Raw genomic sequence first — 55,699 nt, 5'->3', positions numbered from 1 at the left:
ACCGGCCAGCCGTCCTCCCAGGTCACCGGCGCCAGGAAGGTCTCCCGGCCGAGCACGTGCCAGCCGGGGGTGCCGCCGCGCGGCCGCACCCCGAGCAGGACCATCCACCAGGAGCCGTCGGGGCCCTGGACCAGATCGGCGTGCCCGGTGTTCTGCACGGGGTGGTCGGTGCCGCGGTGGGTGAGGACCGGGTTGTCCGGGCAGGGCTCGAACGGGCCGTTGGGCGTCCGGCCGCGGGCGACCGACACACCGTGGCAGCGTTCGGTGCCGCCCTCGGCGATGAGGAGGTACCAGTACCCGCCGATCCGGTACAGGTGCGGAGCCTCCGGTGCCTTGGCGCCTGGTGTGCCGGACCAGATCTTCCGCGGCTCCCCGTAGGTCTGTCCGGTGGACGGGTCGAGCCGGATCTGCGACACCCCGGCGACGGTGCACCAGCAGGTGCCGTCCTCGTCCCACGCCAGGTCGGGATCGATACCGGGCACGCCCGGTGCCCATACGGGGTCCGACCAGGGCCCGGCCGGGTCGGTGGCCGTCACGACCAGATTGCCGCCGCCCTCCCGGACGGTGGTGACGATCAGCCAGAAGCGGCCGTCGTGGTGGCGCAGGGTGGGAGCGTAGATGCCGCGCGAGGACGGCATCGAGGCAGGCAGCCGCAGCTGCTCCGGCCGGTCCAGTACGTTGCCGATCTGGGTCCAGTGCACCAGGTCACGGCTGTGGAACAGGGGTACACCGGGGAAGTACTCGAAGCTGGAGCAGGCGAGGTAGTAATCCTCGCCCACCCGGCAGATGCTGGGGTCGGGATGGAAGCCGGGGATGACGGGGGCGGCCGCGTGGGCGGCCCGGTGCTGGTCTGGCACCCTGGGGGTCCTTTCGTCAGGTGGTCGGCCGGAAGGGCGGTGACGGGTCATTGCCCGCGCAGCACCGCGCAGCCGCCGGGCGGCAGTTCACCGGCCGTCGTGCCGGTGAGCAGGTCGTGGGCGGGGGCGTGCAGCGGGACGGCGGCGGGGGTGTGGTTGATCAGGACGTGCCAGTGGCGGCCGTCGGCGGCGTGCCGGGTGACGGCCTCGACACCGGCCGGCAGCTCCGGGTAGTCCGGCTGGACGTCGGCCTCCTTCAGCAGTCGGCCGACCAGGGCGCCGTAGTCGCCGTCGTCCAGGCGGGTGGAGAGATACCAGCCCTGCCCGGTGCCGAGGCGGTGCCGGGTGAGCGCCGGGCGGCCGGTGAGCATGCCGTGGGTGTAGGCGGCGAGGGTCTCGGCGCCCTCGGTGTGCAGGGACTCGCTCCAGACCGTGCCGTGCGAGCCGTCGGAGAGGGTGATCCGCTCGCCGGCCCGCAGCGGCCGGTACTCCTCGACCCGGATGCCCAGCGCCTCCCGCAGCGGTGCGGCGGGGTATCCGCCGAGGCGGGCGTGCACGCGGGCGTCGACGTATCCGCTCGCGTGCTGGACGAGCAGCGTCCCACCGCCTTCGACATACCGGCGCAGGTTCTCGGCGCCCTGGTCGGACATCAGGAACAGGGCCGGCGCGACGACGAGCCGGTAGCGGCTCAACTCGTGCTCGGGATGGGCGAAGTCGACCGTGATGCCCGCGTCCCACAGCGCCCGGTGCGCGGCGGCGAGCGACGCGTGGTAGTCGAGGCCGGGGGAGGGCAGGCCGTCCGTGCTCAGCGCCCACCAGGCGTCCGCGTCGTGCAGGACGGCCACCGGGGCGGTGACCGTCGACCCCGCCAGCTCCCCGAGCCGGGCGACCGCCTCGCCGGTCTGTGTGACCTCGCGGAAGATCCGGCTGTCAGGCCCCGCGTGCGGGACCATCGCGGAGTGCCACGTCTCGGCACCGGCCCGGGACTGCCGCCACTGGAAGAACAGGGCGCCCTCCGAACCGCGGGCGATATGGCCGAGGGTGTGGCGCAGGATCTCCCCGGGCTCCTTGGCGAGGGTCCGGTCGCGGTCGTAGACGGTACTGGTGCCCTGCTCCATCAGCAGCCAGGGGCCGCCGCCCGCCAGGGAGCGGGTGCGGTCGGCGTGGCAGGCGGCGTCGGCGGCGGCGTCCAGACCGGGAGCGCCCGGATACTGGTCGGACGTGACCACGTCGAGTTCACCGGCGAAGGCCCACAGGTCCACGTTCTGGTAGCCGGGCAGCATCAGGTTGGTCGTCACCGGCCGGTCGCTCTGCGCGCGGATCGTGTCCCGCTGCTCGCGGAAGGCGGCGATGATCTCGTCCGACCAGAAGCGGCGGAAGTCCACGCTCTGCCCGGGGTTCTTGTGCCACTGGGTCGCACGCGGCGGCAGCACCTGCTCCCAGGAGGAGTAGCGCTGGCTCCAGAAGGCCGTGCCCCAGGCCTCGTTGAGGGCGTCCAGCGAGCCGTGGCGGGCGCGCAGCCACACCCGGAAGGCGGCGGCGGTGTGATCGCAGTGGCAGAGCGTGCCGTACTCGTTGTGCACGTGCCACAACGCCAGGGCGGGGTGGTCGCCGTAGCGTTCGGCCAGGGCGGAGGCGATCCGCCGGGCCGCACTGCGGTAGGCGGGCGCGGCGAGGCAGTAGGTGTCGCGGCTGCCGTGGGTGAGGCGGGTGCCGTCGGGGGTGACCGGCAGTGCGTCGGGGTGGGCCAGGGTGAACCAGGGCGGCGGGGAGGCGGTCGGGGTGGCGAGGTCGACGGCGACGCCGTTCGCGTGCAGGCGCTCGATATGGGCGTCGAGCCGGTCGAAGTCGTAGCGGCCCTCCTCGGGTTCGAGCAGGGCCCAGGAGAAGACGCCCACCGTGGCCAGGTTGACCCGGGCCCGGCGCATCAGCTCGTCGTCCTCCCGCCACACCGCCTCGTCCCACTGCTCGGGGTTGTAGTCCCCGCCGAAGGCGAGTCCGCCCAGGCGGTCGGTGATGCCGTGTGTCCTCATGGCAGTTCCTCGGGTGAGTAGTGGCCAGCCCTTGACGGCGCCGGTGAGCACTCCGGTCCTGAAGTGCTTCTGGACGAAGGGGTAGACGATCAGCAGCGGTACGAGGGTCAGCACCACCACCGCCATCTGGAGGGACAGCGGAGCGGTCTGAGAAGGAGTTCCAGTAGCCGACGCCGTAGAAGAGGGCGATCACGGCGGTCACGGCGCGGGAGGTCGGCAGGACGATCGACCACAGGATGCGCCACTCGCCGACGCCGTCCGTGCGCGCCGTGTCGATCAGCTCGGCGGAGGTCCCGGCGTAGGAGGAGCGCAGCACGAGGATGTTGAAGACCGAGACCGCTCCGGGCAGGATCAGCGCCCACCACCGGCCGTAGCCGCCGAGGCCGGAGACGACGAGGAAGGTCGGGATCAGGCCGCCGTTGACGAACATCGTGATGATGAGCAGGACGAGCAGCCAGCGGTGGCCGAAGGAGCGGGGGCGGGACAGACCGTAGGCGCACAGCACGGAGACCACCGGCGAGACGGCCGTGCCGACGGCGGTGATGCCGAGACTGACCAGCAGGGCGGTGCGCAGGGTCGGGTCGCCGAGCGTCTCCCGGTAGGCCTGGGTGCTCAGCCCGTCCGGCCAGATCACCAGGCCGCGGGCCCGGTTGATGGCGCCCGAGCTGGACAGACTGGTCAGGACGATGATCCACAGCGGGACGAGGACGAGGGCCACGACCACGCCGAGGGTGACTCCCCTGGCGGCCTGCCCCACCGGGGTCGGCGGTTCCTCCCAGGGGGGAGCGCCCCGCGCGTGCCGTGCTCCGGGCGGCGGCCTGTGCCGTGCCGGCCCTTCCGCGGGTGCGGCCGAGCGTGGATGCGTTGGTCATTTCCGGTACAACCCGTCCTCGCCGAGCCGTTCCCCGCTGCCGGCCTTCCAGCTCGCGATGGCGCTCTGGACGTCCTTCACCTTCTTCTTGACGTGGTAGCAGTCCTTGATGACGTCCTGGACGGACTGCGCGGCGCTGGCCTGGGCGATCTGCTGCGGCATGCTGATGTTCATGTTCCGGAACACCGGCTTGTACAGGCGCTTGACGTTGGCCGCCTGCCACGCGGCGTAGTCCTTGGTGACGATGTCGGCACCCCGTTCCTCACCGTGTAGTGGACGCCCTCGACCCCGAAGTCGACCATCGTGTACTCGCGGGAGCCGTACGGCGCGGCCGGGTAGTCGGTGACGGCCGGCAGCTCCTCGATCTGCTGCGGCTTCAGCCGCGCGTTGAGCGCGCCCCGCCGGTAGTTCCTGTCCGCGGCCCGGCCGGACTCGAAGTCGGCCACCGACCACGCGCCCGTTCCGCCGCCCGAGAAGAGCACCTTGCCCGAGTAGAAACGGGTGGCACCGCCGGCGGTGTTGCCGGCGACGGCGTCGGGGTGCACACAGCCGGCGACGGCCACCCGGTAGTGCCGGTCCAGGGCTTCCAGGAACTGGGGCAGTTCGAGGGCGTGGACGAGCTTGCCGTCCTCGATCTTCCACTGCGGGGGCACGGCCCAGGAGGGGAAGAGGTAGGTCCACAGGTCGTCGAAGGCCCACACACCGCGCCTGGCGTCGGTCAGCTCCTTGCCCAGACGCATCAGATCGTCCGCGGAGGTGACCTGGTCGGCCGTGATGCCCTTCGGCGCCAGGATGTCCTGCCGGTAGAACACCGTGCCGGGGACCACGAACCTGCTGGACGAGCAGGGTATGCCGAACAGCTTGTCGCCCCAGGCCCCGGCCTGCCAGGCGCTGGTCGGCAGCGCGGCGAGATGGGGGTACTTCCTGATCCTGTCGCCGGACAGGTAGGGCGTGAGGTCCGCGAGCTGCGTCCCGGCCGGCTCACCGACGTTGAAGTTGTTGTTCCACCAGGACGGCAGCTGGATCCGGTCGGGCAACCGCTGTGCCGCCGTCATCGTCGGGACGATCGTGTCGTAGTGGTTGCCGTCCGCGGGCCGCACGGTCAGCTGCACGCCGAGCGCCTTGTTCATCGCCCGGTAGAAGGAGTTGCCTGGCGTCGGCACGGTGCCCCACAGCGGGGTGACGGCGCTGTAGCTGCCGCCCTTGCCCGGGGTGCCGGAGACCGTGGCGACCTGCGCGGACGGGTAGTGCTGGAACGCGGGGTCGGTCACCGCGCCGTCGCTGCCCGCCACCGAGGCGATGTCCGGCTTCACGGGCGTGCGCGGCACATACGCGGGCAGCGCCGCTTTCAGGCCCGCCTTGGTGTGGGTGCCGGTGCGCTGCGCGCCGCCACCCCCGCAGGCGGAGAGCAGGGGGCTCAGCGTGGCGGCTCCCGCGACCGAGGCTGCTGCGCGGATCAGGCTTCTGCGGTTCCACTCGTGCGGCATGGAGGGGCCCCTTCCCACAGAAGTGTCGAAGCGCTTCACCTGGCAGGCGAAGATAGTGGGGAAGTTTCGCGCGAAACAAGACTCGTGCAGCGGTGAAAGTTTCCATCTGCCTGAGATGCGGCCCCTCATTGAAGGTCTGAGAGACATTCGATCAGCGTCGATGCGCTTCGACACCCAGGGACATCATCGGCGCCGCCCGGGCCGGGCCGCTGTCACGGAGCGAGGGAGAAGTAGTTCTCTTCCTCCTGCGTGAAGTGCAGCCGCAGCACGGTGTTCAGGCCGTAGAGGCAGGAGCGCAGATCGTCGAGCTGCCCCGGGGACAGGCCGCCGGCGGAGCGGGCCAGTTGGAGATGGGTGGCGATGCGCCGGGAGAGGCGTTCGATCTCGGTGTGGGCGCGGCTCATCGTGGCGGTCGCCTCGGGGCCGCCCAGCGCCGGCGCCAGGGCCGGGTACAGCTCGTTCTCCTCGGCGTGCTCATGGGGCAGCAGCCGCTCGGTGAGCAGCCGGTACGTCTCCTCGACCGCCGCCAGGGCCTGGTCGCCGGGCGCGTCGGACAGGCGGTCGGCCGCATCCCGTACGGCCTCCAGGACGTCCTGGAGGTCGTCGTGCTCGGCGGCGAAGCGGTGGACGAGTGCCTCGGCCTCGGGGGACAGGGCGGGACGCGCGGCCGGGCCGAGCCGCAGGGCGCGCAGGGCGTTGAGGATCACCGCGACGTCGATGCCCTCCTGGAGCAGGGCACCGGCCGCGGGCGGAAGCAGCCCCACGGCGGCCACGCCCATCGCGGCCAGCGACATCAGCATGCCACCGAGCGCACTCTGCACGGCGATGCGCCGGGCGCGCTGGGCGATCGCGACGGCGTCGGCGAGCCGGTCGACGCGGTCCGTGGTGAGCACGATGTCGGCGGCCTCGGAGGAGGCGGTGGAGCCTCTGGCGCCCATGGCGACGCCGACGTCGGCGGCGGCGAGCGCAGGGGCGTCGTTGACGCCGTCGCCGACCATCACGGTGACCGCCCGCTCGCGCTCGGCCCGTACGGCGGCGACCTTGTCGGCCGGGCCCAGCTCGGCGTGCACGCCGTCCAGACCGAGGACCGCGGCGACCTCACGGGCGGGTGCGGAGCGGTCGCCGGTGAGCATCAGCAGCCGGTCGAAACCGGCCGCGCGCAGATGGCGCAGGGTGCGCGGGGCGTCGGACCGCGGCGGGTCGCGCAGCAGCAGCGCCCCGGCCGGCCGGTCGTCGACGGTGAGCCAGGCGACGGCCGCGCCGTCCAGCAGGGCCCGGTTCTCGGCCGCCCTGGCCCAGGGCGGCCGGTCGGCGCCGGGGTCGACGCGGCCGACGAAGATCCGCTGGCCGGCCACGGTGCCGGTGGCGCCCCGGCCCGGCTCCTCCGTGACGTCGGACGGGATCGTCAGCGTGAGTCCGCGGCTGCGGGCTGTGTCGACGATGGCCTGGGCGAGGACATGGGGCGAGTACTGGTCGAGCGAGGCCGCCAGGCGCAGCACCTCGGCGGCGGTGAAGCCGGGCGCGGCGGTCACGTCGAGCACCCGCGGACGTCCGCGGGTGAGGGTGCCGGTCTTGTCGAGGAGAAGGGTGCGGGCGCGGCCGAGCCGCTCCAGGGCCCCGCCGTCCCGGATGACGACGCCGAGGCGGGAGGCGCGGGACAGGCCGGAGACGATCGCGACCGGGGCGGCCAGCAGCAGCGGGCAGGGGGTCGCGACCACCAGGACGGCGACCGCGCGCACGGCGGAGCCGCTGACCAGCCAGGCGAGCGCGGCGACGGCGAGGGACAGGGGCAGGAACCAGGCCGCGTACCGGTCGGCCAGCCGGACCACCGGCGCCGACTCGGCTCCGGCCTGCCGGGCCAGCCGTACGATGCCGGCGTAGGTGCTGTCCTCCTCGGTGGTGGTGGCCCGCAGTTCGAAGGCGGCACCGGCGTTGACCACACCACTGCGCACCCGCTCGTCCAGGGGCCGCTCGACCTGGACGGACTCGCCGGTCAGCACCGACTCGTCGAGGACGGCGGCGGCACTCGCCACCCGGCCGTCGACCGGGACCACCTCCCCGGGACCGACGACGAGCAGATCACCGGCGGCGATCTCCGCCAGGGGCACCGTTGCGACGCCTGCCGCCGTGCGGCGGCGCGCCGTGCGGGGCGCGTGCTCCAGCAAGGCGCGCAGATCGTGCGAGGCCCGCCGCTGCGCGGCCGACTCCAGGGTGCGGCCGGTGGCGAGCATCAGCGCGATCAGCGCACCGGCCAGGTACTCATGGACGGCCAGGGTGCCGACGAGCGCGAGTACGGCGATGAGGTCCACGCCGGCATGCCCCTGCCGCAGGGCGGCCAGGACCCATCCCGCCGCGGGGACCACGGCGGACAGCGTGCCCAGCCCCCAGAGCAGGTCGGCGAGGCCGCCCGCACCGGTGAGCCAGGCGAGGCCGCCGGCGGCCAGCGCCGCCGTGGTCACGGCCAGCAGGACGGGTTCGAGCCGGGGCACCCCGACCGCTGCGCTCAGGCGGCGAAGTCGTGCGGTGCGGGTGGGATGGTCGTCCATGCCGTACCTCGCTCGGGCGGCCGGCCCTCGCTCAGGCCGGTCCTTTCCATCACAGCGCGCCCTGCGCGCCCAGGGCAGGGGACGTCCGGCCCTGCTCGCGGGCCGGCCGGACGGGACGCGCGGGCCGGACGAGGGCGACGCCGAGCGCGGGCCGCGGTGTCGGGCCGGCGCCGCCACCAGGGCGGCCGGCTCCCAGGGGTCCGGCGGTCGCCTTGCGTGGGCGGAGGGGGGTGAGAGGCTGGAGGGGTCGGTGATTCTCGTGGGACCGAGGCGGCAGTATGTTCCCCCGACACAGCAGGCGCAACAGGGCGGACCGGTCCTCGCTTCCGTATGTGCACCGGGCTCGATGGGTCGCGGCCGCGGTGGTTCTGGGGCTTCTGGCCCTGGCCGCCCTGTACCGGATCGGGGGAGGGAAGCCGGTCTGGGAGCCCAAGACCGTGCTGTCCCATGTCCTCGGGGGCACGGGCATCGTGATCGCGGGCGGCAACGACGCGGCCACCTGGGGAATCCGGTGCGGCTGGCTGACACTGCTGCTCGTGGGGCTGTGGGCGCTGCGGCGGGCGATGCTCGCCCACTCCGCCTACAAGCCCGGACCGGTCGATGTCCAGGCGTTCTCCGCGGACCTCCCGCAGGGCAGCCCCGTGCCGCCGGTGACGGCTCTGACGGTCCGGTTCCGGAAGGAGTTGTCGGAGACGGAGCTGTACGCGCCGACCAACCTGCCCGCCGAGACCCCCGCCGAGAACTTCCTCGACCTGCTCGGTGATGTCAACCTCGACCCGGCCAACCTGCCGACGAGCCTGTTCCGGCTGTTCAGCCACATCCGTCCGCGGATCGCGTACCGGGTGAGCGGAGTGCTCACCACGCGCGACAAGAGCCCGGGGTGCGGCGTCACCGTCACCCTGACCTCCTACGCCTGGAGGGGGAGCAAGGCCGAGACGCTCTGGGGCGAGAGCTGGGACGAGGTCACCCGGACCGCCGCGTACTGGGTGGTCGCCGCCCTGCTGCCCGTCACCCGGGGCTGCCGCAGGGCCCCCTGGCGTGACTGGCGGGGACGGGATCTGCCGTACCAGCTGTTCGCGGCCTACCAGGAGGCGCGGCGCCTCAGCCGCCGGCGGGACTTCGACGGAGCGCTCGACCAGTACTACAAGGCGGTCCAGTACGACCCGTCCAATGTGCATCTGCGCAACCAGATCGGAGCCACCCAGGAGAAACTGGGCCTGTATCTGGACGCCTTGGAGACGTACTACGGAGCCATCGCCATCGGAGGGCAGGGCAGCGAGCGCGATGCCCGCCGGCTCTGGACCTGGCCATGGCACCCGCGGCGGTTCGCCCACCTGTACTTCCTGTGGGGACAGCCCGGCGCCCTGCAAGCGCGCTACCGGTTCGCCGTCGTCCTCGGCACCGCCGAGCAGACCGCCCGGCAGTGGTGCAAGACCGACCCGCTGCCGCACGCCCGGGCCCTGATCAGGCAACGGATACGCCAGTCGCTGGCGCCCGCCTTCGCGCGCCGGTACGCGGTGCTGGCCGAGGACCTGCTGCCGCCGGGTGTCGCCGGGGCCAGGCCATGGCTCCAGGGGCTGCTGGAGCAGACCCGATCGGTCGGCCCGCACGGGGAACAGCTGGTGGCCTTCGTCCTCCAGCGTGCCTCGGCCGTGGAGCTGTGCCGGCTGGCCGAGGACTATCCGCTCGTGCACGTGCTGCGCCGGTTCCGGCAGGACGACACCTCCCTCACCAGGTCGGCCATGAAGGTGAACCGGGATGTGTGGGGGCCGCTGCGACTGGCTCGGGTGTGGGCGGTGGTCCACGGCGCGCAGCCCCTCGTCGACATGCTGCCGGAACGGTCGGCGCTGCGTTGGCGCCGTGGTGTGCTGCGGGCGGCCGTACGGATGAAGCACTGGACCGTGGTCGCGTCGCCGGACTTCGGGCAGCTGAGAAGGGCCGTCCGCCGGGCCAAGGGCCACGGGTTCCGGGAGTGGGAGGGCTGCTACAACGCCGCTTGCGCCTACGCGGTCGCTCTGCGCGACGCCGAGGACGAGGCGCTCAGATCGGCCCTGGTGGACGCCGCGTGCCATGAGCTGAAGGAAGCGGCCCGCAGGGCGGAGAGCGGGTATGCGAGGATCCGGCGCTCGTGGCTGCTCTTCGACGACCCGGATCTGGATGCGCTGCGCAGAACGCCGGACTTCGTGCGCTTCGGGCGGGAGGTGTTCCCGCACCAGTGGCTCGACATCCCCGCCGACGACGGCGTGCCGGCGCCCCCGGGGACGGTTCCCGCCGCACCGACCGACGTCGAGATGACGGCGTACGACCGCGACCTGCTGAAGGAACTGGCTGCGGTGATGGAACGCGTCTGGCACCACCGGGCCGCGCGTGCGCTGACGGACGTGCACACGGTGGAGGAGTGGTTCGTGGGCGAGTGCCGGGTGTGGCGGAGCGTGGACGTGGTCTCGGCGAGCCAGGCACGCAGCTGGCCGTCCCGGACCAGACTCGTACGAGACGTGCTGCGGGCGGCCGACGAGGAGCTGAGAGGGCGTACCGAACTCGTCACCACCGTCCCCGAGTTCGACGAGGTCATCGCCGGTGCGACCGAACGGGCCGGGGTGGAGGGGACGGATCCCGAGCGGGTCCGGAAGCATGTGTGGGGCCTGCCCGAGCACCTCGACACGGAACTCGGGCTGCTCCACAGCCTGGTCACCGCGGACAACCACCGGTCACCGATCAACCGCAGCACCGCGTTCCTCCAGGAGCTGGAGGCCGATGACGCCTCCGGACGCCAGGCGCTGCCCATGGGCACCCTGGCCCCGGTCTGCGACCGGTACGCGGCGCTGTGGCACGCGTTCGGTTCCCTCTTCTCGGCGCTGGGCGACCTCGCCGACGAACCCAACGGCTTCGACGGCTTCGACGAGGCACTGTGCCGCCTGGTGCCCCGGGAGCCGTTCGTCCGGTGAGACCGGCCGCCGGACCGGCCGGCACCGGCGCTCACCCGCCCCGCGTGCCCGTCCGCAGTCCGTCCATGACCAGGTCGAGGAGGCGGGTGGCGCGGGGTCGCCAGTCGTCGTGCGGGCCGAGCTGCCACAGGCCCGCGATGGCGAGGAGGAAGTCGTCCGCGGTGACGCCGGGCCGGATGGTGCCGGCCTCCTCGTTGGCGCGGAGCAGGAGTTCCGCCGCGGCGGCCACCGGGGTCGGCGGGGGCTTCACCGGGCCGCCCGGGGTGCTGGTGACCTGGCGTAGTGCGTCGGCGAGGCCCGCCTTGGCCAGGGCGAACTCGGCGAGCCGGTCCATCCAGGCCCGCAGCGCCTCCTCGGGCGCCCGGGTGGCGAGCAGGTGCTCCGCGCTCTCCGCGACCTGCCGCATCTCATGGCGGTAGATCTCGAGGACGAGGGACTCGCGGTTGGGGAAGTTGCGGTAGAACGTGCCCTGCCCGACGCCCGCCTTCCGGGCGATCGCGCTCAGCGGGGCGTCCGCGCAGCGCGAGAGTTCGACGAGCGCCACCTCCAGGATGCGCTCGCGGTTGCGCTGTGCGTCCGAGCGCCGGCCCGAGTCCTTCTGCTGCGGCACCCGTCCTCCTCATGGGATTCTTCCAAACCCCGGCCTTGCTAAACGGACATCTGTCCGTTACTTTTCCAAGTGACCGGACAGCTGTCCGGTTGACTCCACCATAGCCGCGGACAGGGGAGGACGACAGACGCCGGTGCGTCACCGTCCAGGCCCACGGCGTCACGCGGCCGCGCCTTCGCTTCGCACGACAGTCCACCGACAGTCCGATCCCACGGTCAGCCCAGTCCCGTCAGTTCTGGAACCGCGAAAGAAGCAGCCCATGGACTCATCGACGTCCAGTGTCATCACCTTGAAGATCAACGGCGAGAAGCACACACTGCCCGTCGACCACCGCACCACCCTGCTCGACGCGCTGCGCGAGCGCCTCGAGCTCACCGGCACCAAGAAGGGCTGCGACCAGGGGCAGTGCGGCGCCTGCACGGTCCTGCTGGACGGGCGCCGGACGGTCGCCTGTCTGCAGTTCGCCGTGGCGGCCGAGGGCCGCGAGATCACCACCGTCGAGGGCCTGGCGGACGGCGAGCAGCTGCACCCGGTCCAGCAGGCCTTCCTCGATCTCGACGGCTTCCAGTGCGGCTACTGCACCCCCGGACAGATCTGTTCGGCGATCGGCGTCATCGAGGAGCACGCGGCGGGCTGGCCGAGCGCCGTCACCGCGGACATCCGCCCCGAGGCCGGGCCGCCGGAGCTGACCGAGGAGGAGATCCGGGAGCGGATGAGCGGCAACCTGTGCCGCTGCGGCGCCTATGTCTCCATCGTCGAGGCGGTGGCCCGCGCGGCCGCGGCCCGCACGGACAAGGGCCGCGCGCACCCCGCGGCGGACGCGAAGGAGACCGTGGCATGAGGGAGTTCGAATATCAGAGGGCGTCCGATGTCGCCGGCGCCGTCGCCCTGCTCGGCGCCGACCCGGACACCCGCTTCCTCGGCGGCGGAACCAACCTCGTCGACCTGATGAAGGCCGGTGTCGAGCGCCCCGCCCGGCTCGTCGACATCCGCGAACTGCCGCTGGACCGGGTCGAGTCCACGCCCGAGGGCGGACTGCGGATCGGCGCCACCGTCACCAACGGCGACCTCGCCGCCCACCCCGAGGTGCGGCGCCGCTACCCGGCGCTCGCCCAGGCCCTGCTGGCCGGCGCCTCCGGCCAGCTGCGCAACATGGCCACGGTCGGCGGAAACCTGCTCCAGCGCACCCGCTGCGGCTACTTCACCGACGTCACCCGGCCCTGCAACAAGCGGGTGCCCGGCAGCGGTTGCCCCGCCGTCGAGGGCGAACACCACAACCACGCCGTGCTGGGCGCCTCCGCGCACTGCGTGGCCGTACACCCCTCGGACATGGCGGTGCCCCTGGCCGCCTTCGACGCCGTCGTACGGTACGAAACGGCCGACGGGCCGGGGGAGTTGCCGCTCGCCGACTTCTACCTGCCCGTCGGGGACACCCCGCACCGCGAGACCGCGCTGCCGCCCGGCGCGCTGATCACCGGGGTCACCCTGCCGCCCGCGCCGGTCGCCGCCCGCTCCCGGTACCGCAAGGTGCGCGAGCGCGCCTCCTACGCCTTCGCCATCGGTTCCGTCGCCGCCGCGCTCGACGTCCGTGACGGCGTCGTACAGGACGCGCGCCTGGCCTTCGGCGCCGTCGCCTCCCGTCCCTGGCGGGCCGTCGCGGCGGAGCGGGCCCTGATCGGTGCGCCGGCCGGCCCCGAGACCTACGCCGCCGCCGCGGACGCCGAGCTGGCGGCGGCCCGGCCGCTGCCGCACAACGGATACAAGGTGGACCTCGTGCGCAACCTCGTGGTCGCCGTCCTGTCCGAACTCGCCGAGGAGGCCGCACGATGACCACCGCCCCCGCACGGACGTCCGCGCCGGCGCCCGCCGTCGGCACCGCCCGCACCCGCGTCGAGGGGCGCGACAAGGTCACCGGAGCGGCCCGGTACGCGGGCGAGGTGCCCTTCGCCGACCTCGCCCACGGCTGGCTGGTGCTGTCCACCGTCGCCCGCGGCCGCATCCGCGCCATCGACACCGAGCCCGTCCTCGCCATGCCGGGCGTCATCGCCGTCCTGGACCACCGCAACGCCCTGCGCCTCAACACCGAGTACGCCGGCATGCTGGGGAGCCCGGACCCGACCTGCGCCGTCTTCCAGCACGACCGGGTGCCCCACCTGGGCTGGCCGGTGGCCCTCGTCGTCGCCGAAACCTCCGAGCAGGCCCGGGAGGCCGCCGAGTCGCTCGTGGTGCACTACGAACAGGAGCCCCACGACGTCGACTTCGCGGCCACGCGCCCGGACGCCTACCTGGCGGACGGCCATATGCCGGCGGTGACGGAGAAGGGCGACATCGAGGCCCAGCTGGCCGCGTCCGCCGTCGTCGTCGACGCCGAGTACACCACCCCCGAAGAGCACCACGCCATGATGGAACCCCACGCGGCCACCGCCCGCTGGGACGACGGACGGCTGGAGGTGATCGACTCCAACCAGGGCGTCACCTGGGTCTCGGTGGAACTGGTGAACCTGTTCTCGCTCGACCCGGCCGCGGTCCGGGTGCGCTCGGAACACGTCGGCGGCGGCTTCGGCAGCAAGGGCGCCCGCGCCCACCAGGTGGCCGCCGTCATGGCCGCGACCGTCCTCCAGCGGCCGGTGCGGGTGGTGCTGTCCCGGCGTCAGATGTTCTCGCTGACCGGCTACCGCAGCCCGACCGTCCAGCGCGTCCGGCTCGGCGCCGACCCGGACGGACGCCTGCGCGCCCTGGAGCACCAGGCCGTCAACGTCACCTCCACCGTGTACGAGTTCGTGGAACCGAGCGCCGGGGTGGCCCGGGTGATGTACGACGCCGACGCCCACTACACCGCCCACCGCGTCGTACGGCTCGACGTGCCGAGCCCGACGTTCATGCGCGCCCCGGGCGAGGCACCCGGGTCCTTCGCGCTGGAGGCGGCGCTCGACGAACTGGCCGAGCGGTGCGGGATCGACCCGATCGAGCTGCGACTGCGCAACGAACCCGAGGTCGGCCCGGTGTCCGGCCTGCCGTTCGCCGGCCGCAACCTGGCCGCCTGCTTCCAGGAGGGCGCCCGCAGGTTCGGCTGGGCCGACCGCGACCCGCGCCCCGGACTGCGCCGGGACGGCCGCTGGCTGCTCGGCACCGGTACCGCGGCGGCCTCCTTCATGGCGGGTGCCGGACCGTCCACCGCCTCGGCGACCGCGCACCCCGACGGCACGTTCACCGTCCGGATCGCCGCGGCCGACCTCGGCACCGGAGCCCGTACCGCGCTCACCCAGGTTGCCGCCGACGCGCTCGAGGTGGCCCCGGAGCGGGTCCGGGTGCACATCGGGGACAGCGACTTCGGCCCGGCGATGCTCGCCGGCGGCTCCATGGGCACCCGCTCCTGGGCCTGGGCCGTCAAGATCGCCGCCGGGGAACTGCGCGAACGGCTGGCGCTCGGCGCCGACCTCCCGCCGGAGGGCATCACGGTGCGCTCGGACAGCACCGAGGCCCTCGGCTCCCTCGCCCCGGCCGAACGCCACTCCTACGGGGCCCAGTTCGCCGAGGTCGCCGTGGACACCGCCACCGGCGAGGTGCGGGTACGGCGCATGCTCGGCATCTTCTCCGCCGGCCGGATCATCAACCCGCTCACCGCACGCAACCAGTTCCGCGGCGGCATGATCTGGGGCATCTCCATGGCCCTGCACGAGGAGGCGGTCCGGGACCGCGCCTCGGGCGGCCATGTCGGCCCCGATCTCGCGGGCTACCACGTGGCGACCCACGCCGACGTGCCCCGCATCGAGGCCGACTGGATCGAGGAGACGGACCCGGACGACCCGGTCGGGATCAAGGGCATCGGCGAGATCGGCACCGTCGGCGCCGCCGCGGCCGTCGCCAACGCGGTCTGGCACGCCACCGGGGTACGCCACCGCAGCCTGCCCATCCGGCCGGACCGTGTCCTGTCGGCCGCCGCCGGGACACGGGATGCTTGACCTCGCCGGGGAACTGCACGCGTGGATCGCGGAGGGCCGGGAGTTCGCCGTCGCCACCGTGCTGGCGGTCGCCGGCAGCGCGCCGCGCGGCCCGGGCGCCGCGCTCGCCGTCGACCGCGCGGGCACCGTCATCGGCTCGGTCTCCGGCGGCTGCGTGGAAGGCGCGGTGTACGACCTGTGCCGTACGGCACTGGACACCGGCGCCGCCGTCGTCGAACGGTTCGGCTACAGCGACGAGGACGCCTTCGCCGTGGGACTGACCTGCGGCGGGACGATCGACCTGCTGATCACGCCGGTGACCGCCGGGGCACCCGCGCGCACCGCCCTCGCGGCGGCCCTGGCGGCCGCCGCGGGGGGTGAGCCGGCGGCCCTCGCCCGGGTCGCCCGGGGCCCGGCCGGCCTGCTCGGCCGGGGCCTGCTGGTCCGGCCCGACGGCACCGTCGAGGGTGGCCTCGGCGGCCACCCGGAGCTGGACCGGACGGCGGCGGCCGAGGCCCGCGCCCTGCTGGAGGGGGGCCGTACCGGCACGGTGGAGCTCTGGGCCGACGGCTCGCACTGCCCCGGCGGGCTGACCCTGCTGGTCGAGTCGAACGTGCCGCCCCCGCGGATGATCGTGTTCGGCGCCGTCGACTTCGCGGCGGCGCTGGCCCGGGCCGGGAAGTTCCTCGGCTACCACGTGACGGTGTGCGACGCCCGGCCCGTCTTCGCCACCCCGGCCCGCTTCCCCGACGCCGACGAGGTCGTCGTCGACTGGCCGCACCGCTATCTGCGGCGCACCGGGACCGACGCCCGCACGGTCCTGTGCGTCCTCACCCACGACGCGAAGTTCGACGTACCGCTGCTGACGGAGGCCCTGCGCAGGCCGGCGGCGTTCATCGGCGCGATGGGCTCCCGCCGCACCCACGAGGACCGCGACCGGCGGCTGCGGGCCGAGGGCCTGACCGACGCCGAACTGGCCCGGCTGCACTCGCCGATCGGCCTCGACCTCGGTGCCCGGACCCCCGAGGAGACCGCCCTGTCGATCGTGGCGGAGATCGTCGCCACCCGGCGGGGCGGCACCGGCGTACCGCTGACCGGCTCCACCACGCCCATCCACCACGAACCCGGCGACCGGGCGCGCCCGGCGGTCGCCTGATCGCCCGCACGTCCTCTCTCTTCGGCCGAGGGAGAGTGCCCTAGCGTGGAAGGGTGCACGACGGGTTGGTCACCCTGTTCCTCGCCGGGGACGTGATGCTCGGCCGGGGAGTGGACCAGATCCTTCCGCACCCCGGTGATCCGGCGCTGCGGGAGGCGTACGTCCGCGACGCCCGGGCCTACGTCGAGCTGGCCGAGGCGGCGAACGGGCCGATTCCCCGGCCCGTCGACTTCCGCTGGCCCTGGGGCGAGGCCCTGCCGCTCCTGGACGCCGCCGCGCCCGACGTACGGGTGATCAACCTGGAGACCGCCGTCACCGCCGACGGGGACTTCGCCCCCGGCAAGGGGGTGCACTACCGGATGCACCCCGCCAACCTGCCGTGCCTGGCCGCGGTCCGCCCGGACGTCTGCGTGCTGGCCAACAACCATGTGCTGGACTTCGGCCCGCGCGGTCTGGCGGAGACGCTCGACGTCCTGGCGCGGGCGGGGCTGCGGACGGCGGGCGCGGGCCGGGACGAGACGGCCGCGCGGCGACCGGCGACCGTGCCCCTCGTTACCGGCGGACGGGTGCTGCTCTTCTCCTTCGGGATGCCCTCCAGCGGGATCCCCGGACGCTGGGCCGCCACCGGCCGGTGCGCCGGGGTCGACCTGGTCGCGGAGCCGTCGCCGGCCGCCGCGGCCGCGTTCGCCGCCCGGCTGCGCCAGGTCGGGCGGCCCGGCGACCTGGTGGTCGCCTCGGTCCACTGGGGCCCGAACTGGGGCTACGGCGTCTCCCGCGCCGAGGTCCGCTTCGCCCACGCACTGGTCGACGCCGGCGTGGACATCGTGCACGGGCACTCCTCGCACCACCCCCGCCCGCTGGAGGTGTACGGCGGCCGGCTCGTCCTGTACGGCTGCGGCGACCTCGTCGACGACTACGAGGGCATCGGCGGCTACGAGCGGTACCGGGACGACCTGCGGGTGCTCTACCTGGTCTCGGTGGCGGCGGACACCGGCCGGCTGGCCGGCCTGCGGATGGTGCCGCTGCGGGCCCGCCGGATGCGGCTGGAGCACGCCCCGCCCGAGGACACCGCCTGGCTGCGCGCCACCCTCGACCGGCACAGCCGCGCGTACGGCACCCGTGTCGAGGACGGCCCCGACGGCACGCTCACCGTCCGGCTCCTGCACGGTGCACCCCCGAGCCGCTGACGCGCTCCTGGGCCTTTCGTCACTCCGCGACGCGCACCAGGGCGAGCGTGATGTTGTCGGGCCCGCCGGCCGAGATCGCGGCCTTCCAGAGCTCGTAGGCGGCGCGTCCGTCGTCGTACTCGCGCAGCACGGCGTCCAGCATCTCGTTCGGCAACGGGTCGGTCAGGCCGTCGGTGCTGATCAGACAGCGGTCCCCGGGGCCGAGGGGAGCGGCTGTCACATGCGGGACCACCGGGCGGTACCCCCGGGTGCCGCCGAGGCACTGGGTCACCAGCGTGGTGGTACGCCGCCCGGGTGCGAGCGGGGGGCTGTCGTCCGTGCTGAGCTGGAGCACCCCGTCCGGCGGCGCGGCGAAGACCCGGCTGTCGCCCACGTTGAACACCAGCAGCGACCGGGGCAGGACGACAGCGCCCGCCACGGTCGTCCCCATCGTGGCCAGGGCGCCGCCCGCTTCCGCCGCGGCCGCGAACACCTCGCGGTTGCAGGCGTGCAGTGCCTCGCGCACGTCGTCCTCGGTGCCGAGGCGGTCCCCGGTCGCGGCGAGCCGGCGCACGACCAGCGCACTGGCCAGCTCACCGCCCGGCTGCCCGCCGAGCCCGTCGGCGACCGCGACGACGAGCGGCGTACCGAGCGGGAACACCAGCGTCTGCGGGCTCTCCGTCACGGTGGCGCACAGCGTCCACGGCCCGACCACCAGGCTGTCCTCGTTGCGCTCACGGATCAGTCCGGGGTGGCTGAGCCCGGTCACGGCGACGTACGTCATGGAGAACCACCGCCTTTCCCGCCTCGTTCTCTCCTCTGCCGGCCGGGCGTGTTACGGCCCTGTGACGCCGAACGGACCGTTCCAGGATCGGCGCCTGACAGGCTCGGCAGCGAACAGAGCGGCAGACGGTCGCGCGGCCCGCAGCGGGCCCCGGGGGACGGCGGAGCGGCTCTGGCGTTGCAGTACCGACCACCTGTAGACGTTCCTGGGGGAAATCCGTCATGACCACGCGTACCCGCACCACCGCCGCCGCCATCGCGGTGGCCGCCACCGTCACCGGCAGCGCACTGCTGGGCCTCTCCGGCGCCGCCTCGGCCGCCACCGCCACCGGCCACTCCGCCCTGACCGTCAGCAACGGCACCAAGTACGTGCTGATCGACGGCCACCGGGTGAACTTCCACGTGCCTGTCCGGGACCTCGCCTGGTCCCCGAACGGCGCCAAGGCCGCCTTCATCGACGGCTCCGGCAACCTGGACATCGCCAACCCGGACGGCAGCGGGCGGGTGGTCGTCGCCAAGAACCCGGGCAACCAGAACTGGTCCCACCCCACCTGGCAGGTGACCGCCAAGGACACCCAGAACGGCATCCCCGCCAAGGACAACCTCATCTTCGCCGCCCGCGCCAAGGACGTCTCCCGGCTGAAGTACGTCTCCGCCAAGGCCGTCCACGGCACGCCGAAGACGCTGCCCCTCGCCGGGGACCCGGAGCCGGGCGGTGCGGTGCCGCAGACCGGCAACGTCTGGCCGAACGCGGGCGGCCACTACGGCACCGCGGTGTACGCCAACGTCGACACCGGTGCCGTCTACATCCGCGACGACTACCTGCGCCAGCAGGGCGGCAAGCTCACCAAGGGCTCCCAGCCGGCCCTGTCGCCCAACGAGGAGAAGGTCGTCTTCGTGCGCTCGGTCGCCGGGCACGACCACCTCCTCGTGGAGGACTTCGAGCACAACGGCCGCATCACCGACCTCACCCCGCACGCCACCACCGACTACACCGAGCCGGCCTGGTCGCCCGACGGCAAGACCCTCGCGGCCCGCACCCCGTCGGGCACGGTGACCCTGCGCGCCGACGGCACCGGCCACCCGACCAAGGTCACCACGACGACCGGTCTGGCGGCCTACCGCCCCTGATCCCGGCGGTACCACGGGCCGGGCGGGTCAGGGCGGAGCGGTGCGGGTCACCGGTCCGTCCGGGCCAGCTCGGCCCGCAGCTCGTCCAGGTGCACATCCGCCGAGTCGTGCGGCAGGAACTCGACCACGTCGAGGAACCGGAACAGCACCTGGCTGCTGGTGATGGCGTACTCGAACTCGGCGAAGCCCACCACCGCGCCCAGGGTGCCCCGCGCGGCGCCCCGCACCACATGCGCGGTCATCTCGTCCGGCTGCTCCGCCGACAGCCCGCGCCGGGCGTTGGGCCGGGCCAGATAGGGGCACACCATCGACGCGTACAGCATGCACGCGCGGTGCCCCGGCCCCTCCAGTGTCGGCGCGAGATTGCGGTACGGCCGGTCCGCGGCCAGCGCCTCCGCGATCGCCGCGCTCTCCGCGGGGCCCACCACCCGCCACACCGGGCCCTGCGGCATGCCCCGGCCGCACACCGAGCACAGCCGCTGTGCCGCGCAGCGGGCGCTGCGCTCGTAGTCGGTCAGCGCGAACTGCGGTTCCTCCCCCTCCCACGGTGTGATCGCCGGTACCGGATACCCCCGTACGTCCCTCGGCCGGTCGGCAACCCCCGCCGGCATGGGAACACGCTCGAATCGCACAGCCCATCCCTACCAGTCCCGGCGCCCGGACACCAGCACGGGCCGGGCGCCGGGAAGCACCGGCGGGGTCAGAACGCGGTGTGGGCGAACCAGCGGTCGAGCACGGTGGTGTCCCCGGTGATCTCGTAGCCGGGCTCGCCGTACGTGCGCCGCCCGTAGAGCAGGAGCAGCAGGTCCGCAGCGGTGGCCCGTACCGTCACCGTGTGCGCTGCGGACCCGGCGGGACCGGCCTCCGGCGTCGTGAGCAGCCGGAAACCGTCGGTGTCCAGCCGTACCGGCCACTCCTCGCCGTCCGTGCTGCGGAAGGCGATGGTCTCACCGGTGCCGCGCAGCTGCGTCACCCCGGGCGCGAAGAGCCCCGCGTACGGCAGGTTGACCAGGAACTCGTCCACCCCGTCGGCCGCCAGCACGGGGTCGACGGCCGGCTCCCGGCCGACCGCGCGCTCCGCGTCCACCCGGTGCACCAGCGTCTCGAAGAGCATGCGGCGGGCCCAGAACCGCGCGTGCGGGTCCGCGCCCCACGTCCACATCGCCGCGTCCGGATCGGTGTCCCGCAGCACGTCCGCCACCTGCGGCACCCCCGCCGCCACCCACCCGGGGTACTCCTCGGCCCGCTCGGGCAGCCCCAGCTCCACGTCACGGCTGCGCGGCGGCTCCTGCACCCGCCGGGTCAGCAGCGCGCAGAACCAGCGCTGGAGCGAACCCACGTGTTGGGTGAGGTCGGCCAGCGTCCAGTCGGGGCAGCAGGGCACGGCCCGCCCGGGGTCGGCCCCCTCGACCGCCGCGGCGAAGCGCCGGGTCTCCTCCTCGATCGCCGCGCGGTAGGTGTCGTACGGCAGCGGATGTGCCGCCTTGTCCGTCGTCGTCATGGGCCGCCGTCATTCCCCTTCTCGGCAGGTACTCGGTCGCGATCAGTGTGGCTGCTGGAGTGCACTCCAAGGCAAATCGCCGCCGACCGGTGTGACGTCGCCCATTGCGGTCCGCCGCCGATGCTGTGACCCTTCGCCGCGAACGACTCGCCGAAGAAGTCGAACATCTCTCCGAGTAACTGTTATCCGCGCGCCCCTCGGCGGTCTCCCAGATATCGGACAGCACCGTTCGGCGACGAGAACAGGGAAGCTTTGATGAGTACACAGCGCACGGTGGGGCCGGCCGCACTGGTGAACGCTGCCCGGGCGGGCGACCCGGCGGCCCAGGACGCCCTGGTCAGCGCCTACCTCCCGCTGGTCTACAACATCGTGGGCCGGGCACTGAACGGCTCGGTCGACGTCGACGACGTGGTCCAGGAGACCATGCTCCGCGCCCTCGACGCGCTCGGCGACCTGCGCACCCCCGAAAGCTTCCGCTCCTGGCTCGTGGCCATCGCGATGAACCGGGTCCGGGCCCACCGGCAGGACCGGCAGTTCGCCCCGGGCGCCGTCGAGGAGGCCGCCGACCTGGCCGACCCGGGCGCCGACTTCGTAGACCTGACCATCGTCCGGCTCCAGCTGTCCGGCCAGCGCCGGGAGACCGCCGCCGCCACCCGCTGGCTGGAGCCGGACGACCAGGAGGTGCTGGCGCTGTGGTGGCTGGAGTGCGCCGGCGAACTGACCCGCGCCGAGGTCGCCACCGCCCTGGAGCTGTCGCCGCAGCACACCGCGGTCCGCGTGCAGCGGATGAAGGCACGGCTGGAGGCGGCCCGGGTGGTCGTCCGGGCGCTCGACTCCCGGCCGCTGTGTACGGAGCTGAGCGCCACCCTGGCCACCTGGGACCGGCTGCCCTCGGCGCTGTGGCGCAAGCGGATCGCCCGGCATGCCCGCGACTGCGCCCGCTGCGGCGGTCTGTGGCAGGGGCTGCTCCCCGCCGAGGGGCTGCTCGCCGGGCTGGCCCTGGTCGCGGTGTCGTCGGCGCTGCTCACCACCGTGCGGTCCGCCGCGGCGGCGACCGCCCCGGCCGCGGCCACCGCCCCGCTCCCGCCGCACCCGGCCCCGGCCGACCCGCTCGGCACCCAGGTCACCCAGGTCCTCCCCGCGGCGCAGCCCGGCCCGGGCGACACCGGCTCCGCCGCCCCGCTCGGCACCGACACCGGTGCGCCGCCCCGCCGGCCGGGGTCCCGGGGCGAGGCCCGGCGGCGCCGGCGGCTGCGGCGGCGCGCGCTGGGCGGGGCCGTGGTGGCGGCCTGTGTGGCGGGCGGCGGCCTGTGGTACGTCGGCCCCGGCTCCGCACCGCGCACCCAGGACACCGGCGCCGCGCGCACCGCGGGTGCGCCCAGTGTCGACCTCGCCGCCCCGAGCACCACCGCGGCCTCGCCGTCGGCCGACCCGTCTCCGTCACCGTCCCCGCGCCGGACGAAGAAGAAGACCACCGCCAAGAAGAGCCCCCGCCCGACGCACAGGGCCAGCACCCCCAAGCCCACGCCCACCCGGACGGCGTCCGCCGCGCCGCGTCCCTCCGCCACCCCGCGGCCGGTTCCGCCGGCCACCGGCACCGTCGCCCAGGTGATAGCCCTGGTGAACCAGGAGCGGGCGAGCGCCGGCTGCGGACCGGTCACCGAGAACGCGCTCCTGGACAAGGCCGCGCAGGGCCACTCCGACGACATGGCCGCCCGGCACTTCTTCGACCACGTCAACCCGGACGGCGCCGACCCCGGCCGGCGTATCACCGCGGCGGGGTACAACTGGTCCACCTACGGGGAGAACATCGCCCAGGGCCAGCCGACCCCGAAGGCCGTGATGGACGCCTGGATGAACAGCCCCGGCCACCGCGCCAACATCCTCAACTGCTCCTTCAAGGAGCTGGGTGTGGGCGTGCACACCGGCCCGGGCGGGCCGTGGTGGACCCAGGACTTCGGTGCCAAGCTCTGACGCCCCGCCGTACTGCTGACACTGGCGCACTGCTGACACGGGCGGACCGCTGAAACCGGTCCGCCGGACCGGCGCGGCGCGGCGACCGGCCCCCGGGGGACCGGCCGCCGCGCGGCTGTGCCCGGTGGCCCGGGATCACTTGTCCCGGAAGACCGCCTTGCTGACCTCCGCCATGGTTCCTCCAGGCGGTGAGATGGGGCTCGGTCATGTCCCCGGCGCGAGGTGCCGCGCCGGACCGGTCAGGTACCCCCGGGAGCGAAGCGGATTCATGGATTCCGTCCGGTCATGGGAGCGGCGCCGTCCGGGTACTCGGGGGCCGCACAGAGGCAGGTGAGGCCCCCATGAGCGAAGACACCCCGTCCCAGGCCGAGGGCGAGCGGGAACCGGACACCGCGACGGCCGGCCAACCGCCGCGCACCACCCCCTCCCAGGCCGAGGGGGAGGACACCGAGGAGGACGGCACCGGGCAGGCCCGGCACGGCGGCAAGCCCGGTCTCGCCCAGCATCTGCGGGAGGAGCCGAGGACACCGATCCAGGAGGAGTTCGACCGCTGACGCCATGCGCCACGACACCCGGCGCGCACCGCCGGAATGGCAGCTTGCTGCCAAACAACATGCCTGTGTCATACGGCAGTTGGCACCCTCTTGACGCTCTCCGGGCCCCCGCCTAGCGTGCAGCGGACACGTCTGGACAGGTTTGGCAGGTGGCTCGGAGATGACGTACCAGCAGGACCCCCTCGACCACAGATCCACCGCGCGCCCGATGCAGGTGGAGACGCACGGACTCGACGTCATCGGGGACGCGGAGCGCAAGGGCACACCCCGCGTGCTGTTCTGGCCCTGGTTCGGGGCCAACGTCTCCGTCCTCGGACTGAGCTACGGCGCCTTCGCGTTCGGCTTCGGCATCTCCTTCTGGCAGGCGCTCGTCGCGGGCGTCCTCGGCATCGTCGTCTCCTTCCTGCTCTGCGGATTCATCGCGGTCGCCGGCAAGCGCGGTTCCGCGCCCACGATGGTGCTGAGCCGGGCCGCCTACGGCGTGCGCGGCAACCGGCTGCCGTCCGTCATCTCGTGGATCCTCACCGTCGGCTGGGAGACCGTCCTCGCCGCGCTCGCCACCATGGCCACCGCCACCGTCTTCGACCGCCTCGGCTGGGGCGGCGGCACCGAGACCAAGGTCGCCGCCCTCGTGGTGGTCGCCGCGCTGACCGTCCTCGGCGGAGTCATGGGCTTCGACCTGATCATGCGGCTCCAGACGGCGATCACCGTCATCACCGGCATTCTGACGGTCGTCTACTTCGGCCTCGTCGCCGACCACATCCACTGGTCCGCCGTCAGCTCCCTGCCGTCCGGATCGCCGCAGGAGTTCATCGGCGCGCTGGTGTTCATGATGACCGGCTTCGGCCTCGGCTGGGTCAACGCGGCGGCCGACTACTCCCGCTACCTTCCCCGCAGCTCCTCCAGCCGGGGCGTGATCGGCTGGACCACCTTCGGGGGCTCCGTCGCCCCGCTGCTCCTGCTGGTCTTCGGGCTGCTGCTGGCCGGCTCCTCGCAGACGCTCAGCAAGGCCGTCGCGGCCGACCCGATCGGCGCGCTCACCACGATCCTGCCCACCTGGTTCCTGGTGCCCTTCGCCGTGGTCGCCGTGCTGGGCCTGGTCGGCGGCACGGTCCTCGACATCTACTCCTCCGGCCTCGCGCTGCTCTCCGCCGGGGTGCGGGTGCCCCGCCCGGTGGCCGCCCTCTTCGACGGTGTCCTGATGATCGCCGGCGCGGTCTACATCGTCTTCTTCGCCGGCGACTTCCTCGGCCAGTTCATGGGCTTCCTCACCACCCTCGGCGTGCCCATCGCCGCCTGGTGCGGGATCATGCTCGCCGACCTCGCGCTGCGCCGCCGCGACTACGACGAGACGGATCTCTACCGCCCGCACGGCCGCTACGGCGACGCACCCCTGACGCCCCTGCTGCTCACCCTCGCCGCCACCGCCCTCGGCTGGGGGCTGGTCACCAACAGTGCCGCGTCCTGGCTCACCTGGCAGGGCTACCTCCTGGCGCCGTTCGGCCTCGGCGGCAAGACCGGCGCCTGGGCCTTCGCCAACCTGGGCGTCCTGGCCGCCCTCGCCCTCGCCTTCCTGGGCACGCTGCTGCTCCGCCGGGGCCGGGTGCGGGCGCAGGAGGCGCAGGCACCGAGCCCGACAGCCACCGAGGAAGTGCTCAGCCCGTGAACGCCGGCCACCTCGCCGTCATCGACATGCAGCGGGTCTTCGCCGACCCGGCGAGCCCCTGGGCCACCCCCCGCTACGCGGACGCGGCGGCCGGCGTCAAGGCCCTGCTGCCGGCGTTCACCGGCCGGGTCACCTTCACCCGCTTCCTGGCCCCGCGGGACCCGGCCGGCGCCTGGCGCGCCTACTACGAGCAGTGGCCCTTCGCGCTCCAGCCGCCGGACGCCGCGCTCTGGCAGCTCACCGACGGCTTCGCCGACGTACCCGGCACGGTCCTGGACGCCGCCACCTTCGGCAAGTGGACCCCCGAGCTGGCCGCCCGCGTCGGCGTGGGCGGCCGGCTGGTGCTGGCGGGGGTCAGCACGGACTGCTGTGTGCTGTCCACCGCGCTGGCCGCGGCCGACGCCGGCACCGAGGTGCTGGTCGTCGCGGACGCCTGCGCGGGCGCCGACGACGACTCCCACCTCAAGGCGCTCCAGATCATGGAGCTGTACCGGCCGCTGGTCCGGGTCACCAGCATCGCCGGGGTGCTCGCCGGGGCCGGGCCGTGACCGGTGTCCCGCTCAAACACCAGCAGATCAGCAGGACCCTCGCCCGGGAGATCCGCACCGGCCGCAGCCGCGCCGGGGAGCGGCTGCCGGGCGAGCACGCCCTGGCCCGGCGGTTCGGAGTCAGCCGTACGACCGTCCGCGCGGCCCTCGCCGACCTGAGCGCACAGGGCCTGATCGCCACCCGCACCGGCAAGGGGTCCTACGTCCTCTTCGACGGCCGGCCGCCGGACGACCGGCCCGGCCGGGCCCGGGTCGTGACCCGCCACGGAGGCGACGGCGCCGTCCGCACCCTTGCCGTGCACGAGACGCGCGACAGCGCCCTCGCCGCCGAACTCCGCCTGGACGAGGACATGTTCGTGTGCGTCGAGCGGACCTCGCTGGCCGCCGACGGCACCGTCCTGACGTACGAGCGCAGCTTTCTGCCGCCGGTGCCCGGCATCCGCGAGCTGCCCGCCCAGCCCGGCGCCCAGTCGCCCGCCGAGGCGCTGCTGCGGGCCGGGCTGCGGCCCGACCACGGCGAGCAGCGGATGGGAGGCCGGCCGATCGACGCCCGGGAGGCCGAGGCGCTGCGGCGGGCGCCGGGGGACTGGTTCCTGGAGCTGCGGCGCACCAGCCGCGCCGTCGACGGCTCCTTCGTCGAACACCTCGTCAGCCTGCTCGACCCCGCCCGCTGCCACCTGGCCGCCGCCTTCGGCTGACCGCCGCGCAGGACGGTGCTGTCCAGGAGACCGGTGCACGCGGCTCCGGTGCACGCGGCGCGCATGGCCCGGCCCGCACCGGGTACGCGAGGCCCAAGCCGCCCGGCGCGCAGCTGTCCGGGAGGCCGTACCACAGCCGCTACCAGGGGACCTGCCATGGAGACACCCGCACACGACGCCCTGCCGACACCGGCCCAGCAGGCGCTGGACGCGCTGACCGAGAACGCCGAGGACCAGGCCGCCCTGGACACCCTCGCGCACAGCGACGTACTCGTACCCGTGCCCGACGACGCGGTCGACGGGGAGGGCGCCGACGCCACGACGGTGGCCCTGCCCGTCCTCGAACAGCCCGGAGGAGACCAGGTCGTCCCCGTGTTCACCACCGAGGGCGAGATGGCCGACCTGCTGCCCTTCGTCTCGCGCTACCGCCTGATCCCCCTGGGCGCCCTGGCCTCGCAATGGCCCGAGGAGGATCTCTCGCTGGCCATCGACGGCAGCTCACCCCACGCCCTCACCCTGACGTCACAGGGGGTGCGCACCCTGCTGGTGCGGTGAGCGGCCGCGGCAGGACGGCCGGAACTGCCCCCGCCGCGGAGTAGTCACCCGCCCCGCCGCCGGGAAGACCCCAGCGGGAGAGACCGGGGCGAGGTGAAGGAGCCGATGGCCGTGAGGGTCGTCCTGCTGGGCACGGCCGCCGGGGGCGGCTTCCCGCGGTGGAACTGCGCCTGCGAGCGGTGCGCCGCCGCCCGGGACGGGAAGCTGCCCGCCCGGACCCAGGAGTGCGCCGCCGTGACCGGCAACGGGCGCGACTGGTGGCTGCTGAACGCCTCGCCCGATCTGCGCGCCCAGCTCGCGGCCACCCCCGCCATGTGGCCCGGATCCAGCCGCCGGACCGGCCCGCTGCGCGGGGTCCTGCTCACCGACGCCGAGGCCGATCACACCATGGGCCTGGGGGTGCTGCGGGGGGCGGCGGACCTGAAGGTGTACGCGGCAGGGCCGGTCCGCGCCGCCCTCGCCCCGGCCCGCGCCGCCCTCGGCCGCTACGCCCCCTGGGAGTGGGCGGACAGCCTCGCCGACGGCGGCTTCGTGCTGGCCGGCGGCCTTGTCGTCACCGCCCGCCCGGTCGGCGCGAGCACCCCGGCGTACGTACCGGGGGCGGCCCCCGAGCCCGCCGGGCCGTGGCGGACCGCGTACCGCGTCGAGGACCTGGCCACCGGGGGAGTGCTGGTGTACGCGCCGAGCGTCGGCACCTGGAGCCCCGTCCTGGACGAGCTGTGCGCCGACGCCGACTGCGTGCTGCTGGACGGCACCTTCCTCACCGCGGACGCCTCCGGTACGGCGGTGGCGCGGCCCGGAACCGGACAGGCGCCCCCGGCCCATCTGCCCGTCGACGGCCCGGACGGCACCCTGGCCGCCCTGGCCCGCCTTGCGGTCCCCCGCCGGATCTACACCCACCTGCACCACACGAACCCGCTGCTGGACCCCGGCTCACCGGCCCACGAGCGGGTGACCGCACACGGCGCGGAGATCCTGCCGGACGGCGCGGAGCTGCTGTTCTAGCTCTGCTGACCGGGGAGCGTGCGTTCCAGTGCCGCCCGCTGCAACGGCAGCACCTCGGCGTGCCGTTCGCGGCCCTTGCGGGTGAGGGCCACCCACACACCGCGCCGGTCCTCCGCGCACACCGAGCGCTCCACCAGGCCGTCCTTCTCCAGCCGGCCGATCAGCCGGGACAGCGCGCTCTGGCTGAGGTGCACCCGGCCGACCAGGTTCTGCACCCGGCACTGGTCGCCCTCCGCGGGCGACTCGGCGGCCAGGATGTCCAGCACCTCGAAGTCGCTGGCGCCCAGCCCGTACGGGTGCAGCACCCGGTCGATCTCGCACATCGTGCGCGCGTGCACGGCGAGGATGTCCCGCCACCGCTCCTCGAGCCGGGCGTCGGCCGTCGTGACTGCCATACCCGCACCGTAGCACCGAACCAGCCACTCGTTGAGTGTGCAACTAGTGGGCCCGGCGGGCCGTACGACGCCGATCAGCCGACCGGATCCTGAAGCAGCCCCACCAGGTTGCCGTCGGGGTCCTTCACCGAGGCCACGAGCCTGCCGTTGCCCACGTCCCGCACGTCCTGGAGCAGCTCGGCGCCCGCCGCCAGGAGGGCCGTCAGCCGCTCGCGCAGATCGGTGACGTGCCAGAACGGCACCGGCCCGGTCAGCCCCTGGGCATGTCCGTTGGGGTCGAGGCCGATGTCCTGCCCGGCGGCCTTGAACCCGATGTAGTACGGCGCGTCGACAAAGGGCTCCACCCCCAGCAACGCGGTGAACAGGGCCTTCGCCCGCTCCGGATCCTTGACGGGGTAGATGATCGTTTGCAGGCCGGCGGTCATGGGACGTCACTCCTTCTGAGCTGTGTGCACCGGCGGGGGTGCCCGCCGGTGCTTTCACGCTAGGCCCGGGACGCCCGCCCGTGCTTCTTCGATCCTGACCGGTTCCGGGCACCCCGGCATGCTCAGGCGGACTCCCGGCGCACCAACTCCGTCGGAAGGATCACCGCCGCCGGGTCCTCCCCGCCGATCTGCGCCAGCAGCACCCGGACCATCTCACTGCTGATCCGGTCCCACGGCTGCCGGATGGTGGTCAGCTCCGGGGAGGACGCGGTCGCCGCCGGCGAGTCGTCGAAGCCGCCGACAGCGATGTCATCCGGCACCCGCTTACCGGCCCGCTGGAGGGCCGTCAGCACGCCCTGCGCCATCAGGTCGGACGCGACGAACACCGCGTCCAGGTCCGGGGCCTGCGCCAGCAGCCGCTCCGCGCCCGCCTCACCGCTGGCCCGGCTGTAGTCGCCGGAGACGATCAGCCGGTCGTCCACGGGGATGCCCGCCTCGGCGAGCACCTCCTTGTACCCGGCGAGCCGCTCCACACCGCCGGGGGTGTCCAGCGGGCCGGTGACCACGCCGATCCGCTGCCGGCCCAGCGACAGCAGATGCCGGACCATGTCCCGGGCGCCGTCCCGGTCGTCGGCGGCGACGTAACTCACCTTGGAGCCCAGCCCCATCGGCTTGCCGCAGGCGACCAGCGGCACACCGGCCGCGCGCAGTTCCTCGGCGACCGGATCCCCGGAGTGGCTGGAGACCAGCAGCACCCCGTCGACATGCCCGGCGGTGATGTACCGCGTTATCCGCCGCCGTTCGTCGTCGGTGCCCGCCAGCATCAGCAGCAGCGGGACGTCGTGCGCGGCCAGCGCCTGGGTGCAACCGCGCAGCAGCACATTGAAGTTGGGGTCCTCGAAGAACCGCTCCTGCGGCTCGGTCAGCAGAAAGCCGACGGAGTCGGAGCGCCCGGTGATCAGCGATCGGGCATGCCGGTTCACCACGTATCCCGTCTTGCGGATGGCGGCGTTGACCGCCTCCTGCGCGGCGGGGCTGACGTAGTGGCCGCCGTTGAGCACGCGCGAGACGGTGCCGCGCGAGACACCGGCCTCGCGCGCCACGTCGTGGATCGTCGGCGGCCTTCGCCGTCCCCCCGGATTGCTCATGGTCATGACTTTACGGCCCCGGACAGCAGATCCAGGCTCCAGAACCGCTGGATGACCAGGAAGAGGGCGATCAGCGGAAGGACCGCGAGGAAGGCGCCCGTGATCACCAGGGTGTACAGGGCGGGCGTGTTGGCCCCCTGCTCCAGCAGGGTGTACAGACCCAGCGTGAGCGGGAACTTCTCGTCGTCGCTGAGCATGATGTACGGCAGCAGGAAGTTGTTCCAGACGGCGACGAACTGGAACAGGAACACGGTGACCATGCCGGGGATCATCATCGGCAGCGCGATCCGGGTGAAGATCCGCCACTCGCTCGCCCCGTCCATCCGCCCGGCCTCGACCACATCGGCGGGGACGGCGGCGGAGGCGTAGATCCGGGCGAGATAGACGCCGTACGGGGAGAGGATCTGCGGCAGCAGCACGGACAGGTAGGAGTCCGTGAGGTTCGCCTTCGCCAGCAGCAGGTACTGCGGCACGGCGAGGATCACCGGCGGCATCAGCACGCCCGCGAGCAGGATGTTGAACATCGTCTCGCGGCCCCTGAACCGGTAGGTGGCGAGCGCGTAGCCGCTGAACGCCGACACGGCGGTCGACAGCAGGGCGCCGAGGACGGCGTACAGGGCGGAGTTGCCCATCCACTCCCAGTAGATGCCGTCCCGGTAGGCGTTCAGGTCCTTGAGGTTCTGGGTGAACCCGGTGCCCGGCAGGAAGGTGAAGGTGGAGAACAGCTCGCGCCCGGACTTGGTGGACGCGATCACCACCCAGGCGACGGGCAGCAGCGTGTAGACCGCGCCGAGCAGCAGGGTGATCGTCGGCACCAGCGCGATCCGGCGGCGCAGCGGCGGGCGCCGCGCCGTTCCGGGGGTGGCGCCGGCCGCCGGGGCGGCCTTGTGGACGGCAAGGGTGCTCATCGCGCCTCCTGCTTGTTGCGGCGGTTCGCGGTCCGCAGGAAACCGAAGGACAGGACCAGCGTGACCAGGGCGATCAGGACGGCCTCGGCCGCCGCCGAGTAGATGTCGTTCCGGTGGAAGGCGTCCTGGTACACCTTCATCAGCGGACTCCAGCTGGTGTCGACGGAGTTGGTGAGCGGCTTGAGGGTCGTCGGCTCGTTGTACACCTGGAGCGTCGCGATGATCGAGAAGAAGAAGGTCAGCACCAGCGAGGGCGCCACCATCGGGATCTTGATCCGCAGGGCGATCTGCAACGGGGTGGCGCCGTCCAGCCTGGCCGCCTCGTACACCTCGGCGGGGATGGACCGCAGCGAGGTGTAGATGACGATCATGTTGAAGCCGGTGCCGCCCCAGACCGCGATGTTCGACAGGGCGAGATAGAGCGGACCGCCGTCCAGCAGGTTCGGCTGCGGCAGCTGGAGCTTGGCCAGGACGTAGTAGAAGGGGCTCACGTCCGGCAGGTAGAGGAAGCCCCACAGCAGCGCCGCGACCACGCCGGGGACGGCGTACGGCAGGAAGATCGCGAGCCGGGTGAACGGGGTGAACCGCACCTTTTCGGAGTCCAGCATCAGGGCGAACAGCAGGGCGAGGCCCAGCATCACCGGGACGACGATGCAGCCGTAGCCGAGCACCCGCAGGGCGCCGTGCAGCAGCTCGCTGTCCTGGAAGGCGTCGGTGTAGTTCTCGACCCCGGCCCAGACCTCCTGCCGCGCGTTCGCACCGAGGCCGAGCCCGGAGATGTGCGTCTTGCGGAAACTGAGGAAGACGGCGTAGCCGATGGGCAGTGCGAAGAAGAGTCCGAAGAGGAGTGTGGCGGGGAAAAGGAAGGCATACGGGGCCCCCTTGACCCCGTACGACTTCCGGCGGGCGGGGCTTGTCACTGGGAGACCTCGAAGCCCTGCTTCTTCATGTCGGCGACCGTGGCGTCCTGCATCTGCTTCAGGGCGGAGGTGAAGTCCGACTTGTTCTTGGCGGCGGCGCCGAAGGCGTCGTTGAACGTGGCGTAGGCGACGTTCACGTTCGGGCCCCAGGCCGAGGGCGCGGTGGTCTTGGCGATCTCGGCGGCCTTCGGGTAGAAGTCGGCCTGGTTGGAGAAGTACTCCGGCGGGTTGGAGAACGCCCCGCTGAGCTGCGCGGACGTCGACGCCGGGTAGATGCCGCTGTCCTTGGCCAGGGCGTCGAGGGCGGCGGGGTCGGTGTTCAGCCACGCGGCGAACTTGGCCGCGGCGTCCTGGTGCGCGGAGTCGGTGGTGACGGCCGTGGAGGAGCCGCCCCAGCTGCCGGTCACGTCCTTCGTCGCCGACCACTGCGGCAGCGGGGCCATCGCCCACTTGCCCTTGGTGTCCGGCGCGGCGGTGGTGAGGGTGCCCGGCGCCCACACGGCGCTCACCCAGGCGATCTGCTTGCCGGTGTCGAGGGCCTTGTTCCAGGAGGGGGTGTACATCGGCTGGTTGTCGACCAGGCCGTCCTTGACCAGGCCGCCCCAGAACGTGGCGACCTTCCGGGTGGCCGCGTCGTCGATCGCGACCTTCCACTTGCCGCCGGAGGCGGTCCACCACTTGGCGCCGGCCTGCTGGGCCAGACCCGCGAAGAGGCCGGAGTCGTTGGCGGAGAAGGTGGTCAGCTGCTTGTCCGGCGCCTTCTTCTTCAGTTCGCGGGCGGTCGCGGCGAACTGGTCCCAGGTGGTGGGGACCTTCAGCCCGTACTTCTTGAAGAGGTCCTGGCGGTAGTAGAACATCATCGGGCCGATGTCCTGCGGCACCGCGTAGACCGCGTCCGTGCCGAGCGTGGTCTGCTGCCACACGCCGTCGGCGAACTTGCCCTTGACGTCACCGACCTGCTGGGAGATGTCCGCCAGCGCGTTGTTGCTGACCAGGGTCGGCAGTGCCTGGTACTCGGCCTGCACCAGGTCCGGCGCCTTCTTGGCCTTGTGCGCGGTGAGGATCTTGGTGATCAGCGTGTCGCCGGACGCCTGCTTCTTCACCGTGACGGTGATCTGCTCCTTCTTGCCCGGCCCCTTGTTCCACAGGTCCACGACCTTGTCCATGCCGGGGGTCCAGGTCCAGTACGTCAGCGAGACCGGGCCGGACTCGGACTTGCTGTCGTCCCCGGAGCCGCAGGCGGCGAGGGCGGTGGCGCCGAGCGCGACGGCGACGGCGGTTGTCACGAGGCGACGGCGCTTCGTGTGCGGCATGGTTTCTCCCCTGACCTGGGCCCCCGCCCGCTGCGGGGACCTGCCATGCAGATGTGCACGTTCACATGACCCGGCTGAACGGCGGGGGCGAACCCCTGTCATGCTTCTGTGAGCGTTCACAGTAGAGAAACATCCCGGACACTTGTCAATGGTTGTTGCTGTGCGGTTATGTTGGGCCTGCACCGCCGAAGTTGTGTGTGCACGTTCCCAAATGATCGATGACCGGGAGACCTCACATGCCGGACACCAGCCCCAGGGGCCTCACCAGGCTCGCCTTCGGTGGGGACTACAACCCCGAGCAGTGGCCGGAAAGCGTCTGGCAGGAGGACGTCCGGCTGATGCGCGAGGCCGGCGTGACCATGGTCAGCGTCGGCATCTTCTCCTGGGCCCTGCTGGAGCCGGAGCCCGGGAGCTACGACTTCGGCTGGCTGGACCGGGTCCTCGACCTGCTGCACGCGGGCGGCATCCGGGTCGACCTCGGCACGCCCACCGTGGCGCCGCCGGTCTGGTTCTACCGGGCCCACCCCGAGGCCCTGCCGGTCACCGCCGAGGGTGTGCGCTACGAGTTCGGCTCGCGCGGCGCGGTCTGCCACAGCAACGCCGACTACCGCGCGGCCGCGGCGAACATCACCACCCGGCTCGCCGAGCGCTACGCCGACCACCCGGCCCTCGCCCTGTGGCACGTGTACAACGAGTACGGCGTCCCCGTCTCCTCCTGCTACTGCGACTCCTGCGCCGCCCACTTCCGCCGCTGGCTCGCCGACACCTACGGCACCGTCGAGGCGGTCAACGAGGCCTGGGGCACGGCCTTCTGGGGCCAGCGGTACACGAGCTTCGAGCAGATCAACCCGCCCCGGGCCACCCCGACCGCGGGCAACCCGGGCCAGGCCCTGGACTACCGGCGGTTCGCCGACGCCACGATGCGGGAGAACTTCCGCGCCGAACGCGACATCCTGCACCGCCTCTCGCCCGGCGTCCCCGTGACCACCAACTTCATGACGGCGCTCAGCCAGTGCGACTCCGTCGACTACTGGGCCTGGGGCCGCGAGGTCGACCTCGTCACCAACGACCACTACCTGATCACCGACGGCCGCCGCACCCACGTCAACCTGGCGATGGCCGCCGACCTCACCCGCTCGGTCGCCGGCGGCGCCCCCTGGCTGCTCCTGGAGCACTCCACCTCGGGCGTCAACTGGCAGCCCCGCAACCCGGCCAAGGCCCCCGGCCAGATGGCCCGGAACTCCCTCGCGCACGTGGCCCGCGGCTCCGAGGGCGCGATGTTCTTCCAGTGGCGCCAGTCCCGGCGCGGCGCCGAGAAGTACCACTCCGCGATGCTCCCGCACGGCGGCACCGACACCCGGGTCTGGCGCGAGGTCGTCGAACTCGGCGCGGCCGTCGACGCGTTGGGCGCCGTCCGGGGCACCCGCACGGTGGCCGACGTGGCGATGCTGTGGGACTGGCAGTCCTGGTGGGCGCAGAACCTCGACTGGCGCCCCAGCGAGGACCACGACGCGCGCGAGCGCGCCGACTCCTTCTACGAGGCCCTGTACGACCGCCACCTCACGGTCGACTTCGCCCACCCCGAGGCCGACCTGTCGGCCTACCCCCTGGTCGTCGTGCCGGCCCTGTACCTGATGACGCAGGCCGCGGGGGACAACGTCCGGCGTTACGTCGAGAACGGCGGCACGCTCGTCGTGTCGTACTTCTCCGGCATCGTGGACGAGCACGACGCCGTCCACGACGGGGCCTACCCGGGCGCGCTGCGCGACGTGCTCGGACTGACCGTGGAGGAGTTCTCGCCGGTGCTCGCCACCGATCGGGTGCGGCTGACCGGCCCCGACGGCTCCGAGCTCGCGGGGGACGTGTGGACGGAGTTCGTGGTGCCGCGCGGCGCCGAGACCGTCTGGACGTACGCCGACGGCCTCACCGCGGGCGGCCCCGCCGTCACCCGCAACCGGCTGGGCAAGGGCACCGCCTGGTACGTCTCCACCCGCCTCGCCGCGCCGGAACTGGACGCGGTCATCGGCCGGGCGGCCGACGACGCCGGACTCGCCCCGCGCGCCGACCTGCCGCGCGACGTCGAGGTCGTGCGCCGCACCGGCGAGTCGGGCAGCTACCTCTTCGTCGTCAACCACACCGCCGGCGACACCAAGGTGCCGCTGGACACGCCCGGCACCGAGCTGCTGACGGGCGAACGCGCCGCGGGCCGCCTCGCGGTCCCGGCGGGGGCCGTCCGGGTCGTACGACTCGACGGCTGAGCCGGCTCCCCTCCGCCCGCGTGAGCCACGAGAGCCGTGGGCGGAGGGGTTCTCCTCCCTCCCCGGTGGAGGACCCCCACCCATTCACGTCGAAGGGACGACGGACGATGAGGTTCCATCCCAGACGCACCATCCGGGCCCTGCTGCTGCCGCTCGCCGCCGGGCTCTCCCTCACCATCCTGCCCGTGCAGGCAGCACACGCCGCGAGCACGCTCACCAACGCCGGGTTCGAGTCCGACGGAACCGGCGTGGCCGCCCCCGCCGGCTGGTCGGAGTACGGCGACACCGGCGCCTCCTTCACGGAGGCCGGCGGCCACAGCGGCAGCTACCGGCTCACCCACTACTCGTCCTCCGCCTACAAGGTGGAGACGTACCAGTACCTCTCGGGCCTGACCAACGGCAGCTACGTGCTCACCGCATGGGTCCGCTCCAGCGGTGGCCAGAACTCCGCGTACATAGCCCTCAAGAACTGCGGCGGCACCGAACAGCGCACCGATCTGCCGATCTCGTCCAGCGGATGGATACGGATCGTCACCCCGATCGCGGTGACCAACAACCAGTGCACCATCAGCATCAACAGTGATGCGAACGCGGGCAACTGGATCAATGTTGACGATCTGACCTTCACGTCCGGCACCACCGGTACATCCATCCATGGTGCCGACATCTCCTCCCTCGCCAAGAGCGAGGCCAAGGGCGGCGTCTACAGGACCGCGTCCGGCACGACCGGCGACGCCCTCACCATCCTGAAGTCGTACGGCATGAACTACGCCCGGCTGAAGGTCTGGGTGAACCCGGCCGACGGCTTCAACGACAAGAGCCACGTCCTGGCCATGGCCAGGCGGATCAAGGCGCAGGGCATGAAGCTCCTGGTCGACTTCCACTACTCGGACACCTGGGCCGACCCCGGCGCCCAGACCAAGCCGGCCGCCTGGGCGGGCCACTCGTACAGCCAGCTCCAGACCGATGTGTACAACCACACGTACGACGTGTTGAACGCCTTGAAGGCTCAAGGCACCACCGCCGACATGGTCCAGATCGGCAATGAGATCAACGGCGGCATGCTGTGGTCCGAGGGATCCACCGACCACTGGAGCCAGCTCGCCGGTCTGCTCAACTCCGGCTACAACGCCACCAAGGCGGTCAGCTCCTCCACGCTCGTCGCGCTGCACCTCGCCAGGGGCGGCGACAAGGCCGGCACCGAGGCGTGGTTCGACAAGGCGGTGGCCAACGGCGTGAAGTTCGACGCGATCGGCCTGTCCTACTACGGCTACTGGCACGGCCCGCTCTCCGACTTCCAGACCACGCTGGACGACGCGGCCGCCCGCTACGGCAAGCCGGTCTTCGTCGCCGAGACGGCCTACCCCTTCACGCTCGCCCAGAACGACTCGCTGGAGAACCAGATCGACCTCACCAGCGAGCTGGTCCCCGGCTACCCGGCGACCGCGGCTGGGCAGACCAAGTGGATGAACGACGTCGCGAGCATCGTGGAGGCCGTCCCGAACCACCGCGGCCTCGGCGTCTTCTACTGGGAGGCCACCTGGACCGCCGTCAGCGGCAACGGCTGGGACCCGGCCGACGCCACCTCCGGCAACGGCTGGGAGAACCAGGCCCTGTTCGGCTACGACGACAAGGCGGTCTCCTCCATGACGTGGTTCAGCCACCGCTGATCCACCCCTGACCGGGCCCGGCCGTAAGAGGGGACGGCCGGGCCCTTCGCCGTCCCGGGACAGCCCTGCGTACGGTCCCGGTCGCAGTGCCGTGTGCTATCGGACAACGGCGGGGGAGCGCCCCCCGCGCGCGCGTCAGCGGCAGCACAGTGGGAAGACGTCGCATGAGGAGGCGGGACGGAGGCGGTACGGATGCTGGGGACTCCCTCGGGACGCATGCGGCAGGACATCCTGGACTGGATGAAGGACCCGGCCGCCCACTTACCGGGACGGCCGCACGGCGACCCCGCCGACACGGGCGTGACCGCGCGGGCCGTGGCCGCGGGGCTGGGCGTCTCGCGCCGGACGGCCGTCACCCATCTCGACTTCCTCACCCGCCTCGGCCTGCTCCGCACCCGGCGCAGCCGCTGGCGCGTCTACTACCGGCGTGACGAGATCCGTATCGCCGAGGTCACCCGGATGTTCGAAAAGGGCTGGTGAGCCCGCGGCCGCCTGGCAGGATGGGCCGATCCGAGCCGGAAGGGCCGTACGTATGCACCAAGTCACCCCGCTGGTCCCGCTGCACTACGTCGGCCTGGGCGCCCGCGGCCCCGAGGACGTGGTGGCCGACCCCCACGGGCGCGTGCTGACCGGCACGGAGGACGGCCGCATCCTGCGGATCCACCATCTCGGCGCGGCACACACCGCACGGGTGGAGACCCTGGCCGAGACCGGCGGCCGCCCGCTCGGCCTGGAACTCCTCCCGGACGGCGACCTGTTGGTGTGCGACGCCGAGCGCGGCCTGCTCCGCGTCGGCCCCGGCGACGGCAGCGTCCGGGTCCTCGCGGACACGCTGGCGGGGGAGCCGCTCCGCTTTTGCAGCAATGCCGTGGCCCGGCCCGACGGCTCGGTGTACTTCACCGTGGCCAGCCGCCGGTACCCGCTTGACCGGTGGATCGGCGACATCGTCGAACACACCGGCACCGGACGCCTGCTGCGGCTGTCGCCCGGCAGCCGTACGCCCGAAGTCCTCCTCGACGGGCTCCAGTTCGCCAACGGTCTCGCCGTGAGCGCCGACGGCTCCTTCCTGGTGATCGCCGAGACCGGAGCCTGCCGCCTCACCCGCTACCACCTCACCGGCCCCCGGGCCGGGCGCGCCGATCTCTTCGCCGCCCTCCCCGGCATGCCGGACAACCTGTGGCGCGAGGGCCCCGCCGGGCCGTTCTGGGTCGCCCTGGTCAGCCCCCGCGTGCCCGCGCTGGGCCTGCTGCACCGCGGCTCGCCCGCCGTCCGCCGCACGGCCGCCCGGGCCGCCGTGCGCGCGCCGTACCGCCCGGCCGGCACGATCGGGGTGCTCGCGCTCGACGACCACGGCCGGACCCTGCACCACCTCACCCGGCGCCGCTCCGGCTTCCGCATGGTCACCAGCGTCTGCGCGACCGGGGACCACCTGGTCCTCGGCAGCCTGCGGGAACCCGGCGTCGCCGTCTGCGCCCGGCCGACGCCCGGCTGAGGCGGCGGTACCCTGGTGCCCGGCCGTGATCACCCGTAGAGGGCGGGCCGAACAGGAGACGTACCAGCATGACAGCCCCGCAAGCCGAGAGTGTGGGCGCCCGCCCGGAGCCGCGGCGGCGGTCCGCGTGGCGTGCCCAGGCGCCCGTCGTCGCGGTGGTGGCCCTCGGCGGCGCCGTCGGTGCGTCCGCCCGCTACGGGCTCGCCCAGGCCTGGCCCACGCCGCCGGGAGCCTTCCCCTGGGCCACCTTCGTGACCAATGTCATCGGCTGCGCCGTGATCGGCGTGTTCATGGTCCTCATCACCGAGGTGTGGGCCGCCCACCGCCTGGTCCGCCCCTTCTTCGGCACCGGCGTCCTCGGCGGCTTCACCACCTTCTCCACCTACGCCGTCGACATCCGCACGCTGGTCGACGCCGGCCGCGCCGGGACCGGGCTGGCCTATCTCGCGGCCACCCCGCTCGCGGCCCTCGCCGCGGTGTGGCTGGCCTCGGCCGCGGCCCGCCGGATGCTGGCCGGGGGGCGGGGATGACGCCCCGGAGCGGCCGCGCCGACCAGGCGGCAAAACCGGACGAAACGGACATGAAGCGTAAGAGGTCGTTGTGAACTGGCTGCTGGTCATCGGGGGAGCCGTGATCGGCGCGCCCCTGCGCTATCTCACCGACCGCGCGGTGCAGGCCCGGCACGACTCGCTCTTCCCCTGGGGCACCTTCCTCGTGAACGTCGTCGGCTGTCTGGTCCTCGGCCTGGTCACCGGCGCCGTCTCCGCCGGGGCCGCGAGCCCCCATCTGCGCCTGCTGCTCGGCACCGGCCTGTGCGGGGCGCTGACGACGTACTCGACCTTCTCCTACGAGACCCTGCGCCTCGCCGAGGCCGGCTCCGGACGCTACGCCGCCGTCAACGTCGTGGCCAGCCTCCTGGCCGGCCTGACCGCGGCCTTTACCGGAGTCTCACTCGCCGGAGCGCTCTGGGGTTAGGCGCTTGCCGCGCCCGGCCGCCCGGCAAGTACCGTCTACGGCAGTGTCGACCACCTTTCCCCAGAACTGGATGCCATGAGCGCCATCTCCGTCGGTCAGTCCGTCGTCCTTGGAGTCGTCGAGGGGCTCACCGAGTTCCTCCCCGTGTCCTCCACCGGCCATCTCAAGATCACCGAGGGGCTCATGGGCATCCCGGTGGACGACAAGTCCGTCGTCGGGTTCTCCGCCGTCATCCAGGTCGGCGCCATCGCCGCCGTACTGCTGTACTTCTTCAAGGACATCAGGCGGATCGTCACCGCGTGGTTCCGCGGGCTGACGAACAAGGAGGAGCGCTACCACCACGACTACAAGTTCGCCTGGTGGGTCATCGCCGCGACCATCCCGATCGTGGTCGTGGGCCTGGCGGCGAAGCCGCTGATCGAGGGGCCGCTCGCCTCGCTGTGGGTGGTGGGCGGTTCGCTGATCGCCGGGTCGGTGGTGATGTGGTGCGCGGACCAGATGGGCCGGCACAAGCGCGGTGAGGACGACACGTCCTTCAAGGACGCGATGTGGGTCGGCTGCTCGCAGATCCTCGCGCTGCTCTTCCCCGGCTTCTCCCGCTCCGGCGCCACCATGTCCACCGCGCTCATCCTGGACCTGGACCGGGTCGCCGCCACCCGGCTGTCCTTCTTCCTCGGCATCCCGGCCCTGACCGGCGCCGGCATCTACGAGCTGAAGGACGCCCTCGGCGCGGGGGTGGGCGCCGTCCCGCTGGCCGTCGGCACCGTGGTGTCCTTCGTCGTCGCCTACGCCTCCATCGCCTGGCTGCTGAAGTTCGTCGCCAAGCACTCCTTCAACGCCTTCGTGATCTACCGGATCATCGCCGGCCTGGCGATCCTCGGCCTCTGCGCGGCCGGCGTGGTCAGCGCCTGAACCGGCCCTGCCGATCACCCGGGGTGCGGATGCCTGCATTCAGGCGCCGCACCCCCTGAATGTTTCCTTACTTGATGTCTTGACAGTGCCTGCCCGCAACCCGCAGGATCGCATCCGTGAACCTGTCAGACAGCCAGACAGGTGGTCCGGTCCCGCGGCGCGTCAGCGCCATGGAAGCGGTACTCGGCCACCTCCGCGGCGCCATCGAACGCGGCGAGTACGCCATCGGTGACAAGCTCCCTTCCGAGGCCGAGCTGTGCCGCACCCTCGAGGTGTCCCGGCCCGTGCTGCGCGAGGCGCTGCGCGCCCTCCAGACGATGGGCCTCACGGTCTCCAGGACCGGCAAGGGCACCTTCGTCGTCGCGACCGCCGTCGAGGACCCCACCTTCGGCGACTACGCGGCCAGCGATCTGCTGGAGGTGCGCCGGCACATCGAGATCCCGGTGGCCGGCTACGCGGCCCTGCGCCGCACCCCGGAGAACCTGGACCACCTGGCCCACCTCCTCGACCGCATGGAGCGGGAGACGGACACCACCGCGTGGGTCGCGATGGACACCCTCTTCCACCTCGCCGTGGCCGAGGCCGCCCAGAACCCGGTCTTCCGCCGGGTCATCGAGGAGATCCGCGACGCACTGGCGCGTCAGTCGGCCTTCCTCAACGAGCTGGGCGGGCGCCGTGAGCAGTCCAACCGCGAGCACCGGGCGATCGTCGAAGCGCTGGCCGACGGTTCCGAAGACGACGCGGTGGCGGCGATGAGCCACCACCTGGACCGCGTCGAGACGACCCTCACCGACATCGTGCGTCCCCAGCGGACGCACGACCTCCCCACGGAAGGCGGACCCGAGGCGTGAGCGAGCAGCACCTCAAAGACGAGACGCGCCCCTCGGCCGGCCATGTCGACGCCGGAGACGCGGGCTACAGCAAAGGCCTGAAGCACCGGCACGTCAACATGATCGCCATCGGCGGAGCCATAGGCACCGGCCTCTTCCTCGGCGCGGGCGGCAGGCTTGCCGACGCCGGGCCCTCCCTCTTCATCGCCTACGCCGTCTGCGGCGTCTTCGCCTTCCTGGTGGTACGGGCCCTCGGCGAACTCGTCCTGTACCGCCCGTCCTCCGGCGCCTTCGTGTCGTACGCCCGGGAGTTCCTGGGCGAGAAGGGCGCCTACACCGCGGGCTGGATGTACTTCCTCAACTGGGCGACCACCGGCATCGCCGACATCACCGCCGTCGCCACCTACACCCACTACTGGGGCATGTTCTCCGACATCCCGCAGTGGGTGATCGCGCTCATCGCCCTGGCCGTCGTGCTCACCGTGAACCTGATCTCGGTGAAGATCTTCGGCGAACTGGAGTTCTGGTTCGCGATCGTCAAGGTGAGCGCGCTCGTCGTCTTCATGGCGATCGGCATCTTCCTGCTGGTCACCCAGCACCCGGTCGCGGGCCACCACCCCGGCCCGGCCCTGATCACCGACAACGGCGGCGTCTTCCCCAACGGCCTGCTGCCCATGCTGCTGATCATCCAGGGCGTCGTCTTCGCCTACGCCTCCGTCGAGCTGGTCGGCGTCGCCGCCGGTGAGACCGAGAACCCCGAGAAGATCATGCCGAAGGCGATCAACTCGATCATGTGGCGGGTGGGCCTGTTCTACGTCGGCTCCGTCGTCCTGCTGTCGATGCTGATGCCCTGGAACAAGTACAGCGCCGCCGAGAGCCCCTTCGTGACGGTCCTGTCGCACATCGGCATCCCCGCGGCCGGCGACGTGATGAACCTGGTCGTGCTGACCGCGGCCATGTCCTCGCTCAACTCCGGTCTCTACTCCACCGGCCGCATCCTGCGCTCCATGGCGATGAGCGGCTCGGCCCCGAAGTTCACCGGGCGGATGAGCCGCAGCCAGGTACCGTACGGCGGAATCCTGCTCACCAGCGGTATCTGTGTCCTCGGCGTGGCCCTCAACTACGTCGTCCCCGCCGACGCGTTCGAGATCGTCCTCAACTTCGCGGCGATCGGCATCCTCGCGACCTGGGGCATGATCATGATCTGTCACCTGCTCTTCTGGAAGAAGACCCAGAAGGGCGAGCTGACCCGGCCGTCGTACCGGCTGCCGGGCTCCCCCTGGACCGAGATCGTGACGCTGGGCTTCCTCGCCTCCGTCCTGGTCCTCATGTACGCCGACGGCGGCGCCGGACGCACCACCGTGCTCTGTCTGCCGCTGATCGTCGCAGCGCTGGTCGCGGGCTGGTACGCCGTCCGCGCCCGGACAGCGCGCACGTCCACCGGCGCCGACGCGTGACCCGCCCACCGGCGCTTTCCAACTCATCGATGCAGGCAGTGATGTACAGCAGTTCCCCCGCCGACGCGCCCGTAGTCCGCGAACCCCTCCACGCCCCCGTCGCCCACCTCATCCGCGGCGGGGTCGTCGAGGGCATCCACTACGGCTCGGTCGTCGTCCTCGGCGCCGACGGCCAGGTGCAGTTCCAGCTCGGCGACATCGAGGCGGCCTTCTACCCGCGCTCGGCGGTCAAACCCCTCCAGGCCGTGGCCATGGTGCGGGCGGGGCTGCCGCTCGACGGCGAGCTGCTGTCACTGGCCGCCGCGAGCCACTCCGGCGAGGAGCGCCACCTCGCCGGCACCCGGCGCATCCTGGAACTCGCCGGGCTCGCCGAGGACGACCTGCGCAACGTTCCCGACATGCCGTTCGACCCGGTCGTCCGGGACGCCTGGGTCCGCGAGGGCCGGCTGCCCTCGCGGCTCGCCCAGAACTGCTCCGGCAAGCACGCGGCCATGCTGTGGACCGCCCACCTCAACGGCTGGTCCCTCGGCGACTACCTCGACCCGAAGCACCCGCTCCAGCAGGCCATCGCCGAGATCGTCGAGGACCTGACCGGACAGCGCGTCGCCCGGGTCACCGTGGACGGCTGCGGCGCGCCGCTGTTCTCCATCTCCCTGCACGGCCTCGCCCGCGCCGTGTCCCGGATCGTGTCGGCCGCGCCCGGCACGCCCGAGGCCCGGGTCGCCGACGCGATGCGCGAGCACGCCGAGATGGCCTCCGGCACCGGGCGGGACGTGGCCGCGCTGATGCGGGCGGTGCCCGGACTGCTCGCCAAGGACGGCTTCGAGGGCGTCCAGGTGGCCGCGCTCCCCGACGGGCGCGCCATCGCGGTGAAGATCGCCGACGGGGCCAACCGGGCCCGCATCCCGGTGGCGGCCGCCGCGCTCGCGCGCGCGGGCGTCGACCCCGCACTGCTCACCGAGTTCGCGGGGGAGCCGCTGCTGGGCGGAGGCGAGCCGGTGGGCTGTGTGCGGGCCGTGCGGGCGCTGGACCCGGTTCCGGTCACCGCTTGCGCATAGCTGCGGTGGGAGCCCCGCTCGCTTCGGCGGGCGGGGCTCGTCTGACCTGTGACCTGCGGTAACGAGCGGATATCGGCCCTGTCGCGAGTGGGCTCCGGGGCCGGTCCGGAGGCACAATGGTGATCATGACAATGACGTCGTCCCTCACCTTCCTGCCGGTCCTGGAGCGCATCGCCGAGGAGATGGACCGCACGCCGGGCCGTGGCCGTCCCGCCGACTACATACCGGCCCTCGCCGCCTGCGACCCGCGCAGCTTCGGCATGGCGGTCGCCGAGCTGGACGGCACCGTCTACGGGGTGGGGGAGTGGCGCCAGCCCTTCTCCGCGCAGTCCATCACCAAGGTCTTCACGCTCGCCCTGGACCTGGCCCGCGAGGGCGACGAACTCTGGGAGCACGTGGGCCGCGAGCCCTCCGGCAACCCCTTCAACTCCCTGGTCCAGCTGGAGTACGAGAACGGCATCCCGCGGAATCCTTTCATCAACGCGGGCGCACTGGTGGTCACCGACCGCCTCCAGACCCGTACCGGCGACGCGGCGGGCGAGCTGCTGGCCTTCCTCCGCGCCGAGAGCGGCAACCCGGGGCTGGACTTCGACAAGGACGTCGCCGCCTCCGAGACCGCCCACGGCGACCGCAACGCCGCCCTCGCCCATTTCATGGCGTCCTACGGCAACATCGACAACGACGTGCCGACCCTGCTCGACCAGTACTTCCGGCAGTGCTCCGTCGCCGCCTCCTGCGCCGACCTGGCCCTCGCCACCACCTTCCTGGCCCGGCACGGCATCCGCGCCGACGGCAGCCGGCTGCTCACCCGCAGCCAGGCCAAGCAGGTCAACGCGGTCATGCTGACCTGCGGCACCTACGACGCGGCGGGGGACTTCGCCTACCGGGTCGGCCTGCCCGGCAAGAGCGGGGTCGGCGGCGGGATCATCGCGGTCGTACCGGGCCGGTGCACGCTGTGCGTGTGGAGCCCCGGCCTGGACGAACGCGGCAACTCCGTGGCCGGAGTCGCGGCCCTGGACCGCTTCACCACCCTGACGGGCCTGTCGGTGTTCTGACGAACCTCGGTCGCTGTGCCCGCCTCCTCCCCCCCCGTCGCCCTCGAAATACCGCCAGAGCTCCAGGTCGTCGTCGTCCACACGGATCCACGTCGGCCTACGGCCATGCCGGCGCAGGACCCGGCCACGGAGGCGCCCCCACGCCGCAGCGCCCGGCAGCCGGACCGGCGGGCGGGGCCGGGCCGGGGCGCCCACCATGCACCGGCCACCCCGCCGCCCCCGTCCGGAGAGCTGCGCGTCGCCTCCCGGTCACCCCGCGTTGCCACGCTGCCCCGGTGTGGGCCAAGGCATTCCCCGTCGACCTCCGCCGCTGCCGGCTGCTGGGACTGGCCGGCACCGGCTGTCTCGCGCTGGGCGGTGAGACGGCCGGTGCGCTGCCGGTCGAGGACCTGCTGGACCCCGCCTCGGCCCGGGCCGCGCTCGGCCTGGTCGGGGTGTACTTCGGCGTCGTCCTGCTGACCGCGGCCTGGGTGCTGCTGGGCCGTCTGGTCCGTGGCCCCCGGCCGCCCGGCCCGCGCGCCCTGCTGCTGGTGCTCGCCGTCTGGGCGGCCCCGCTGCTGCTCGCCCCGCCGCTGTTCAGCCGGGACGTCTACAGCTACCTGGCGCAGGGCGCCATGGTCGACGCCCATCTGGACGTCTACACCCACGGCCCCGCCCAGCTGGGCGGCCCGCTCGCCGACGAGGTGGCCCCGATGTGGCGGCACACCGGCGCCCCGTACGGCCCCGCCTTCCTGGCCCTGGCCTCCGCGCTGTCCGCTCTCACCCACGGCCGGCTGCCCGCCGGTCTGCTCGGCATGCGGCTGCTCGCCCTCGCCGGAGTGGCGCTCATGGCCCTCGCGCTGCCCCGCCTGGCCCGGCACAGCGGCGCCGACCCCTCCGCCGCGCTGTGGCTCGGCGCTCTGAATCCGCTGGTGCTGCTGCACCTGGTCGCGGGCGCCCACAACGACGCCCTGATGCTCGGCCTGCTCGGGCTCGGCCTGGTCGCCGCGCGGGGCCGCAGACCCGTGGCCGGCGCCGTGCTCGTCACCCTGGCCGCCCTGGTCAAGGCGCCCGCCGCGCTCGGCCTGCTCGCGGTCGTGGCCCTCCGGGTGCGCGCCGGGCGCCGCCCGCTGGCCGCCGTGCTCACCACGGCGGCCGCCGCCGCGGTGACCACCGTCGCCGCCACGGCCGTGGCCGGCACCGGCTACGGCTGGATCGGCGCCCTGAGCACCCCCGTCTCCCCGCACAACTGGGCCCTGACCAGCCTGCTCGGCCGTGCCACCGGCGCCCTGCTCAGCCGCCTCGGCAGCGGCCTCGCCCCGCTGGCGGTCCCCGCCTGGCAGCTGCTCGGCCTCGCCGCGACCGCCGTCGCCGTCGCCCTGATATGGCTGCGGCTGCGCCCCCGGCCGGTGTACGCGCTGGGGCTCAGCCTGCTGACCGTCGCCGTGTTCGGCCCGGCGCTGCGCCCCTGGTACGTGCTGTGGGGGCTGTTCCTCATCGCCGCCGCCGCGCCCAGCACCCCGGTACGGCACCGGGGTGCCGCCCTGGCCGGTGTCCTCGCCCTCGCCGTGCTGCCCAGCGGCGGCCCGGCCGACACCGGGCAGCTGCTGCTCGCAATCTCCGGCGGGGCGCTCGGTCTGGTCGTGCTCTGGCAGGCCCACCAGGCGGCCCAGGCCCCGGCCCCGGGACGTACCGCATGATCCGGCTGCCGCAGCCCCGCACCGATCGGGGCCGTCTGCTGCTCGTGCTCGCCCTGGCCGTCGCGGTGACCGCCTTCACGGCGACCGTCCCGCTGCTGCGCGGCTTCTTCGACCTGCGGGTCTACTACGGGACCGTGCACACCTGGGTGGCGCACGGCGGCCGGATCTACGACTACCACGTGCCGGGCACGTCGTACGGCTTCACCTACCCGCCGTTCGCCGCGCTCGCCATGCTGCCGCTGGCCCCGCTCGGCCGCACCGCCGCCGTCGCGGTCTCCCTGCTGCTGAACCTCGCCGCGCTGGCGGCCGTCCTGGGGATCCTCGCCGGCCCGGACCGGCGCCGGTACGGCTGGTTCCGCTGGGCGCTGGCGCTGTGTCTGCTCGCGCTGTTCGAGCCGTTGCGGGACACCGTGAGCTTCGGCCAGGTCAACCTGGTCCTGCTCGCGCTCGTCCTCGGCGACGCCTGGCTGCTGGCGGCCGGCCGGGACCGCTGGGCGGGCGCCGGCATCGGGCTCGCCGCCGCGGTGAAGCTGACGCCCGCGCTGTTCATCGGGCTGCTGCTGCTCGCCGGGCGCCGGCGTGCCGCCGCCACCGCCGTGGCCGTGGCCGCCGCGGCGACCGGGCTGGCCGCCTGGGCGGACCCCGGGGCGTCCCGGTACTACTGGACCGACGCGCTCTGGCAGACCGGCCGGGTCGGCCGCCTCGACTACGTCTCGAACCAGTCCCTCCAGGGCGTGCTGGCCCGCCTCGGCGAGACCGGCCGCCCGCTGTGGGCGACGGCGGTCCTGCTCACCCTGTGCGTCTGGGCCCGGCGAACCCACCGGGCGGCCCGGGCCGGCGACTGGGCGGCTGCCTTCGCGCTCACCGGGGCGGCGGCCTGCCTGGTCAGCCCGATCACCTGGGTGCACCACCTGGTGTGGCTGCTGCCCAGCTTCGCCGTCCTGCTGCGCACCGGCCACCGGCGCGTCGCGGCGGCCCTGTACGCGGTGCTGTGCACCAGCGTGGTCTGGCTGTGGGTGGACGGCGCCACCGGGCCGGGCGGCTTCCTCGGCGCCAACGCCTACACCTGGATCACCCTGGGCCTGCTGCTCGGCCTGCCGGCCGGTCAGCCGCGCGCAGCCCTCCTGGCCCGCCGCGCCACCGCCACCGCGCCCGCACCGAGCCCGGCGACGCCGAGACCGACGCCGATGCCCGGCCAGCCCGGGTCCTCGTCCCGCGCCCCCGAGGTGGCCGCCGCGACCGGTACGGCCGGGGCGGCCGGCCGGGACACCGGCCGCAGCGCGTCCAGCGAGCCCACCGGATCCACCCGGCCCGCCGCCGAGAAGCCCCAGTCGAGCAGCGCGCGGGCCTCCTCGTACACCGTGAAGCCGCCGCCGGCCTGAGGGTTGAGCACCGTCACCACCAGGGTGCGCCCGCCCCGGCGCGCCGCCGCCACGAGCGTGTTGCCCGCGTTGCTGGTGTAGCCGTTCTTGACCCCGATCAGCCCGGGGTACGGTGCCACGCCGTCCTCGCCGGTCAGCAGCCGGTTGGTGTTCTCGATCCCGTACGACGACCCGTCACCGGGGAACCGGGCGGAGGCGGTCGAGCAGTACCGGGCGAAGTCGGGGTTGCGCAGCCCCTCCCGCCCGAAGACGGCGAGGTCGTAGGCGGAGGAGACCTGGTCCGGGGCGTCGTAGCCGTCCGGGGACTCCACATGGGTGTCCAGGGCGCCGAGCGAGCGTGCCTTCTGCTGCATCCGCCGGGCGGTGACCTCCCAGCCGCCGCCCAGCGAGGCCAGCACATGCACGGCGTCGTTGCCGGAGCTGAGGAAGACCCCGCGCCACAGGTCGGCCACCTGGTAGCTGTGCCCCTCCTCGACCCCGACCAGGCTGCTGCCCGGGCCGACGTCCGCCAGTTCCTCGTAGCGCACGGTGTGCTGGAGCCCGCTCGGCAGCCGGGGCAGCACGGTGAGGGCGAACAGGGTCTTCAGCGTGCTCGCGGGCGGCAGTCTGCGGTGGGCGTCGGCCGCCGCCAGCACCTCCCCGCTGCTCGCGTCGGCGACCAGCCAGGACAGCGCCGAGACGTCCGGCAGCTCGGGCACGCCCGGGTGCGGCCGGACCTGGACGCCGGAGCTGTAGAGCAGGGAGGGGCCGGGCGTGGCCGCCCGGGGCGCGGGCGGCGCGGGATCCCCGGCGCGGCGGCCCGCGGCGGCGGCCGGGGCGAGCGCCAGCACACCCGCCACACAGAGGGAGCAGGCCGTCGTAGCCGCCCTGGAAGAAAGTCCGGTGATCATGTGATCAACGTAGGAACGGGGAGGGGTGGGTGCCGCGCCGGGCGGGCCGTTCGGCCCACAGGAGCAACCCGGACGACGCACCCGGACCTCAGCCGCCGGGGAGGGTCGGCCGGACCTGCCGCAGGAACGCGGCGTTGTCCGGGGTGGCGCGCAGCCGCTCCAGAAGGGTTTCCACGGCGGCCGGTCCGCCCTCGCGCGAGCGCAGCGCCCGGCGCAGCCCGCGTACGGCCGTCAACTCGGCCGGGGAGAGCAGGAGTTCCTCGCGCCGGGTGCCCGTGGTGTCCAGGTCGACGGCCGGGAACACCCGGCGCCCGGCCAGCTCCCGGTCCAGCCGCAGTTCCATGTTGCCGGTGCTCTTCAGCTCCTCGAAGAAGTAGCCGTCGGCACGCGAGCCGGTGTCCACCAGCACGCTGGCGAGGATGGTGAGCGAGCCGCCCTCCTCGGCCTGCCGGGCGGCGCCGAAGAACCGTTTGGGGCCGAGCAGCGCGCCCGCGTCGACACCGCCGCTCAGGGTGCGGCCGCCGGCGGCGGAGGCGTTGTTGTGGGCCCGGCACAGCCGGGTCAGCGAGTCCAGCAGGACCACGACGTCCTCGCCGGCCTCGACCAGGCGCTTCGCCCGCTCGATCACCAGCTCGGCGAGGGCGATGTGCTCCTTCGCCGACCGGTCGAAGGTGGAGGCGTACACCTCGCCGCGCACCGAGCGGCGCATCTCGGTGACCTCCTCGGGCCGCTCGTCCAGCAGCAGCACCATCAGCCGGCACTCGGGGTGGTTGCCCGCCACGGCGGCCGCGAACTGCTGGAGCAGCACCGTCTTGCCGCTCTTCGGCGGGGCCACGACCAGGCCGCGCTGGCCCTTGCCGACCGGGGCGAGGAGATCGGTGACGCGTCCGGCGAGCCCGGCCGCCGGGTGTTCCAGTCGCAGGCGCGTGTGCGGGTGGAGCGGGGTGAGATCGCCGAAGTGCCGTCGGGCGCGGAGGTCCGCGGGGGCCCGCCCCTCGACGCGGGCGATCTCGGTCAGGGCGCGCTGGGCGCCGCGGACACCCTCGACGAGGTCGCCCCGGCGCAGCCCGTACCGGCGGATCAGCGCCGGCGGGACCTGCGGGTCGGCGGGCGAGGGCAGGAGGCTCGCGGCGGCCCTCAGCCACCCCTTGCCCTGGGTGTCGACGTCGAGGACGCCCGCGACGATCGGGGCGGCCGCGGCCTGCGTGCCGGCCGGACGGTGTTCGAGTGTGGTGGTCATGGTGGCTGGTCCTTTCACGGACGGAAGCAAGCAGGGGGAAGCGGGGGAGAAGAGGGAAGTGGCCGCGAGCGGGAGGCCTGACTGTGCCTCCGGGCGGCGGGAACGGCCCCTGGAGAGGCATGGAAGCCCTGGTCACGAGGGGTGTTGATCAGAAGCCCGGGCCGGTCGTAAGCCTCGGCCGAGGGGCTGATGGAGAAGAAAGCAGCACGGGTACCCGTACGACGGGGCACGCACATGCGCTGATCGCACTATACCGGTGACTCCGTGTCCGTCAACATACCGACGCCCGCATCCATTCCCGCGGCCGTAGCGCCGGTCGCCGCTTCCCCTTGCACGCTTTCGCGAGCGCAGCGCACTGAGGGGTATGAGCGAATCATCGACGCCGCCGCGGGACGCCTCCGCGGCAGAGCACGGGCCGACGGCGGAACTCCCGGGCCGTACGGCCGAGTTCGTCGCAGTGCTGCACGCGGTGCCGGGGGTCACGATCGCGGTCTACGCGGCAACCCGCTCCGCCCTGCTGACCGTTGCTACCCTCGCGGTCGCCGCACTGCTGGGCCGGGGCCGGATCAGGCGTGGCCGGTAGGCCGCCCCGGCGGCGAACGACTCGGCTCGGCATGTGTCACTGGATCGGAGACCCCGCACTTGTCTCTCACCGACCCGCTTCCGGACCGCTTCGCGGCCTTCTGCCGGCGGGACCTTCCGCGCCTGGTGCGCCATCTGAGGATGTCCGGGTACGACCAGGACCTGGCCGAGGACGCGGCGCAGGAGGCCATGATCGCGCTGCTCGAGGTGTGGGGGACCGGGCGCGTGGCCGATCCCGGGGCCTGGGTGCGGTGTGTGGCCGGGCGCAAGGCCGCCGCGGCGGTGCGCAGGGAGCGCAGGCTCCGCGAACTGCACGGCCAGGCGGCGCTGGAGCTGGAGCTGTCGGTCCCCGCCGACCACGGCGACGAGGGCGCGATCGGCACCACGCTGCGCTACCTTCGCGCGCTGCCGCCGATGCAGCGGTGGGTCATGGCGTGGCTCTACGACGGCTACAAGTCGGCGGAGATCGCCGAGCACACCGGCCAGACGCCCGCGACCGTCAGATCGCACATCCGGCATGCGCGCCGCTCCTTGCGGCCGCTGTGGGAAGCCGAGAACGCCGAGACCGCCGGGAACGCCGAGCGCGCCGAGAACGCCGAGACCGCCGGGAACGCCGAGCGCGCCGGGACCACCGGGCACGCCGGGAACACCGGGAACGCCGAGAGCAAGGAGGCCGACGGCCGATGAACGAGTCGGACCTGGCCGACGCGGCCGCCTTCGAGGGCTGGATCCGCCGGACGGCCGATCAGCTCGCCGGCACGGTGCTCCCGGAAGAGCGGCTGACGGAGATGATGACCGCGATCCGGGCCGCCGCCGAGAAGCAGGCGGGCAGCGCCGGGCACGCCTTCGAGCAGGTGCTGGAGCGCACCGGCACCGATGCCTTCGTCGCGTTCCGTGCGCTGGTGAGCAGGGTCAACCCCGAGGCGTCCAGGGCCCGCAGGCCGGCCGACCTCTACGGGGTGCAGGTCTTCGACGGGCTCGCACAGGACGAGGGTCGCCCGGGTGGCGGCGGGCAGCGGCGCGGGCACCTGACGGTCGTGCGAGACGAGCCACCTCCCGCCCCGGACCTCCGCCTGGCCTCGCCCGCGGTCGCGGATCTGCTGATGGGTACCCACCTCTACGGCGACCGGGGGGTGGCGCTCCGGGAGCTCTACCAGAACGCGGTCGACGCCTGCCGTTACCGCCGGGCACGCTACGAGTACCTGGCCCGCGCCCGGGGAGTCACCCGCGCCTACGACCCCGAGATCACCTTCACCCAGGGGCGCGATGACGCCGGGCGGCCGTTCGTGGAGTGCGTCGACAACGGCGTCGGCATGGGCGAGGAAGAGCTGCGGAACCTGTTCTCGCGGGCCGGGGCGAGATTCGTGGAGTCGGCCGGGTTCCGCGCGGAGTCGGCCAACTGGCAGCGGTGCGTCCCGCCGGTCGTGCTGCACCACAACAGCCGCTTCGGCATCGGCGTGCTCAGCTACTTCATGCTGGCCGAGGAGGTCGAGGTGACGACGTGTCCGATGGACCGGCACGGTGAGAGCGGCCCGGAGCTGAGACTCGCCGCCGACGGCCGCGGTTCGGCCTACCGCATCGTCCGCGCGCGGGAGCGCGGGGAACCGGGGACGCGGGTCCGGCTGCTGCTGGACGAGCCGACGGCCTGCGGCGAGCCGTCCCTGGCGGCGGCGCTGGAGCGGGTGCTGGGCATCGCGGCCGTCCCCACCTCCTTCCGCCACGGGGACGACGTCACCTCCGTGTGGACACCCGGTGAGTTCCGCGGCGCGCGGGCCGCCGGGTGGACGGTTCCGTGTCTGGGCGGCCGGGTCCTGTGGTGCGAGGACGGTGGAGCGCTGCTCGTCGACGGCCTGGTCACGGAGGCGGAACTCGACCGCGGGCTCGCCGCGGACCCGGCCGGCGGAACGCTGCGCGGCGCGGTGGTCGATCTGCCGGCCACCACACCCGGGCTGGTGCTGTCGGTCGACCGCAGGCGGGTGGTGAGCGAGGTGTCGGCCACCGTCGAAGCGCTGCTGAGGCAGGCAGCCGGCGAACTGGTTGCCGACCGGGCGGAGTTGGTGACGGCGACATGGCTGGAGCGCACGGCACGGCAGAGTCCGGCGGTGGCGGCCGTCGTGCGGGACGCTCTGGCCCGGCGGTCCGGCACATCCGGATGAGCCCTCGTGCACAAGGGCGGGCCGGGGCCCTGGCCGGGACCGGCCGCCCCGGCCCGTGCGGGGCAGGCGGGCGGTCGTGTCATGGATCCGTACCACATGTCCCCAGACCATAACGATCCCGGACTTCCGGGGACTTTACGCGTCGGCCATGCACTATCTTCGGGACATGTCCACGCCACCACAGCCCCCGCAGCCGGCCGGTCAGCAGCCTCCGCAGCCGCAGCAGCCCGCGCCGCAGCCGGGCGTCCCGGCCCAGCCGACGGCCTACCCCTATCCGAACCCGCAGTCGCCGCCGCCGGGGAACTTCTACGCACAGCCCACGCTGGTCGGCCAGCCCGGCCCGGTACCTCCGGGTCAGCCGCAGGCGCAGCCGGGCAACCCCTATGCCCAGCAGCCCCAGTTCGGCCCGGTGCCCGTCCCTCCGCCCGGTGGCGGCGGCAGCGGCGGGGCCGGGAAGGCGGTGCTGTGGGCGGTCGTGGGCGCGGTGGTCGCCTCCGTGGCATGGGCCGGCGGGGTCTTCCTCCCCGGCAAGGGCGACGGCGCCGACCTGCGCGGCTACAAGGCGCCCGGCAACCTGTGCACCGCCGGCGACTACTCGTCGTTCAAGAGCGAGTACCCGGAGGACGACTCCAAGCCGACCAAGTCGAACCTCAAGGACCCGGCCCTTGAGGAGAGTTATTGCAGCCTGGGGCTGAAGAAGAGCGGTTCGACGTACTCGGACGCCTATCTGTCGATGCAGCTTGACCTGCACAAGAAGACCGACCCCGGGCCGGAGTTCACCGCGACCTGGAAGAAGTACGGCGACAGCCACAGCGGTTACCACGTCACCACCGTCGACGGCATAGGCGACGAGGCCTACCTCGTGGTGTGGGACACCACCAAGAACTCCTCCTCCGGCTCCCGGTACGTCACCCTCGCCGTACGCGAGGGCTGGACGACGTACCAGATGGGCTACAGCGCCTACCTCAGCTCCTACGACCAGGACAAGAACCCGCCCGCGCTCAGCGATGTGGAGGACTGGCTGAAGAAGGACACCAAGTCGACGCTGGACCAGCTGAAGGGCTGACGGACGGCATCGGACCGGGCCGGACCTCCGCGACGGGGCCGGCCCGGTGGCGCGCCGCTCAGACGGACCGCGCCCGCGCCTCCTGCGCGATCTGCTCGAACCGCGCTCCCATGGCGGCCGCCAGCGCCTGCGCGCCGGACAGCGGGCGGACCATGACCATCAGGTCGTCGATCAGACCGTCCTCGTTCACATGCAGGATGTCGCAGCCGGTCAGCTCGCGGTCGCCGACCCGGGCGGTGAAGACCAGCACCTGGTCGGAGCCGGCCGGGTCGCCGATCTCCCGGACGTACCGGAAGTCCTCGAACACCTGGACCACCCCGCGCAGGATCGCCGCGGTGATCGCCTTGCCCGGGTACGGCTTGAAGACCGCCGGGCTGCTGAAGACGACGTCCTCGGCCAGCAGCGCCTCGACGGCGTCCATGTCCCCGGCCTCCACGGCCTCACGGAACGCACGCATCCGCCCACCTCGCATACTCAACTATTTGAATAGGTGCGGGTGAGACTAATCAACGGCTGTTAGCCTGTCCACATGTCGCTCAAGTACGCCGTTCTGGCCGCCCTGCTGGAGGGCGAGGCCTCGGGTTACGAGCTGTCCAAGGTGTTCGACGTCTCCCTCGCCAACTTCTGGCCCGCCACCCCGCAGCAGCTCTACCGCGAACTGGAGCGACTCGCCCAGGACGGCCTGGTGCAGGCCCGCACCGTGCGCCAGGAACGCCGGCCCGACAAGCGGATGTTCACCCTCACCGAGGCCGGCCGCACCGAGCTGAAGTCCTTCGCGGCCGCACCTCCGAAGCGGCCCACCGCGGTCCGCGACGAGGTCCTCATCAAGATCCAGGCCATGGACGACGGCGACCCGGAGGCCACCCGGGCCCTGATCGAGGAGCGCAGGGGCTGGGCGCGCGGCAAACTGGACCGCTACCGGCGCGTGCGCGAGCGCCTGCTCGCCGGGCGTACCGAGGAGGAGTACCTGCGCACCGCCGACCGCGTCGGACCGTATCTCACCCTGATGGCCGGGATCACCTTCGAGGAGGAGAACCTGCGCTGGTGCGAACGGGCGCTCGCGGTCGTGCGGCAGCGGGTGGACCTGGGCTGAGCGATGTTCGGTCCCGAAGGCCCCCGGCTGCGCGAACTGGCCGTGCAGGCGCTGTCGTCCGTCGAGCGCGGTTACGACCTGCTCGCCCCGAAGTTCGATCACACCCCGTTCCGCACCCCGGACCCGGTGCTGGAGTCCGTCGCGCGGGCCCTCGCCCCCCTCGGCCCCTTCACGGACGGCCTCGACCTGTGCTGCGGCACCGGGGCCGGCACCCGGATGCTGACCGGGCTGTGCCAGGGCAGCGTCACCGGGGTCGACTTCAGCGCCGGCATGCTCGACGTCGCCCGGCGACGGGTCACCGCCCCGGCCGGCGGGCCCGGCCTCGCCTGGGTGCGCGGCGACGCTCGTGCCCTGCCGTTCACCGCCGCCTTCGATCTCGTGGTCAGCTTCGGGGCGTTCGGGCACTTCCTGCCCCGCGAGCTGCCGGGCCTGTTCGGCCAGGTCCACTCGGTACTGCGGCCCGGCGGCCGGTTCGCCTTCCCGGTGCTCGCCCCGCCCCGCCCCTGGCACCCCGCCTCCTGGATGCTGCTCGGCTTCGACGCGGTGATGCGGGTGCGCAACGCGCTGTGGCGGCCGCCGTTCGTCATGTACTACCGGACCTTCCGGCTCGGCGACGTGTGCCGCGAGCTGACGCGCGCCGGTTTCACCGTCGAACTGCGCGCCCTGCCCGGGTTCGGGGGGGGGGGGGGGGGGGGGGGGGGGGGGGGGGGGGTGGTGGGGGGGGGGGGGGGGGGGGGGGGGGGGGGGGGGGGGGGGGGGGGGGGGGGG

General features: G+C 73.1%; 50 protein-coding genes and 2 pseudogenes (1 of these 52 cut by a window edge). 33 read left to right on the top strand and 19 right to left on the bottom strand.

Going from position 1 to position 55,699, the window contains the following annotated elements:
• The 6 genes and pseudogenes from ACZ5CZ_RS29275 to ACZ5CZ_RS29250 all read right to left on the bottom strand — a co-directional run.
• Positions 1-857 carry the 5' portion of a glycoside hydrolase family 43 protein gene (locus ACZ5CZ_RS29275; protein ID WP_468947279.1) on the bottom strand. 655 nt of this gene lie to the left of the window's left edge, so 857 of the gene's 1,512 nt are visible here — the first part of the coding sequence; its start codon is at positions 855-857; the stop codon falls past the left edge of the window.
• Positions 858-904: 47 nt separating this feature from the next.
• Positions 905-2,890 carry a beta-galactosidase gene (locus ACZ5CZ_RS29270; protein WP_468947372.1) on the bottom strand — a complete coding sequence of 662 codons (1,986 nt, stop codon included), beginning with the start codon at positions 2,888-2,890 and terminating at the stop codon, positions 905-907.
• A 211-nt stretch (positions 2,891-3,101) separates the two neighbouring features.
• Positions 3,102-3,395, bottom strand: a pseudogene (locus ACZ5CZ_RS29265) (ABC transporter permease subunit); the annotation flags it as partial.
• Between the two features lie 363 nt (positions 3,396-3,758).
• The gene (locus tag ACZ5CZ_RS29260; protein ID WP_468947277.1) at positions 3,759-3,935 is read right to left on the bottom strand and encodes a hypothetical protein; all 177 of its coding nucleotides are present in this window, start codon (positions 3,933-3,935) and stop codon (positions 3,759-3,761) included.
• On the bottom strand, positions 3,932-5,248 hold the full coding sequence (locus tag ACZ5CZ_RS29255) for an ABC transporter substrate-binding protein (RefSeq protein WP_468947275.1): 1,317 nt from the start codon (positions 5,246-5,248) through the stop codon (positions 3,932-3,934). Before ACZ5CZ_RS29255 ends, ACZ5CZ_RS29260 begins: the two co-directional genes overlap by 4 nt.
• 212 nt (positions 5,249-5,460) lie before the next feature.
• Positions 5,461-7,794 carry a heavy metal translocating P-type ATPase gene (locus ACZ5CZ_RS29250; protein ID WP_468947274.1) on the bottom strand — a complete coding sequence of 778 codons (2,334 nt, stop codon included), beginning with the start codon at positions 7,792-7,794 and terminating at the stop codon, positions 5,461-5,463.
• A gap of 362 nt (positions 7,795-8,156) precedes the next feature.
• Between ACZ5CZ_RS29250 and ACZ5CZ_RS29245 the strand changes: the two genes are divergently transcribed.
• Complete coding sequence (locus ACZ5CZ_RS29245) at positions 8,157-10,739, top strand: hypothetical protein (protein ID WP_468947272.1); 2,583 nt, start codon at positions 8,157-8,159, stop codon at positions 10,737-10,739.
• Positions 10,740-10,770: 31 nt separating this feature from the next.
• Here ACZ5CZ_RS29245 and ACZ5CZ_RS29240 read toward each other — a convergent pair whose 3' ends face one another.
• Positions 10,771-11,349, bottom strand: a complete 579-nt coding sequence (locus tag ACZ5CZ_RS29240; RefSeq protein ID WP_385841289.1) for a TetR/AcrR family transcriptional regulator — start codon at positions 11,347-11,349, stop codon at positions 10,771-10,773.
• 259 nt (positions 11,350-11,608) lie between these two features.
• Here ACZ5CZ_RS29240 and ACZ5CZ_RS29235 point away from each other — a divergent pair, with 259 nt between their 5' ends.
• From ACZ5CZ_RS29235 to ACZ5CZ_RS29215, 5 genes are all read left to right on the top strand, one after another.
• On the top strand, positions 11,609-12,190 hold the full coding sequence (locus ACZ5CZ_RS29235; protein ID WP_450786496.1) for a (2Fe-2S)-binding protein: 582 nt from the start codon (positions 11,609-11,611) through the stop codon (positions 12,188-12,190).
• Positions 12,187-13,179, top strand: coding sequence for an FAD binding domain-containing protein (locus ACZ5CZ_RS29230; RefSeq protein WP_385841286.1), 993 nt, complete (start codon positions 12,187-12,189; stop codon positions 13,177-13,179). Before ACZ5CZ_RS29235 ends, ACZ5CZ_RS29230 begins: the two co-directional genes overlap by 4 nt.
• On the top strand, positions 13,176-15,311 hold the full coding sequence (locus ACZ5CZ_RS29225) for a xanthine dehydrogenase family protein molybdopterin-binding subunit (protein WP_385841285.1): 2,136 nt from the start codon (positions 13,176-13,178) through the stop codon (positions 15,309-15,311). Before ACZ5CZ_RS29230 ends, ACZ5CZ_RS29225 begins: the two co-directional genes overlap by 4 nt.
• On the top strand, positions 15,304-16,446 hold the full coding sequence (locus ACZ5CZ_RS29220) for an XdhC family protein (protein ID WP_468947270.1): 1,143 nt from the start codon (positions 15,304-15,306) through the stop codon (positions 16,444-16,446). The genes ACZ5CZ_RS29225 and ACZ5CZ_RS29220 overlap by 8 nt, the downstream gene beginning before the upstream one ends.
• Before the next feature lie 95 nt (positions 16,447-16,541).
• Positions 16,542-17,633 carry a CapA family protein gene (locus tag ACZ5CZ_RS29215; RefSeq protein WP_468947370.1) on the top strand — a complete coding sequence of 364 codons (1,092 nt, stop codon included), beginning with the start codon at positions 16,542-16,544 and terminating at the stop codon, positions 17,631-17,633.
• Positions 17,634-17,652: 19 nt separating this feature from the next.
• Here ACZ5CZ_RS29215 and ACZ5CZ_RS29210 read toward each other — a convergent pair whose 3' ends face one another.
• Positions 17,653-18,396: a PP2C family protein-serine/threonine phosphatase gene (locus tag ACZ5CZ_RS29210; protein ID WP_468947268.1), complete on the bottom strand. Its 744-nt coding sequence runs from the start codon at positions 18,394-18,396 to the stop codon at positions 17,653-17,655.
• A 221-nt stretch (positions 18,397-18,617) separates the two neighbouring features.
• Here ACZ5CZ_RS29210 and ACZ5CZ_RS29205 point away from each other — a divergent pair, with 221 nt between their 5' ends.
• Complete coding sequence (locus tag ACZ5CZ_RS29205) at positions 18,618-19,526, top strand: TolB family protein (RefSeq protein ID WP_385841278.1); 909 nt, start codon at positions 18,618-18,620, stop codon at positions 19,524-19,526.
• Between the two features lie 47 nt (positions 19,527-19,573).
• Here ACZ5CZ_RS29205 and ACZ5CZ_RS29200 read toward each other — a convergent pair whose 3' ends face one another.
• Both ACZ5CZ_RS29200 and ACZ5CZ_RS29195 read right to left on the bottom strand, forming a co-directional pair.
• Positions 19,574-20,137, bottom strand: coding sequence for a hypothetical protein (locus ACZ5CZ_RS29200; RefSeq protein WP_468947266.1), 564 nt, complete (start codon positions 20,135-20,137; stop codon positions 19,574-19,576).
• A gap of 89 nt (positions 20,138-20,226) precedes the next feature.
• Positions 20,227-21,027 carry a maleylpyruvate isomerase family mycothiol-dependent enzyme gene (locus ACZ5CZ_RS29195; RefSeq protein ID WP_468947264.1) on the bottom strand — a complete coding sequence of 267 codons (801 nt, stop codon included), beginning with the start codon at positions 21,025-21,027 and terminating at the stop codon, positions 20,227-20,229.
• A 255-nt stretch (positions 21,028-21,282) separates the two neighbouring features.
• Here ACZ5CZ_RS29195 and ACZ5CZ_RS29190 point away from each other — a divergent pair, with 255 nt between their 5' ends.
• The 7 genes from ACZ5CZ_RS29190 (at position 21,283) to pqqB (ending at position 28,027) form a co-directional block, all read left to right on the top strand.
• Positions 21,283-23,001, top strand: a complete 1,719-nt coding sequence (locus ACZ5CZ_RS29190) for a sigma-70 family RNA polymerase sigma factor (RefSeq protein ID WP_468947263.1) — start codon at positions 21,283-21,285, stop codon at positions 22,999-23,001.
• Positions 23,002-23,342: 341 nt separating this feature from the next.
• The gene (locus ACZ5CZ_RS29185) at positions 23,343-23,555 is read left to right on the top strand and encodes a hypothetical protein (protein WP_385841273.1); all 213 of its coding nucleotides are present in this window, start codon (positions 23,343-23,345) and stop codon (positions 23,553-23,555) included.
• A 160-nt stretch (positions 23,556-23,715) separates the two neighbouring features.
• Positions 23,716-25,221, top strand: coding sequence for a purine-cytosine permease family protein (locus ACZ5CZ_RS29180; protein WP_385841272.1), 1,506 nt, complete (start codon positions 23,716-23,718; stop codon positions 25,219-25,221).
• Positions 25,218-25,769: a cysteine hydrolase family protein gene (locus tag ACZ5CZ_RS29175; protein ID WP_468947262.1), complete on the top strand. Its 552-nt coding sequence runs from the start codon at positions 25,218-25,220 to the stop codon at positions 25,767-25,769. Before ACZ5CZ_RS29180 ends, ACZ5CZ_RS29175 begins: the two co-directional genes overlap by 4 nt.
• Entirely contained in the window at positions 25,766-26,467 is a 702-nt protein-coding gene (locus ACZ5CZ_RS29170; RefSeq protein WP_468947260.1) for a GntR family transcriptional regulator, read from the top strand. Before ACZ5CZ_RS29175 ends, ACZ5CZ_RS29170 begins: the two co-directional genes overlap by 4 nt.
• 156 nt (positions 26,468-26,623) lie before the next feature.
• Entirely contained in the window at positions 26,624-27,022 is a 399-nt protein-coding gene (locus ACZ5CZ_RS29165; protein WP_385841268.1) for an SseB family protein, read from the top strand.
• A gap of 105 nt (positions 27,023-27,127) precedes the next feature.
• A complete protein-coding gene (gene pqqB, locus ACZ5CZ_RS29160) occupies positions 27,128-28,027 on the top strand; it encodes a pyrroloquinoline quinone biosynthesis protein PqqB (protein ID WP_385841267.1) in 900 nt (299 codons plus the stop codon).
• Here pqqB and ACZ5CZ_RS29155 read toward each other — a convergent pair.
• The 6 genes from ACZ5CZ_RS29155 to ACZ5CZ_RS29130 all read right to left on the bottom strand — a co-directional run bounded on the left by ACZ5CZ_RS29155 (position 28,024) and on the right by ACZ5CZ_RS29130 (position 33,136).
• Positions 28,024-28,422 (bottom strand): MarR family winged helix-turn-helix transcriptional regulator, encoded by a 399-nt coding sequence (locus ACZ5CZ_RS29155; RefSeq protein WP_385841266.1) that lies wholly within the window; start codon positions 28,420-28,422, stop codon positions 28,024-28,026. The genes pqqB and ACZ5CZ_RS29155 overlap by 4 nt on opposite strands.
• 74 nt (positions 28,423-28,496) lie before the next feature.
• The gene (locus ACZ5CZ_RS29150) at positions 28,497-28,847 is read right to left on the bottom strand and encodes a VOC family protein (RefSeq protein ID WP_385841264.1); all 351 of its coding nucleotides are present in this window, start codon (positions 28,845-28,847) and stop codon (positions 28,497-28,499) included.
• A gap of 122 nt (positions 28,848-28,969) precedes the next feature.
• The gene (locus tag ACZ5CZ_RS29145) at positions 28,970-30,001 is read right to left on the bottom strand and encodes a LacI family DNA-binding transcriptional regulator (protein WP_385841262.1); all 1,032 of its coding nucleotides are present in this window, start codon (positions 29,999-30,001) and stop codon (positions 28,970-28,972) included.
• On the bottom strand, positions 29,998-30,903 hold the full coding sequence (locus ACZ5CZ_RS29140; RefSeq protein WP_385841261.1) for a carbohydrate ABC transporter permease: 906 nt from the start codon (positions 30,901-30,903) through the stop codon (positions 29,998-30,000). Before ACZ5CZ_RS29140 ends, ACZ5CZ_RS29145 begins: the two co-directional genes overlap by 4 nt.
• Positions 30,900-31,823 carry a carbohydrate ABC transporter permease gene (locus ACZ5CZ_RS29135; RefSeq protein WP_468947257.1) on the bottom strand — a complete coding sequence of 308 codons (924 nt, stop codon included), beginning with the start codon at positions 31,821-31,823 and terminating at the stop codon, positions 30,900-30,902. The genes ACZ5CZ_RS29140 and ACZ5CZ_RS29135 overlap by 4 nt, the downstream gene beginning before the upstream one ends.
• Entirely contained in the window at positions 31,820-33,136 is a 1,317-nt protein-coding gene (locus tag ACZ5CZ_RS29130) for an ABC transporter substrate-binding protein (RefSeq protein WP_468947255.1), read from the bottom strand. Before ACZ5CZ_RS29130 ends, ACZ5CZ_RS29135 begins: the two co-directional genes overlap by 4 nt.
• A gap of 236 nt (positions 33,137-33,372) precedes the next feature.
• Here ACZ5CZ_RS29130 and ACZ5CZ_RS29125 point away from each other — a divergent pair, with 236 nt between their 5' ends.
• The 13 genes from ACZ5CZ_RS29125 to ACZ5CZ_RS29065 all read left to right on the top strand — a co-directional run bounded on the left by ACZ5CZ_RS29125 (position 33,373) and on the right by ACZ5CZ_RS29065 (position 47,904).
• Positions 33,373-35,394 (top strand): beta-galactosidase, encoded by a 2,022-nt coding sequence (locus ACZ5CZ_RS29125; RefSeq protein ID WP_468947253.1) that lies wholly within the window; start codon positions 33,373-33,375, stop codon positions 35,392-35,394.
• 107 nt (positions 35,395-35,501) lie between these two features.
• A complete protein-coding gene (locus ACZ5CZ_RS29120; RefSeq protein ID WP_468947251.1) occupies positions 35,502-37,064 on the top strand; it encodes a glycosyl hydrolase 53 family protein in 1,563 nt (520 codons plus the stop codon).
• 192 nt (positions 37,065-37,256) lie between these two features.
• Positions 37,257-37,544: a helix-turn-helix domain-containing protein gene (locus ACZ5CZ_RS29115; protein ID WP_385841255.1), complete on the top strand. Its 288-nt coding sequence runs from the start codon at positions 37,257-37,259 to the stop codon at positions 37,542-37,544.
• Positions 37,545-37,596: 52 nt separating this feature from the next.
• Positions 37,597-38,556: an SMP-30/gluconolactonase/LRE family protein gene (locus ACZ5CZ_RS29110; protein WP_468947249.1), complete on the top strand. Its 960-nt coding sequence runs from the start codon at positions 37,597-37,599 to the stop codon at positions 38,554-38,556.
• Positions 38,557-38,624: 68 nt separating this feature from the next.
• Positions 38,625-39,086, top strand: a complete 462-nt coding sequence (crcB, locus tag ACZ5CZ_RS29105; protein WP_468947247.1) for a fluoride efflux transporter CrcB — start codon at positions 38,625-38,627, stop codon at positions 39,084-39,086.
• Between the two features lie 70 nt (positions 39,087-39,156).
• On the top strand, positions 39,157-39,531 hold the full coding sequence (gene crcB / locus ACZ5CZ_RS29100) for a fluoride efflux transporter CrcB (RefSeq protein ID WP_468947245.1): 375 nt from the start codon (positions 39,157-39,159) through the stop codon (positions 39,529-39,531).
• Positions 39,532-39,606: 75 nt separating this feature from the next.
• The gene (locus ACZ5CZ_RS29095; RefSeq protein WP_385841250.1) at positions 39,607-40,443 is read left to right on the top strand and encodes an undecaprenyl-diphosphate phosphatase; all 837 of its coding nucleotides are present in this window, start codon (positions 39,607-39,609) and stop codon (positions 40,441-40,443) included.
• A 170-nt stretch (positions 40,444-40,613) separates the two neighbouring features.
• Positions 40,614-41,294: a FadR/GntR family transcriptional regulator gene (locus ACZ5CZ_RS29090; RefSeq protein WP_385841357.1), complete on the top strand. Its 681-nt coding sequence runs from the start codon at positions 40,614-40,616 to the stop codon at positions 41,292-41,294.
• Positions 41,291-42,730 (top strand): amino acid permease, encoded by a 1,440-nt coding sequence (locus ACZ5CZ_RS29085; RefSeq protein WP_468947243.1) that lies wholly within the window; start codon positions 41,291-41,293, stop codon positions 42,728-42,730. The genes ACZ5CZ_RS29090 and ACZ5CZ_RS29085 overlap by 4 nt, the downstream gene beginning before the upstream one ends.
• Before the next feature lie 41 nt (positions 42,731-42,771).
• Complete coding sequence (locus tag ACZ5CZ_RS29080) at positions 42,772-43,788, top strand: asparaginase (RefSeq protein WP_467540347.1); 1,017 nt, start codon at positions 42,772-42,774, stop codon at positions 43,786-43,788.
• A 116-nt stretch (positions 43,789-43,904) separates the two neighbouring features.
• A complete protein-coding gene (locus ACZ5CZ_RS29075; RefSeq protein WP_385841246.1) occupies positions 43,905-44,843 on the top strand; it encodes a glutaminase in 939 nt (312 codons plus the stop codon).
• 275 nt (positions 44,844-45,118) lie between these two features.
• Entirely contained in the window at positions 45,119-46,522 is a 1,404-nt protein-coding gene (gene mptB / locus ACZ5CZ_RS29070; protein WP_468947241.1) for a polyprenol phosphomannose-dependent alpha 1,6 mannosyltransferase MptB, read from the top strand.
• A 5-nt stretch (positions 46,523-46,527) separates the two neighbouring features.
• The gene (locus ACZ5CZ_RS29065) at positions 46,528-47,904 is read left to right on the top strand and encodes a glycosyltransferase family 87 protein (RefSeq protein ID WP_468947368.1); all 1,377 of its coding nucleotides are present in this window, start codon (positions 46,528-46,530) and stop codon (positions 47,902-47,904) included.
• Positions 47,905-47,963: 59 nt separating this feature from the next.
• Here ACZ5CZ_RS29065 and ACZ5CZ_RS29060 read toward each other — a convergent pair.
• Positions 47,964-48,794, bottom strand: a pseudogene (locus tag ACZ5CZ_RS29060) (D-alanyl-D-alanine carboxypeptidase family protein); the annotation flags it as partial.
• Between the two features lie 88 nt (positions 48,795-48,882).
• A complete protein-coding gene (gene rho, locus ACZ5CZ_RS29055) occupies positions 48,883-50,034 on the bottom strand; it encodes a transcription termination factor Rho (RefSeq protein WP_468947239.1) in 1,152 nt (383 codons plus the stop codon).
• 364 nt (positions 50,035-50,398) lie between these two features.
• On the opposite strand from rho, the gene ACZ5CZ_RS29050 reads away from it, so the two are divergent.
• The 4 genes from ACZ5CZ_RS29050 to ACZ5CZ_RS29035 all read left to right on the top strand — a co-directional run bounded on the left by ACZ5CZ_RS29050 (position 50,399) and on the right by ACZ5CZ_RS29035 (position 53,838).
• Positions 50,399-50,617, top strand: coding sequence for a hypothetical protein (locus ACZ5CZ_RS29050; protein WP_468947237.1), 219 nt, complete (start codon positions 50,399-50,401; stop codon positions 50,615-50,617).
• A 59-nt stretch (positions 50,618-50,676) separates the two neighbouring features.
• On the top strand, positions 50,677-51,303 hold the full coding sequence (locus ACZ5CZ_RS29045; RefSeq protein WP_468947235.1) for an RNA polymerase sigma factor: 627 nt from the start codon (positions 50,677-50,679) through the stop codon (positions 51,301-51,303).
• Complete coding sequence (locus ACZ5CZ_RS29040; RefSeq protein WP_468947233.1) at positions 51,300-52,772, top strand: ATP-binding protein; 1,473 nt, start codon at positions 51,300-51,302, stop codon at positions 52,770-52,772. Before ACZ5CZ_RS29045 ends, ACZ5CZ_RS29040 begins: the two co-directional genes overlap by 4 nt.
• Positions 52,773-52,938: 166 nt before the next feature.
• Positions 52,939-53,838: a hypothetical protein gene (locus tag ACZ5CZ_RS29035; RefSeq protein ID WP_468947231.1), complete on the top strand. Its 900-nt coding sequence runs from the start codon at positions 52,939-52,941 to the stop codon at positions 53,836-53,838.
• A 58-nt stretch (positions 53,839-53,896) separates the two neighbouring features.
• On the opposite strand, the gene ACZ5CZ_RS29030 is transcribed toward ACZ5CZ_RS29035, so the two are convergent.
• Positions 53,897-54,295 (bottom strand): nuclear transport factor 2 family protein, encoded by a 399-nt coding sequence (locus tag ACZ5CZ_RS29030; RefSeq protein ID WP_468947229.1) that lies wholly within the window; start codon positions 54,293-54,295, stop codon positions 53,897-53,899.
• A gap of 72 nt (positions 54,296-54,367) precedes the next feature.
• On the opposite strand from ACZ5CZ_RS29030, the gene ACZ5CZ_RS29025 reads away from it, so the two are divergent.
• The gene (locus ACZ5CZ_RS29025; protein ID WP_385841237.1) at positions 54,368-54,931 is read left to right on the top strand and encodes a PadR family transcriptional regulator; all 564 of its coding nucleotides are present in this window, start codon (positions 54,368-54,370) and stop codon (positions 54,929-54,931) included.
• Positions 54,932-54,934: 3 nt separating this feature from the next.
• The coding region (locus tag ACZ5CZ_RS29020) for a class I SAM-dependent methyltransferase (RefSeq protein WP_468947226.1) at positions 54,935-55,699 on the top strand (765 nt) is incomplete at its 3' end.

It is taken from the genome of Streptomyces sp. NPDC031418 (assembly GCF_055581605.1).
The sequence above is the reverse complement of the archived record's forward strand: the minus strand, read 5'-3'. Positions and strand labels throughout refer to the sequence as shown.

What these genes read in the sequence shown, in the direction of transcription:
- ACZ5CZ_RS29270 (WP_468947372.1), bottom strand. Translation starts at nt 2,890, where the DNA reads ATGAGGACACACGGCATCACCGACCGCCTGGGCGGACTCGCCTTCGGC.
- ACZ5CZ_RS29260 (WP_468947277.1), bottom strand. Translation starts at nt 3,935, where the DNA reads ATGAACATCAGCATGCCGCAGCAGATCGCCCAGGCCAGCGCCGCGCAG.
- ACZ5CZ_RS29255 (WP_468947275.1), bottom strand. Translation starts at nt 5,248, where the DNA reads ATGCCGCACGAGTGGAACCGCAGAAGCCTGATCCGCGCAGCAGCCTCG.
- ACZ5CZ_RS29250 (WP_468947274.1), bottom strand. Translation starts at nt 7,794, where the DNA reads ATGGACGACCATCCCACCCGCACCGCACGACTTCGCCGCCTGAGCGCA.
- ACZ5CZ_RS29235 (WP_450786496.1), top strand. Translation starts at nt 11,609, where the DNA reads ATGGACTCATCGACGTCCAGTGTCATCACCTTGAAGATCAACGGCGAG.
- ACZ5CZ_RS29230 (WP_385841286.1), top strand. Translation starts at nt 12,187, where the DNA reads ATGAGGGAGTTCGAATATCAGAGGGCGTCCGATGTCGCCGGCGCCGTC.
- ACZ5CZ_RS29225 (WP_385841285.1), top strand. Translation starts at nt 13,176, where the DNA reads ATGACCACCGCCCCCGCACGGACGTCCGCGCCGGCGCCCGCCGTCGGC.
- ACZ5CZ_RS29220 (WP_468947270.1), top strand. Translation starts at nt 15,304, where the DNA reads ATGCTTGACCTCGCCGGGGAACTGCACGCGTGGATCGCGGAGGGCCGG.
- ACZ5CZ_RS29215 (WP_468947370.1), top strand. Translation starts at nt 16,542, where the DNA reads ATGCTCGGCCGGGGAGTGGACCAGATCCTTCCGCACCCCGGTGATCCG.
- ACZ5CZ_RS29210 (WP_468947268.1), bottom strand. Translation starts at nt 18,396, where the DNA reads ATGACGTACGTCGCCGTGACCGGGCTCAGCCACCCCGGACTGATCCGT.
- ACZ5CZ_RS29205 (WP_385841278.1), top strand. Translation starts at nt 18,618, where the DNA reads ATGACCACGCGTACCCGCACCACCGCCGCCGCCATCGCGGTGGCCGCC.
- ACZ5CZ_RS29200 (WP_468947266.1), bottom strand. Translation starts at nt 20,137, where the DNA reads ATGCCGGCGGGGGTTGCCGACCGGCCGAGGGACGTACGGGGGTATCCG.
- ACZ5CZ_RS29195 (WP_468947264.1), bottom strand. Translation starts at nt 21,027, where the DNA reads ATGACGACGACGGACAAGGCGGCACATCCGCTGCCGTACGACACCTAC.
- ACZ5CZ_RS29190 (WP_468947263.1), top strand. Translation starts at nt 21,283, where the DNA reads ATGAGTACACAGCGCACGGTGGGGCCGGCCGCACTGGTGAACGCTGCC.
- ACZ5CZ_RS29185 (WP_385841273.1), top strand. Translation starts at nt 23,343, where the DNA reads ATGAGCGAAGACACCCCGTCCCAGGCCGAGGGCGAGCGGGAACCGGAC.
- ACZ5CZ_RS29180 (WP_385841272.1), top strand. Translation starts at nt 23,716, where the DNA reads ATGACGTACCAGCAGGACCCCCTCGACCACAGATCCACCGCGCGCCCG.
- ACZ5CZ_RS29165 (WP_385841268.1), top strand. Translation starts at nt 26,624, where the DNA reads ATGGAGACACCCGCACACGACGCCCTGCCGACACCGGCCCAGCAGGCG.
- pqqB (WP_385841267.1), top strand. Translation starts at nt 27,128, where the DNA reads ATGGCCGTGAGGGTCGTCCTGCTGGGCACGGCCGCCGGGGGCGGCTTC.
- ACZ5CZ_RS29155 (WP_385841266.1), bottom strand. Translation starts at nt 28,422, where the DNA reads ATGGCAGTCACGACGGCCGACGCCCGGCTCGAGGAGCGGTGGCGGGAC.
- ACZ5CZ_RS29150 (WP_385841264.1), bottom strand. Translation starts at nt 28,847, where the DNA reads ATGACCGCCGGCCTGCAAACGATCATCTACCCCGTCAAGGATCCGGAG.
- ACZ5CZ_RS29145 (WP_385841262.1), bottom strand. Translation starts at nt 30,001, where the DNA reads ATGACCATGAGCAATCCGGGGGGACGGCGAAGGCCGCCGACGATCCAC.
- ACZ5CZ_RS29140 (WP_385841261.1), bottom strand. Translation starts at nt 30,903, where the DNA reads ATGAGCACCCTTGCCGTCCACAAGGCCGCCCCGGCGGCCGGCGCCACC.
- ACZ5CZ_RS29130 (WP_468947255.1), bottom strand. Translation starts at nt 33,136, where the DNA reads ATGCCGCACACGAAGCGCCGTCGCCTCGTGACAACCGCCGTCGCCGTC.
- ACZ5CZ_RS29125 (WP_468947253.1), top strand. Translation starts at nt 33,373, where the DNA reads ATGCCGGACACCAGCCCCAGGGGCCTCACCAGGCTCGCCTTCGGTGGG.
- ACZ5CZ_RS29120 (WP_468947251.1), top strand. Translation starts at nt 35,502, where the DNA reads ATGAGGTTCCATCCCAGACGCACCATCCGGGCCCTGCTGCTGCCGCTC.
- ACZ5CZ_RS29115 (WP_385841255.1), top strand. Translation starts at nt 37,257, where the DNA reads ATGCTGGGGACTCCCTCGGGACGCATGCGGCAGGACATCCTGGACTGG.
- ACZ5CZ_RS29110 (WP_468947249.1), top strand. Translation starts at nt 37,597, where the DNA reads ATGCACCAAGTCACCCCGCTGGTCCCGCTGCACTACGTCGGCCTGGGC.
- crcB (WP_468947247.1), top strand. Translation starts at nt 38,625, where the DNA reads ATGACAGCCCCGCAAGCCGAGAGTGTGGGCGCCCGCCCGGAGCCGCGG.
- ACZ5CZ_RS29095 (WP_385841250.1), top strand. Translation starts at nt 39,607, where the DNA reads ATGAGCGCCATCTCCGTCGGTCAGTCCGTCGTCCTTGGAGTCGTCGAG.
- ACZ5CZ_RS29090 (WP_385841357.1), top strand. Translation starts at nt 40,614, where the DNA reads ATGGAAGCGGTACTCGGCCACCTCCGCGGCGCCATCGAACGCGGCGAG.
- ACZ5CZ_RS29080 (WP_467540347.1), top strand. Translation starts at nt 42,772, where the DNA reads ATGTACAGCAGTTCCCCCGCCGACGCGCCCGTAGTCCGCGAACCCCTC.
- ACZ5CZ_RS29075 (WP_385841246.1), top strand. Translation starts at nt 43,905, where the DNA reads ATGGTGATCATGACAATGACGTCGTCCCTCACCTTCCTGCCGGTCCTG.
- rho (WP_468947239.1), bottom strand. Translation starts at nt 50,034, where the DNA reads ATGACCACCACACTCGAACACCGTCCGGCCGGCACGCAGGCCGCGGCC.
- ACZ5CZ_RS29050 (WP_468947237.1), top strand. Translation starts at nt 50,399, where the DNA reads ATGAGCGAATCATCGACGCCGCCGCGGGACGCCTCCGCGGCAGAGCAC.
- ACZ5CZ_RS29040 (WP_468947233.1), top strand. Translation starts at nt 51,300, where the DNA reads ATGAACGAGTCGGACCTGGCCGACGCGGCCGCCTTCGAGGGCTGGATC.
- ACZ5CZ_RS29035 (WP_468947231.1), top strand. Translation starts at nt 52,939, where the DNA reads ATGTCCACGCCACCACAGCCCCCGCAGCCGGCCGGTCAGCAGCCTCCG.
- ACZ5CZ_RS29030 (WP_468947229.1), bottom strand. Translation starts at nt 54,295, where the DNA reads ATGCGTGCGTTCCGTGAGGCCGTGGAGGCCGGGGACATGGACGCCGTC.
- ACZ5CZ_RS29025 (WP_385841237.1), top strand. Translation starts at nt 54,368, where the DNA reads ATGTCGCTCAAGTACGCCGTTCTGGCCGCCCTGCTGGAGGGCGAGGCC.